Origin of the sequence: Streptomyces sp. NBC_01306, from assembly GCF_026340465.1 — a bacterium.
In the GTDB taxonomy this organism is placed as follows: domain Bacteria; phylum Actinomycetota; class Actinomycetes; order Streptomycetales; family Streptomycetaceae; genus Streptomyces.
On record NZ_JAPEPC010000001.1, the window covers coordinates 4,163,721 to 4,221,391 of the forward strand.

Annotated in this window: 49 protein-coding genes and 1 pseudogene (2 of these 50 cut by a window edge); 31 read left to right on the plus strand and 19 right to left on the minus strand. The window is 70.8% G+C overall.

Features of this window, described 5'->3' with window-relative positions:
* Together hutH and OG385_RS18420 are read right to left on the minus strand one after the other, a co-directional pair.
* Positions 1-241, minus strand: the 5' end (the start) of a protein-coding gene (gene hutH / locus OG385_RS18415) for a histidine ammonia-lyase (protein ID WP_266855735.1). It extends 1,304 nt beyond the left edge of the window; 241 of the gene's 1,545 nt are visible here — the first part of the coding sequence; it begins with the start codon at positions 239-241; its stop codon lies off the left edge, out of view.
* A 113-nt stretch (positions 242-354) separates the two neighbouring features.
* Positions 355-1,779, minus strand: a complete 1,425-nt coding sequence (locus tag OG385_RS18420) for an amino acid permease (protein ID WP_266855736.1) — start codon at positions 1,777-1,779, stop codon at positions 355-357.
* 152 nt (positions 1,780-1,931) lie between these two features.
* On the opposite strand from OG385_RS18420, the gene OG385_RS18425 reads away from it, so the two are divergent.
* On the plus strand, positions 1,932-2,828 hold the full coding sequence (locus OG385_RS18425; protein ID WP_266855737.1) for an IclR family transcriptional regulator: 897 nt from the start codon (positions 1,932-1,934) through the stop codon (positions 2,826-2,828).
* Here OG385_RS18425 and hutC read toward each other — a convergent pair.
* Positions 2,795-3,544 (minus strand): histidine utilization repressor, encoded by a 750-nt coding sequence (hutC, locus tag OG385_RS18430; RefSeq protein WP_266860969.1) that lies wholly within the window; start codon positions 3,542-3,544, stop codon positions 2,795-2,797. The genes OG385_RS18425 and hutC overlap by 34 nt on opposite strands.
* Positions 3,545-3,796: 252 nt before the next feature.
* Between hutC and hutU the strand changes: the two genes are divergently transcribed.
* Complete coding sequence (hutU, locus tag OG385_RS18435; RefSeq protein ID WP_266855738.1) at positions 3,797-5,479, plus strand: urocanate hydratase; 1,683 nt, start codon at positions 3,797-3,799, stop codon at positions 5,477-5,479.
* Positions 5,476-6,456: a formimidoylglutamase gene (gene hutG / locus OG385_RS18440; RefSeq protein ID WP_266855739.1), complete on the plus strand. Its 981-nt coding sequence runs from the start codon at positions 5,476-5,478 to the stop codon at positions 6,454-6,456. The genes hutU and hutG overlap by 4 nt, the downstream gene beginning before the upstream one ends.
* Positions 6,457-6,548: 92 nt before the next feature.
* Here hutG and OG385_RS18445 read toward each other — a convergent pair whose 3' ends face one another.
* Entirely contained in the window at positions 6,549-7,121 is a 573-nt protein-coding gene (locus OG385_RS18445; protein WP_266855740.1) for a helix-turn-helix domain-containing protein, read from the minus strand.
* Positions 7,122-7,233: 112 nt separating this feature from the next.
* Here OG385_RS18445 and OG385_RS18450 point away from each other — a divergent pair, with 112 nt between their 5' ends.
* On the plus strand, positions 7,234-7,866 hold the full coding sequence (locus OG385_RS18450; protein ID WP_266855741.1) for a bifunctional 2-polyprenyl-6-hydroxyphenol methylase/3-demethylubiquinol 3-O-methyltransferase UbiG: 633 nt from the start codon (positions 7,234-7,236) through the stop codon (positions 7,864-7,866).
* A gap of 51 nt (positions 7,867-7,917) precedes the next feature.
* Here OG385_RS18450 and OG385_RS18455 read toward each other — a convergent pair whose 3' ends face one another.
* Positions 7,918-9,471, minus strand: coding sequence for an APC family permease (locus OG385_RS18455; RefSeq protein WP_266855742.1), 1,554 nt, complete (start codon positions 9,469-9,471; stop codon positions 7,918-7,920).
* Between the two features lie 229 nt (positions 9,472-9,700).
* Here OG385_RS18455 and OG385_RS18460 point away from each other — a divergent pair, with 229 nt between their 5' ends.
* Positions 9,701-10,336 (plus strand): TetR/AcrR family transcriptional regulator, encoded by a 636-nt coding sequence (locus tag OG385_RS18460; protein WP_266855743.1) that lies wholly within the window; start codon positions 9,701-9,703, stop codon positions 10,334-10,336.
* On the opposite strand, the gene OG385_RS18465 is transcribed toward OG385_RS18460, so the two are convergent.
* Positions 10,311-11,741 carry a pyridoxal-dependent decarboxylase gene (locus OG385_RS18465; protein ID WP_266855744.1) on the minus strand — a complete coding sequence of 477 codons (1,431 nt, stop codon included), beginning with the start codon at positions 11,739-11,741 and terminating at the stop codon, positions 10,311-10,313. The genes OG385_RS18460 and OG385_RS18465 overlap by 26 nt on opposite strands.
* Before the next feature lie 322 nt (positions 11,742-12,063).
* Entirely contained in the window at positions 12,064-12,825 is a 762-nt protein-coding gene (locus tag OG385_RS18470; RefSeq protein WP_323183795.1) for a GntR family transcriptional regulator, read from the minus strand.
* A 182-nt stretch (positions 12,826-13,007) separates the two neighbouring features.
* Here OG385_RS18470 and OG385_RS18475 point away from each other — a divergent pair, with 182 nt between their 5' ends.
* The 16 genes and pseudogenes from OG385_RS18475 to OG385_RS18550 all read left to right on the plus strand — a co-directional run bounded on the left by OG385_RS18475 (position 13,008) and on the right by OG385_RS18550 (position 31,944).
* Positions 13,008-14,402: an MFS transporter gene (locus tag OG385_RS18475; protein ID WP_266855745.1), complete on the plus strand. Its 1,395-nt coding sequence runs from the start codon at positions 13,008-13,010 to the stop codon at positions 14,400-14,402.
* A gap of 362 nt (positions 14,403-14,764) precedes the next feature.
* Entirely contained in the window at positions 14,765-15,994 is a 1,230-nt protein-coding gene (locus OG385_RS18480) for a helix-turn-helix transcriptional regulator (RefSeq protein WP_266855746.1), read from the plus strand.
* 55 nt (positions 15,995-16,049) lie between these two features.
* On the plus strand, positions 16,050-16,493 hold the full coding sequence (locus OG385_RS18485; RefSeq protein WP_266855747.1) for a hypothetical protein: 444 nt from the start codon (positions 16,050-16,052) through the stop codon (positions 16,491-16,493).
* Positions 16,494-16,795: 302 nt separating this feature from the next.
* A pseudogene (locus OG385_RS18490) lies at positions 16,796-17,915 on the plus strand (adenosylhomocysteinase).
* Positions 17,916-17,928: 13 nt separating this feature from the next.
* Entirely contained in the window at positions 17,929-18,477 is a 549-nt protein-coding gene (locus OG385_RS18495) for an NUDIX hydrolase (RefSeq protein ID WP_266855748.1), read from the plus strand.
* 357 nt (positions 18,478-18,834) lie between these two features.
* Positions 18,835-19,398 carry a DUF6879 family protein gene (locus tag OG385_RS18500; RefSeq protein ID WP_266855749.1) on the plus strand — a complete coding sequence of 188 codons (564 nt, stop codon included), beginning with the start codon at positions 18,835-18,837 and terminating at the stop codon, positions 19,396-19,398.
* A 494-nt stretch (positions 19,399-19,892) separates the two neighbouring features.
* Positions 19,893-20,324 (plus strand): nuclear transport factor 2 family protein, encoded by a 432-nt coding sequence (locus tag OG385_RS18505; protein ID WP_266855750.1) that lies wholly within the window; start codon positions 19,893-19,895, stop codon positions 20,322-20,324.
* A gap of 72 nt (positions 20,325-20,396) precedes the next feature.
* A complete protein-coding gene (locus OG385_RS18510) occupies positions 20,397-21,248 on the plus strand; it encodes an SDR family oxidoreductase (protein WP_266855751.1) in 852 nt (283 codons plus the stop codon).
* 180 nt (positions 21,249-21,428) lie between these two features.
* Complete coding sequence (locus tag OG385_RS18515) at positions 21,429-22,253, plus strand: TIGR03084 family metal-binding protein (RefSeq protein WP_266855752.1); 825 nt, start codon at positions 21,429-21,431, stop codon at positions 22,251-22,253.
* On the plus strand, positions 22,250-24,007 hold the full coding sequence (locus OG385_RS18520; protein WP_266855753.1) for an acyclic terpene utilization AtuA family protein: 1,758 nt from the start codon (positions 22,250-22,252) through the stop codon (positions 24,005-24,007). The genes OG385_RS18515 and OG385_RS18520 overlap by 4 nt, the downstream gene beginning before the upstream one ends.
* Positions 24,008-24,083: 76 nt before the next feature.
* Positions 24,084-25,685, plus strand: a complete 1,602-nt coding sequence (locus OG385_RS18525) for an acyl-CoA carboxylase subunit beta (RefSeq protein WP_266855754.1) — start codon at positions 24,084-24,086, stop codon at positions 25,683-25,685.
* Positions 25,686-25,705: 20 nt separating this feature from the next.
* On the plus strand, positions 25,706-27,679 hold the full coding sequence (locus tag OG385_RS18530) for a biotin carboxylase N-terminal domain-containing protein (RefSeq protein ID WP_266860973.1): 1,974 nt from the start codon (positions 25,706-25,708) through the stop codon (positions 27,677-27,679).
* A 26-nt stretch (positions 27,680-27,705) separates the two neighbouring features.
* Positions 27,706-28,863 carry an acyl-CoA dehydrogenase family protein gene (locus OG385_RS18535; protein WP_266860975.1) on the plus strand — a complete coding sequence of 386 codons (1,158 nt, stop codon included), beginning with the start codon at positions 27,706-27,708 and terminating at the stop codon, positions 28,861-28,863.
* 128 nt (positions 28,864-28,991) lie between these two features.
* Positions 28,992-30,581, plus strand: coding sequence for a 4-coumarate--CoA ligase family protein (locus OG385_RS18540; protein WP_266860977.1), 1,590 nt, complete (start codon positions 28,992-28,994; stop codon positions 30,579-30,581).
* On the plus strand, positions 30,578-31,327 hold the full coding sequence (locus OG385_RS18545) for an enoyl-CoA hydratase family protein (RefSeq protein ID WP_266855755.1): 750 nt from the start codon (positions 30,578-30,580) through the stop codon (positions 31,325-31,327). Before OG385_RS18540 ends, OG385_RS18545 begins: the two co-directional genes overlap by 4 nt.
* Complete coding sequence (locus OG385_RS18550; protein WP_266855756.1) at positions 31,315-31,944, plus strand: TetR/AcrR family transcriptional regulator; 630 nt, start codon at positions 31,315-31,317, stop codon at positions 31,942-31,944. The genes OG385_RS18545 and OG385_RS18550 overlap by 13 nt, the downstream gene beginning before the upstream one ends.
* A gap of 107 nt (positions 31,945-32,051) precedes the next feature.
* Here the strand turns inward: OG385_RS18550 and OG385_RS18555 are convergent, their stop codons facing one another.
* On the minus strand, positions 32,052-32,909 hold the full coding sequence (locus OG385_RS18555) for an alpha/beta fold hydrolase (protein WP_266855758.1): 858 nt from the start codon (positions 32,907-32,909) through the stop codon (positions 32,052-32,054).
* Between the two features lie 100 nt (positions 32,910-33,009).
* On the opposite strand from OG385_RS18555, the gene OG385_RS18560 reads away from it, so the two are divergent.
* A complete protein-coding gene (locus tag OG385_RS18560; RefSeq protein WP_266855760.1) occupies positions 33,010-33,420 on the plus strand; it encodes a helix-turn-helix domain-containing protein in 411 nt (136 codons plus the stop codon).
* A 139-nt stretch (positions 33,421-33,559) separates the two neighbouring features.
* Here the strand turns inward: OG385_RS18560 and OG385_RS18565 are convergent, their stop codons facing one another.
* Complete coding sequence (locus OG385_RS18565; protein ID WP_266855762.1) at positions 33,560-34,174, minus strand: DUF4865 family protein; 615 nt, start codon at positions 34,172-34,174, stop codon at positions 33,560-33,562.
* 283 nt (positions 34,175-34,457) lie between these two features.
* On the opposite strand from OG385_RS18565, the gene OG385_RS18570 reads away from it, so the two are divergent.
* A complete protein-coding gene (locus OG385_RS18570) occupies positions 34,458-35,381 on the plus strand; it encodes a hypothetical protein (RefSeq protein WP_266855764.1) in 924 nt (307 codons plus the stop codon).
* Here the strand turns inward: OG385_RS18570 and OG385_RS18575 are convergent.
* Positions 35,374-36,465, minus strand: coding sequence for a hypothetical protein (locus OG385_RS18575; protein WP_266855766.1), 1,092 nt, complete (start codon positions 36,463-36,465; stop codon positions 35,374-35,376). The genes OG385_RS18570 and OG385_RS18575 overlap by 8 nt on opposite strands.
* Positions 36,466-36,718: 253 nt before the next feature.
* Here OG385_RS18575 and OG385_RS18580 point away from each other — a divergent pair, with 253 nt between their 5' ends.
* Both OG385_RS18580 and OG385_RS18585 read left to right on the plus strand, forming a co-directional pair.
* Positions 36,719-38,239 carry an FAD-dependent monooxygenase gene (locus tag OG385_RS18580; protein ID WP_266855768.1) on the plus strand — a complete coding sequence of 507 codons (1,521 nt, stop codon included), beginning with the start codon at positions 36,719-36,721 and terminating at the stop codon, positions 38,237-38,239.
* A gap of 43 nt (positions 38,240-38,282) precedes the next feature.
* On the plus strand, positions 38,283-38,945 hold the full coding sequence (locus OG385_RS18585) for an SGNH/GDSL hydrolase family protein (protein WP_266855770.1): 663 nt from the start codon (positions 38,283-38,285) through the stop codon (positions 38,943-38,945).
* Between the two features lie 76 nt (positions 38,946-39,021).
* Here OG385_RS18585 and OG385_RS18590 read toward each other — a convergent pair whose 3' ends face one another.
* Positions 39,022-40,071, minus strand: coding sequence for a hypothetical protein (locus OG385_RS18590; protein WP_266855772.1), 1,050 nt, complete (start codon positions 40,069-40,071; stop codon positions 39,022-39,024).
* A 128-nt stretch (positions 40,072-40,199) separates the two neighbouring features.
* On the minus strand, positions 40,200-41,312 hold the full coding sequence (locus tag OG385_RS18595; protein WP_266855774.1) for a citrate synthase 2: 1,113 nt from the start codon (positions 41,310-41,312) through the stop codon (positions 40,200-40,202).
* Positions 41,313-41,523: 211 nt separating this feature from the next.
* On the opposite strand from OG385_RS18595, the gene pdxH reads away from it, so the two are divergent.
* Positions 41,524-42,162, plus strand: a complete 639-nt coding sequence (gene pdxH / locus OG385_RS18600) for a pyridoxamine 5'-phosphate oxidase (RefSeq protein WP_266860979.1) — start codon at positions 41,524-41,526, stop codon at positions 42,160-42,162.
* Between the two features lie 681 nt (positions 42,163-42,843).
* A complete protein-coding gene (locus OG385_RS18605; RefSeq protein ID WP_266860981.1) occupies positions 42,844-44,283 on the plus strand; it encodes a PAS domain-containing protein in 1,440 nt (479 codons plus the stop codon).
* A 115-nt stretch (positions 44,284-44,398) separates the two neighbouring features.
* On the opposite strand, the gene OG385_RS18610 is transcribed toward OG385_RS18605, so the two are convergent.
* Entirely contained in the window at positions 44,399-45,601 is a 1,203-nt protein-coding gene (locus OG385_RS18610; protein WP_266855775.1) for a M20 family metallopeptidase, read from the minus strand.
* 92 nt (positions 45,602-45,693) lie between these two features.
* Positions 45,694-47,157 (minus strand): MFS transporter, encoded by a 1,464-nt coding sequence (locus tag OG385_RS18615; RefSeq protein ID WP_266855776.1) that lies wholly within the window; start codon positions 47,155-47,157, stop codon positions 45,694-45,696.
* A gap of 136 nt (positions 47,158-47,293) precedes the next feature.
* On the opposite strand from OG385_RS18615, the gene OG385_RS18620 reads away from it, so the two are divergent.
* The gene (locus tag OG385_RS18620) at positions 47,294-48,403 is read left to right on the plus strand and encodes an Lrp/AsnC family transcriptional regulator (RefSeq protein WP_266855778.1); all 1,110 of its coding nucleotides are present in this window, start codon (positions 47,294-47,296) and stop codon (positions 48,401-48,403) included.
* Here OG385_RS18620 and OG385_RS18625 read toward each other — a convergent pair.
* Complete coding sequence (locus tag OG385_RS18625; RefSeq protein ID WP_266855780.1) at positions 48,375-49,847, minus strand: (2,3-dihydroxybenzoyl)adenylate synthase; 1,473 nt, start codon at positions 49,845-49,847, stop codon at positions 48,375-48,377. The genes OG385_RS18620 and OG385_RS18625 overlap by 29 nt on opposite strands.
* Positions 49,848-50,078: 231 nt before the next feature.
* Positions 50,079-50,849 carry an SIS domain-containing protein gene (locus OG385_RS18630; protein WP_266855782.1) on the minus strand — a complete coding sequence of 257 codons (771 nt, stop codon included), beginning with the start codon at positions 50,847-50,849 and terminating at the stop codon, positions 50,079-50,081.
* Positions 50,850-50,975: 126 nt separating this feature from the next.
* Between OG385_RS18630 and OG385_RS18635 the strand changes: the two genes are divergently transcribed.
* Complete coding sequence (locus OG385_RS18635; RefSeq protein WP_266855784.1) at positions 50,976-51,668, plus strand: metal-dependent transcriptional regulator; 693 nt, start codon at positions 50,976-50,978, stop codon at positions 51,666-51,668.
* Positions 51,669-52,369: 701 nt separating this feature from the next.
* Positions 52,370-53,236, plus strand: coding sequence for an alpha/beta fold hydrolase (locus OG385_RS18640; RefSeq protein ID WP_266855785.1), 867 nt, complete (start codon positions 52,370-52,372; stop codon positions 53,234-53,236).
* A gap of 43 nt (positions 53,237-53,279) precedes the next feature.
* Here the strand turns inward: OG385_RS18640 and OG385_RS18645 are convergent, their stop codons facing one another.
* The 3 genes from OG385_RS18645 to OG385_RS18655 all read right to left on the minus strand — a co-directional run bounded on the left by OG385_RS18645 (position 53,280) and on the right by OG385_RS18655 (position 56,518).
* Positions 53,280-54,908, minus strand: a complete 1,629-nt coding sequence (locus tag OG385_RS18645) for a transporter (RefSeq protein ID WP_266855787.1) — start codon at positions 54,906-54,908, stop codon at positions 53,280-53,282.
* Positions 54,905-55,681 (minus strand): ABC transporter ATP-binding protein, encoded by a 777-nt coding sequence (locus tag OG385_RS18650; RefSeq protein WP_266855789.1) that lies wholly within the window; start codon positions 55,679-55,681, stop codon positions 54,905-54,907. Before OG385_RS18650 ends, OG385_RS18645 begins: the two co-directional genes overlap by 4 nt.
* A 168-nt stretch (positions 55,682-55,849) precedes the next feature.
* Positions 55,850-56,518 (minus strand): bifunctional DNA primase/polymerase, encoded by a 669-nt coding sequence (locus OG385_RS18655; RefSeq protein WP_266855791.1) that lies wholly within the window; start codon positions 56,516-56,518, stop codon positions 55,850-55,852.
* Between the two features lie 316 nt (positions 56,519-56,834).
* On the opposite strand from OG385_RS18655, the gene OG385_RS18660 reads away from it, so the two are divergent.
* Positions 56,835-57,671, plus strand: partial view of a transcriptional regulator gene (locus OG385_RS18660; RefSeq protein WP_266855793.1) — the 5' portion only. It continues 552 nt past the right edge of the window; the window shows 837 of its 1,389 coding nt (coding positions 1-837); its start codon is at positions 56,835-56,837; its stop codon lies off the right edge, out of view.

Below are 57,671 nucleotides of genomic sequence, written 5' to 3' on the forward strand. Positions count from 1 at the left end.
TCCGCTGGAGCTGGGCGCGCAGTTCGGTGGGGATGTGCCGGGTGGCCAGCGCGCCGAAGCCGGTGGAGACGCCGTAGTGGGGGACCACGTCGTCGGCGAGGCTCTCGATCACCTCGCGGCTGCGCGCGATCTCCTTGAGGGCTTCCGGGGAGAGCTCGACGCGTGCGTCGTGGCGTGCGACGGCGACGACATCTTCGGCGGAGAGAGGGCCGATACCTACAACAATGTTCATGTCTTCCATGAAGCCGCATGTCAAGGCCGGACGCGACAGGTGGCGGGACAGATATGTCCGGGATCCCAGACAGTGTGAAGTCTGGGATCCCGGACACATCTGTCCCGGCGCGCGCCTGTCGGTTACCGGCGGCCCGCCGGAACGGTCTCCGGCTCGGGCGCTCCCGCCTCGTCACTGCGCCGGCGGGCTTCGAGGCGCGGACCCACCCAGAGCTGGTGGACGCCCGCGAGCAGCGCCAGCCACACGACACCGACGACCAGGGCGATGCGGGTGCTCCCGTAGAAGCCGAGTACCACCAGGACGCCGACCATGAAGACGATGGCGGCGATCTGTCCGTACGGCCACCAGGGGACGGGGAACTTCAGGGCGGACTGTTCCTCGCCGGGCATGTCCCGCCGGGCCTTCACCTGGGTCAGCAGGATCATCAGCCACACCCAGACCGTGGCGAAGGTGGCGATCGAGGAGATGATCAGGAAGACCTTGCCCGGCATCAGGTAGTTCATCAGGACGCCGAGGAGCAGCGCTCCGATCATGATGAGGGTGGTCACCCACGGCACGCCGTTGCGGCTGAGCCGGCGCATGACCGCGGGCCCCTGCCCGCGCTCCGCCAGGCCGAACATCATGCGCCCGGCGGCGAAGATGTCGCTGTTGATCGCCGAGAGGGCCGCGGTGAGGACGACGGCGTTCAGCACGGTGGCGGCCGACTTGAGGCCGACGCCGGTGAAGATCTGGACGAACGGGCTGCCCGATGTGCCGACGTGCTGCCAGGGGTTGACGGACATGATGACGGCGAGGGTCAGGACGTAGAACAGGATGATGCGCACGGGGATCGAGTTGACCGCGCTCGGGATGGTCTTCTCCGGGGAGTCGGCCTCTCCTGCCGTGACACCGATGATCTCCGTGCCGCCGAAGGCGAACATGACCACGGCGAAGGAGACGACGAAGCCGTGGGCGCCGTGGGCGAAGAAGCCGCCGTTGTCCCAGAGATTCGATATGCCGACGTGTTCGCTCCCGCTGCCGAGACCGAAGGCGATCACGGCGATGCCCCCGAGGATCATCGCGACGATGGCGATGATCTTCACCAGGGACAGCCAGAACTCCAGCTCACCGAAGACCTTGACGCTGACGAGGTTGAGCGCGCCGATGACGAGGACGGCGGCCAGCACCCAGATCCACCGCGGCACACCGGGGAACCAGAAGCCCATGTAGACGCCGACCGCGGTGATGTCCGCGATACAGACGATGACCATCTCGAAGGCGTAGGTCCAGCCCGTGGTGAAGCCGGCCAGCGGGCCGAGATGTTTCGTGGCGTACTCGCCGAAGGAGCCGGCGCACGGGGAGCTGACGGCCATCTCGCCGAGCGACCGCAGGACGAGGAAGACGGCGGCGCCGCCGATGAGATACGCCAGGAGCACGGCGGGCCCGGCTGCCTTGATGGATTCGGAGGACCCGTAGAAGAGTCCGGTACCGATCGCCGAACCGAGTGCGATGAAGCGTATGTGCCGAGAAGTGAGACCTCGGCTCAGCGTCGCTTTTTCGGAAGCCAACTGTGTCCTCCCTTGGGACCAGCGGTGATGGGGGGTGCGGGCCTTTGGGGGAGGTAGGGCGGAGTGGGGACTCTCCGAGCCCTGAGCGCCGCGCACCGTGGGGAGCACCCTGTATATTCCTGTATATACAGGTGTTGTCAAGGGGTGATCCAATGAGTGAACAGGGGGCTGCACAGGGCCCGGCGTCGAGCACATCGCCCGCCGTCGGCCGCGCGCTGGACATCCTGGTGTACCTGGCCGGGCGCTCGGGACCGGTGAAGACCGCCGCCATCGCCCGCGACATGGACATCCCGCGCTCCTCCGCCTACCACATCCTCGCGGTGCTGGCCGAGCGCGGATTCGTCACCTACCTCCCGAAGGAGCAGGCGTACGGCCTCGGCATGGCCGCCTTCGAGATCGGCTCCGCCTATCTGCGCCACGAGCCCCTGGAGCGGCTCGCCCGCCCCGTGCTGCGCACCCTCGCCGCCCGGCTCGGCCAGACCGTGCACCTCGGCATCCTGCACGGCGCCGAGACGGTCTACCTGCTCAAGGAGCGCCCGTCGGCGGGCCGTTCCGGCGATGTGGACGTCGACCTCGTCACCGACATCGGCGTCCGCCTGCCGGCCCACCTCACGGCAAACGGCCGGGCCATCCTGGCCCACTCCGAAGCGCAGGTGCGGGCCCTCTTCCCGCGGCCCGGTGACCTCATCACCCGTACGGGCAAGGGGCCGCGGTCACTGGCGGAACTGCTGGACCTGCTGGCCCGGGACCGGGAACGGGGCTGGTCGGAGGAGACCGAGCTGGTCTCCCGGGGCTTCCGCTCGCTGGGTGTGGCGGCCTTCGACCACCACGGGCGTCCCGTCGCCGCGCTCAGCAGCACCTGGCACGTGCACCACAGTCCGCACGACCCCGACGAGGTGCGGGACGTTCTCCAGCAGGGCGCGGCCCGGCTGACGTCCGCCGTCTCCGGCCGGGCACCCGAAAGCCCGAAGCCGGCGCCGCGCGCGGGTCTTCCCGGCCGGGGGCCGGACGGGGGTCACTCCGCTTCGAAGGCGCCTTCGAGCCGGTAGCGCGAGCCGGGGTGCAGCAGGCGCGCGATGCTCACCAGGGCGCCCCGCGACCAGGTGCGGCGGTGTATGAGCAGACAGGGCTCCGACGGGGCGACGCCGAGCAGGGCGCACTCCTCGGCGTTGGGCAGTACCGCCTCCACGATGTGCTCCCCGTGGTCGAGCGGGGCGACGTCGGAGAGGAAGGCGAACGGAGTCCGCGCGGTGAAGTCCTGCTCCAAGTACCCCGGTGCAAAGGCCGGGTTGACGTAACGGTCCTCCAGCTGGATGACCACGCCGTTCTCGCTGTGCACGACCCGCGAATGGAAGACGGGCCGCCCCGCGGCGACCCCCAGCTCGGCGCCGGCCCTGCGATCGGCGGGCTCGGCACCGACCGACAGCACCTGGGCGTCGTAGCGGTGGCCCCGCCGGCGGACCTCCTCGGCGATGTTCTGCACCTCGACAAGGCCCGAACTGCCCTTGGCCAGGGCCACGAAGCTGCCGACGCCCATGACCCGCCGGATCAGCCCCTGCGCCGCCAGTTCGCGCAGCGCGCGGTTGACCGTCATCCGGGACAGCCCGAGCGAGGCGACGAACTGGCTCTCCGACGGCAGCGAGTCGCCCTCCCGCCAGCGTCCGCTGCGGATCTGCTCCGCCACCAGGTCCTTGATCCGCTGATACGCCGGGGTGGCCCCGGCCGCGCGCTCCCCGTACAGACGGGCCAGGTCCGCAGCCCTCACGGTCAAGCCGCTCACCATCCCCTGTCACCGGTCCGTCCCCGCGCCCCCACCGGGGAAATTCTCCGCGTCCCCGCCGGGGAAATCCCCCGGGCCCCCGCCGGAGAAATTATAGGTGAGCCGGATTCCCGGTCTCGGATCCGAGAATCCGGGACAGAAGGCCTGGCCCCCGCCCCGCCCGCCGCCTGTTATGGGAGCGCACGCCGGTGCCGCATCACCGGCGTTCCCCCCTCAGACCCTTCCCCAGGAGCCACCATGACCAGCGTTTCTCCGGAGGCCCGCCCCCGGACCGTCCACGCGCCCCGCGGCACCGAACTGACCTGCCTCGGCTGGCAGCAGGAGGGCGCTCTGCGGATGCTCATGAACAACCTCGACCCCGAGGTCGCCGAGCACCCGGAGGACCTGGTCGTCTACGGCGGCACCGGCAAGGCCGCCCGTAACTGGCCCGCCTACGACGCCATCGTCCGCACCCTCAAGACGCTCAAGGACGACGAGACGCTGCTGGTGCAGTCGGGCAAGCCCGTCGGCGTCATGCGCACCAGCGAGTGGGCGCCGCGCGTGCTGATCGCCAACTCCAACCTGGTCGGCGACTGGGCCAACTGGGAGGAGTTCCGCTCCCTGGAGGCGCGCGGCCTGACCATGTACGGCCAGATGACGGCCGGTTCCTGGATCTACATCGGCAGCCAGGGCATCCTTCAGGGCACCTACGAGACGTTCGGGGCCGTCGCCCGCAAGAAGTTCAACGGCACGCTCGCCGGGACGATCACCCTGACCGCCGGCCTCGGCGGCATGGGCGGCGCCCAGCCGCTCGCCGTGACGATGAACGACGGCGTCGCGATCTGCGTCGACGTCGACCCCACCCGTATCGAGCGCCGCATCGCCCACCGCTACCTCGACGTCGCCGCCGACGACATCGACCACGCGCTCCGCCTCGCCGTCGAGGCCCGCGACGCCCGCAAACCACTGTCCATCGGCCTGGCGGGCAACGCCGCCGAGGTGTTCCCCGAGCTGCTGGAGCGGGGCGCGCCCATGGACATCGTCACCGACCAGACCTCCGCGCACGACCCGCTGGCCTACCTGCCCGTCGGCGTGAGCCTGGAGGAGTGGCACGAGCAGGCGGCCAAGGACCCGGCGGACTTCACCGAGCGCTCCCGCGCCTCCATGGCCAGGCACGTCGAGGCCATGGTCGGCTTCCTCGACGCCGGCGCCGAGGTCTTCGACTACGGCAACTCCATCCGCGACGAGGCCCGCAAGGCCGGCTACACCCGCGCCTTCGACTTCCCCGGCTTCGTCCCGGCGCACATCCGCCCGCTGTTCGAGGAGGGCCTCGGCCCGTTCCGCTGGGCCGCCCTGTCCGGTGACCCCAAGGACATCGAGGCCACCGACAAGGCCATCATGGAGCTGTTCCCGGAGAACGAGCACCTGCACCGCTGGCTCAAGATGGCCGGTGAGCGCGTCTCCTTCGAGGGCCTGCCCGCCCGTATCTGCTGGCTCGGCTACGGCGAGCGCCACCGCGCCGGCCTGCGGTTCAACGAGATGGTCGCCTCCGGGGAGCTGTCCGCCCCGGTCGCCATCGGCCGTGACCACCTCGACTCAGGATCCGTCGCCTCGCCGTACCGCGAGACCGAGTCGATGCTCGACGGATCCGACGCGATCGCCGACTGGCCGCTGCTCAACGCCCTGGTGAACACCTCGTCCGGCGCGTCCTGGGTCTCCATCCACCACGGTGGCGGCGTCGGCATGGGCCGCTCCATCCACGCGGGCCAGGTCTGCATCGCCGACGGCACCGAACTCGCCGCCCAGAAGCTGGCCAGGGTGCTCACCAACGACCCCGGCATGGGTGTCATCCGGCACGTGGACGCGGGCTACGACCACGCCACCTCCGTGGCGCGCGACCGCGGGGTGCGCATTCCGATGACCGAGGAGAACGATCGATGACGGCGACCCGCACACCGCCGTTGACGGTGGATGTGGCCCCCCGCCCCTGGACGGGCCGCGACGACGGGCCCGGTACCGACAACCTGCGCTGGCACCATGTGACCGGCCTCGACCCCGACCGGGCAGAGCCGGGCGACGTGGCGTTCGTCGGCTTCCGCAGCGACGAGGGCGTACGCCGGAACAAGGGCCGCCAGGGCGCGGCGGACGGGCCGCGTGAACTGCGCGCCGCCCTCGCGCCCATGGCGCTCCCGTGGCCGGTCCGGGCGCTGGACCTCGGCGACATCGAGGTGGCCGACGGCCACCTCGAAGAGGGGCAGCACCGACTGGGCCAGGTGATCACCCCGCTCGTCGACCGCGGCCACCCGGTGGTGGTGCTCGGCGGCGGCCATGAGGTGGCCTACGGCAGTTACATCGGGCTGGCCGGTACGCGCGCGGTGCGCGAGGGCGGCCGCCTCGGGGTGCTCAACCTCGACGCCCACTTCGACCTGCGCGACGACGTACAGCCCAGCTCCGGCACGCCGTTCCTCCAGATGGCACACGCCGAGCGGCAGCGCGGTGAAGAGCTGAACTACTGGGTGCTCGGGGTGAGCCAGCCGAGCAACACCGAGCGGTTGTTCCGCACCGCCGACGAACTCGGCGTGCGGTACCTGCCGGACACCCAGTGCCGCATGTTCGACCTGCCGCTCGTCGACGGGTTCGTCGACGCGTTCCTGGCGAGCTGCGACGTCGTCCATCTGAGCATCGACCTCGATGTGCTTCCCGCCGGCGCGGCTCCCGGGGTCAGCGCCCCGGCCGCCTACGGCGTGCAGATGGAGATCATCGAGCACGTATGCGCCCGAGTGGCGGCCGCCGGAGCTCCCCTGCTGGTCGATGTCGCCGAGCTGAACCCGGGCCTCGACGTCGACCACCGCACGGCGCGGGCGGGCGCCCGTCTGATCCACCGCATCCTGACGTCGGGGGGCACGCCGCGTACGTGACCGGCGCTGAGAATCCGGCGCTGAGGAAGAGCTGAGGAAGAGCTGAGGAAGAGCTGAGGAAGAGCTCGGGACGAGCGGAGGCAGCCGCCGGGTCAGTCGGTCCGGGCCTTGAGGTGGGCCCGCTCGCCCTGGTGCCCGAAGAGTACGAGCAGCTCCACGGGCCGGTCGTCGTCGGGGCCGAGCCAGTGCGGTACATGGGTGTCGAACTCGGCCGCCTCACCGGCTTTCAGCGTCAGGCGCTGCTCGCCCAGGATCAGCCGCAGCCGTCCGGCGAGCACGTAGACCCACTCGAAACCGGCGTGCGTCTTCAGCTCGGGATCGTTGCCGGGCCTGGGCGGGATCAGCAGTTTGTGGGCCTGCACGCCGCCGGGGCGGCTGAGCGGCACATACGTCATGCCGTCCCGGGTGACCGGCTGGAGATGGATGCGCGGATCGCCGGTGCGCGGTGCTCCGACCAGTTCGTCGAGGGGGACCGCGTAGATCTCCGCGAGCGGCAGCAGCAGCTCCAGGGTCGGTTTGCGGTCGCCGCTTTCGAGGCGGGACAGGGTGCTCCCGTTGATCCCGGTCCGCTCGGCCAGCTCGGCCAGCGTCAGGCCGCGCCTGTGCCGCAACTCCCGCAGGCGTGGCCCCACGGCGTCCAGCACGTCCTTCTTCACGGCGACCATGCCCTTCAAGATGCCGAAACAGCATGAACCTTTGCAACCCCGGCCGTGGACGGCGCAGTGTCCTCACCGCAGGCCGCACCGCGCGGACCGCCCCGTCAGAGAGGCCGTGCCCATGAACAGCGCCACCGACTCCGCATCCTTCTGGGAGAACCACTACGCGGCCCTCCCCCCGCAGTGGGGCACCAGGCCCAACGCGGTCCTGGCCGGACTCGTTCCCGTACTGGCGCCCTTTCCGGGAACGGCGCTGGACCTGGGCTGCGGGCACGGCGGTGACGCGTTCTGGCTCGCCGCACGCGGCTGGGACGTCACCGCGGTCGATGTCTCCGCCACGGCCCTGGACCGGGTGGCCGCAGGTGCCGGAGCCGCCGGTGCGGCCGACCGGATCCACCCGGTCCGGCACGACCTGGCCGAGACGTTCCCCGAGGGCTCCTTCGACCTCGTCAGCGCCAGTTACTTCCACACACCGGTCGAGATCCCCCGCGACGAGGTACTGCGCCGGGCCGCCCGTGCGGTGGCGCCGGGCGGGCTGCTGCTCGTGGTGGAGCACGCGTCGGTGGCGCCCTGGTCCTGGCAGGCCGGTGAGGACGTGCAGTTCCCCACCCCCGATGAGGTGCTGGCGTCTCTGCGGCTCGACGGCGGCTGGCACACCGAGCGGTGCCACGCACCCCGGCGGACCGCCACCGGGCCCGAGGGCCGGACCGCGACCGTCACCGACAACGTCATCGCTGTACGGCGCACGCCCTGACACGCCGTGGGCCGGGCCCTGGACGGTTCCGGATCCTGGACGGTTCCGGCCCTATCCCTTCGCCCGGCGGGTCTTCGCTCCCAGCGCGTAGAAGACCACCCCGACGGCCAGGAACAGCGCGATGGGCACGGTCTGGGTGAGGGTGTACGCGAGGCGCTGGCCCGCGAAGGACTTGGGCAGGGAGCCGGACGGTGAGCCCGAGGTGCCGAACCAGCCGACCCCGAAGCCCGGCCAGATGAGCACGATCACGGTGAACGCGACCAGTCCGGTGGAGAGCACCGTCACCGTCCACGCGCCGACGCGTCCGCCCGGCACGGAGTAGGGGCGCGGGGCTTCGGGGTACTTGCGGCGCAGCGCCAGCAGGCTGGGGAAGGTGATCACGTACGAGATGAACGTCGTGGAGATCGTCAGGCTCAGCCCGGCCGCGAAGTACTTCTCGCCGTTGCCGCCGGTGAGGTTGAGCGCCACGACGAAGAGGACCGACGCGAGTACGGCGGAGAGCAGGTTGACCCGGACCGGAGTGCCGTGCTTCTCGGAGATGGTGCCGAGCCAGGCAGGCCCGGCACCGTCCGCGCAGGCGACCGCCTGGGCGCGGTGGGCTCCCATCGCCCAGGTGACGCCGGAGGTGAGCAGCCCGATGATGAGCCCGGCCGCGGCGATTCCGCCGAAGACGGCACCCGCCCCGGTGAGGGTGACGGCTCCGTCGGCCGCGATGTGCCCGCCGTACACGGTGAACACGGCCTTGCAGGCGTCGATGAACCCGCCGAGGCTGCCGATCTCCTTGCCGGGCAGGACAAAGAGGATGCCGAGGATGGGGCCGCCGTAGAGGACGAGGGAGGCGAGCCCGGAGCGGAGGATGGCGAGGGGGATGTCGCGGCGCGGGTTGGTCATCTCCTCGGCGGCGGAGCTGGGCAGTTCGAAGCCGACGTAGTTGAAGATGAGCACGGGGACGAGGGCGACGAACCCGGTGTACGTGGGGGTGAACTCCCCTGCGGGCAGGCCGTGTACGCCGTTCTCGGCGGCGAAGACCACCACGGAGACCAGGAAGAAGCCGAGCAGCACGATCCGGGCCACGGCTCCGGCGATGGGCACCCACTTGCCCACCCGCACGGACTGGACGATGGCGAGGGTGCCGCCCCAGATGAAGACGAGGCCGGCCGCGTACTTCCAGATGCCGGGCAGCGGCGTGAAGAACTCCTCCCACGTCGTCAGGGCGATGATGCACAGACTGCCGCCCACCCAGACGGGGTTGGACATCCAGTAGAGGATCTGGTTGACACCCGCCGTCAGCCGCCCGAAGGCGAGCCGGGTCCAGACGTAGGGGCCGCCCTGGACCGGGAAGGCCGAGCCGAGTTCGGCGACGAGCAGTCCGTACGGGAGGAAGAAGGCGAGCGCGAGGATCGCCATCCAGGTCAGTCCCTGCGGCCCCTGCGCGGCGACCGAGCCGATCGTGTCCAGGCCGACGAGAGTGCAGATGAGGAAGAACAGGACGTCGAGACGGCGAAGGTCCTTGCGCAGCCGGCCCCGTTGCTCGCCCCAGCCGGTGGACAGGTCGGGGGTCTCCGGGGCGGGCCGGGAGGCTTCGGTGGGCGGTGCTTGGGTCACGGAGGGACTCCTACGGCGGTACGGGAGCGTACTGGCGCGGCACATGTAACTGACTGAATGGCCAGTCAGTAGGGAGACTGTGTCCCCAGCCGTGTCCCGGTGTCAATACTCCGTCGGCCCCTGTCTGGACCGCCCGTTGGGACCGGCCGTGTGCAGGGTGTGCCGTGTGCAGGGTGTGCGGAGACCGTCCGCGTACGGAGGGCCGTCCGCTCCGGAATAGGGTGACGGCATGGCGAGAGTGCGGTTGAGCGTGGAGGAGCGGCGCGGGGAGATGCTGCGCGCCGCCGTCGAGCAGATCGAGGCGCGGGGCGTGCCCGCCGTGCGGATCGCCGATGTGGCCTCGGCTCTCGGGGTGAGCAACGCGCTGGTGCTCTACCACTTCTCGACCAAGGAGAAGCTCGTGGCGGCCGCGTTCCACCACGCCGCCGAAGGCGACCTCGCCCAGCTGCGGAAGTTGCTCGGGCGCCGCACGCCGGCGGTGCACCGGCTGCGTGCGGCGGTGCGCTGGTACGCGCCGACCGGGCAGGCCAAGGGCTGGCGGCTGTGGATCGAGGGCTGGTCGGCGGCGCTGCGGGACCCGGGCCTGCGCGAGGTGACCCGGGATCTCGACCAGCAGTGGAAGGCGGCGCTGACCGAGGTCATCGCGGAGGGCGTCGAGGCGGGCGAGTTCCCCTGCGCGGATCCGGCCGCCGCGGCGTGGCGGCTGACCGCGCTGCTCGACGGGCTGGCGGTGCAGATGACGTCGTACACCGGCTACACCGGGGCGCTCACCCGCGCCACGATGCTGGAGTGGACGGACGACGCGCTGGCGCGCGAACTCGGCATCGACCGCGCGGCGCTCACGAGGCCACCGCAGCAGCAGTAACCCTCCCGGCGCTGTCGCCCTGGTCGCCCTTTTCGCCCTTGCCGTCCCGGACCATCGAATCGAGGATGGTCCGGACCGTTTCCTCGGTGATGCCGGGGTGGAGGAACGCGAGCCGGGCGACCGTTTCGCCCTCCCAGACGCTCGGGGTGATGAAGGCGACGCCCGACGCCAGAAGCTCCTTGGACCAGGCGTAGTAGTCCGCCGGCTGCCAGCCCGTACGACGGATGAGGACCACGGTCAGTTCGGGCTCGCGGAGCAGTTCCAGGCCGTCGTACTGCTCGACCAGGCGGGCCGTGCGCTGCGCGATGGCCGCGCCGTGGGCGACCGCGTCGCGGTAGGCGTCGGTGCCGTGGACGGCGAGGGAGAACCACAGCGGCAGGCCGCGGGGGCGCCGGGTCAGGTGGTAGGCGTAGTCGCTCGGATTCCACTCGCCGCCCTCGTCGTCCCCGTGGATGGCGTCCAGATACGAGGCGTCCTGCGTGTGCACGGCGCGCGCCGTCCTCGGGTCCCGGTAGAGCAGGGCGCCGCAGTCGAACGGCGCGAACATCCACTTGTGCGGGTCGACCACGAGGGAGTCGGCGTGCTCGATGCCCCGCAGCCGTTCCCGCAGTTCGGGAACGAAGAGCGCCGCGCCGCCGTACGCGGCGTCGATGTGCAGCCACAGACCGCGGGCGCGCGTCTGCCCGGCCACCCCCGCGAGGTCGTCGATGATCCCGGCATTGGTGGTGCCCGCGGTCGCGACGACGGCGACGACGGGTGCTCCGCCGTCCCGCTGCGCCGCGTCCAGGGCGGCGGTGAGTGCCTCTCCGGTCAGCCGGTGGTCGGTGGTGGGGACGACGAGGGCTTCGACGCCCAGGATGCGCAGGGTGTTGCCGACCGAGGAGTGGACCTGGTCGCTCACCGCGATCCGTACCGGGGCGCGTTCGTCGAGGCCGAGGCGGTCGCGGCCGGTGTCGCGGGCGACGACGAGGGCCGAGAGATTGCCGGCCGAGCCGCCGCTGACGAAGCAGCCGCCGGCGCCGGCGGGCAGGCCGGCCAGGTCGGCGAACAGGCGCAGTACGGAGTTCTCGGCGGCGACCGCGCCGGATGCCTCCAGCCAGGAGACGCCGTGCAGGGACGAGGCCGAGACCACCATGTCGAACAGGGCCGCGGCCTTGGTCGGGGCGCCGGGTATGAAGGCGAGGAAGGCCGGGTGGTCGCAGGAGACGACGGTCGGTTCGAGGTCCTCGGTGTAGGTGCGGAGCACGTCGGCGGGGTCCCGCGGGGCCGCTCCGATGGTGTCCTTCAGGGCCAGGGCCAGCTCCTGGTGGTCGCCGAGGCGGCCGAGCGGTGGCGGGTCGAGCCGGAGCCGGTGCAGGAGGTGGTCCATGACCTGCTGGGTGAGGTCCTCGTCGTAAGAGTGCACGGGGCGTCTCTCCTGTCGCGCGCTGCCGGTGGATATGCGAAGCGTTCTCATGGGCGATCTAATTGGGTCTCTGGCGGACCCAATTAGGAGCCTAAGGGCCACCCCCGTCCGCGTCAATCACGTTCGTCGCGAGGTGCGAGGTGCGAGGGGCGAGGGGCGCGGGGGGCGAGGGGTGCCAGCGGGGCGCCGGCGCGGAACGCGAGTGCGGAACAAGTGCGGCACGCGAGCGCGGCAGTGGCCTGAGCGGTCCGAGAGCGCCCCGGTGGCCCGGTGGCCCGGTGGCCCGGTGATCCGGCGTCGCGGTGATCCGGCTCGCGGTGGGTCAATCGTCCGAGGCGAACTGGCCCAGCAGGGCCAGGAACTGGCGGTGCGAGGCCCGCAGATGCTCCAGCATCCGGGCCTCCGCGGCATCACCGTCACCGGACAGCACGGCGAGCGCCACGCCCTCGTGCTCCTCGCGGAAGGCGCAGCCGAAGTCCCGGCCCGCCGGGTACACCCGGGTCCAGTCCGAGCCGAGCCACAGGGCGTTGCCGCCCACGAACATCTCGGTTCTGGCCCGGGTCACCGCCTCCGCCAGCACTTCGTTGCCGCCGGTGGTGGCGATGCCGAGGTGGAAGGCGGTGTCGACGCGGTGGTACGCGCCGAGGTCCGCCACCTCGGTGTCGAGCAGCGCCACGAGTTCACGGCGGGCGGTGCCCGACCCGCGCTCCGCGGCCAGCCGCGCCGCGAACGGCTCGATCGCCTGCCGGTACTCCATGTAGTCGCGCAGCGAGGCCCGGATCCCGGCCGTGATGGTGGCGCGCGCCCGCTCCCGGCCCGGCCGTACGGCCTCGACCCGGGTGCCGCCCGAGCGCCCCAACGTCGTGCTGACCAGCCCCTCTTCGGTCAGCTCGCGCAGCGCCTGCCGTACGGTGTTGCGGCCCACGCCGAAGACGCCGGCCAGTTCGCGCTCGGTGGGCAGCCGGTCGCCGGGGGCGAAACCGCCGAGGGCGATGCGCTGGCGCAGCGCCTCGGCCACCACCGCGTGCGAGGCTGCCTGTTTCGCGACGGCTGCTCGCTCGTCACGATTTCCGCTGCTGCTCACGTGCCCTCTCCCCGGTCGCGGGCCGGGCGCCTGCCGCCGTACCCCTGAGGGCCATGTTATTGGACCTGGCGCGGATCCTATTGACACTCCGATCTCGGCGACTTAGCGTCACCCCATCGTTTTTGGGTCTCACGCAAGCCCAATGGTCGGCCGTGAAGGGCCGCCCGTGAAGGAGTACGCGCATGAGCACAGCCCCTGGTGCCGGGACGGCACCCCTGAGCAGGTCCAACCCGTGGAAAGTCGCCGGGGCTTCGATGATCGGGACCAGCGTCGAGTGGTACGACTTCGGCATTTACGCCACCGCTGCCGCGCTGGTGTTCCCCGAGCTGTTCTTCCCGGAGATGAACCGGGCGCTGGGCACCCTCATGTCGTTCACGACACTGTTCGTCGGGTCTCTGGGGCGCCCGCTCGGGGCCATTGTCTTCGGCCACATCGGCGATCGCTTCGGCCGCAAGAGGGCTCTCATCTGGTCGATGACCCTGATGGGCGGGGCCACCGTCTGTGTCGGCCTGCTTCCGGGCTATGCGTCCATCGGCGTCGCCGCGCCGATCCTGCTCGTACTGATACGGATGATCCAGTCCCTCGCGGTCGGCGGCGAGTGGGGCGGGGCGGTCCTGTTCGCCGTCGAGCACGCCCCGCCGCGACGCAAGGCGTTCTTCGGATCCTTTCCCCAAGTCGGCGACGGCGTCGGGTACTTCCTCTCCACCGGTGTCTTCGCCCTGATGGCTCTGGTCGGCCACCGGGCGCTGGTGGACTGGGGCTGGCGCGTCCCCTTCCTGCTGTCCGCCGTGCTGGTCCTCGTCGGCCTGGTCATCCGCAGCAGCATGGAGGAGTCCCCCGAGTTCGAAGCGGCCCGGCTCGCCGAACAGGCCGAGGAGAAGCAGGCGGCGCCCTTCGTCGCCGTCATCCGCGACGCCTGGAAGACCTGGCTGCTGGCCTCGGGCGCCTTCCTCATCACGGTCGCCGGCTACTACATCGTGGTCACCTTCATGTCGACGTACGCCGTGTCGGACCTCGGGTTCACGGACTCCCAGGTGGCGGGCGCCGGTACGGCGGCCTCGGTCGTCGTCATCATCTGCACCCCGCTGGCGGCCCTGTTCGCCGACCGCTACGGGCTGCGCAAAGTGACGCTCACCGGGATCCTCCTCCATGTGGTGGTCGCCTTCCCGATGTTCTGGCTCGTCGACACCCACTCGGTGGCCGGGCTGTGGCTGGCGATGTGCCTGCCGATGCTGGCCAGCACGATCGCGTACGCCTCGATCGGCACACTTGTCTCCGGCTGGTTCGCCCCGAGGGTCCGCTACACGGGCCTCTCGATGAGCTTCCAGACGGCCGGCCTGGTCGGCACCCTGGCCCCGGCCGCGGTGACCTGGCTGTACAGCGACTTCGGCAACTCCTGGACCCCGGTCGCCCTGACCTTCGTGGCCATGGCGCTCGTCAGCGCGGTCTGCCTGACGGCGTGCGACCCGGGCCGTACGGCTGCGAACACCTCCGGAAGCGACGCCGGGAGTGTCAAGGAGAAGGAGAAGGTGGAGGGGGTGGACACACGGGCGGCCGGTGAAGCGGTCGGCATGTGACGGGCCGCCTCCGCCGGGTACCACAACCCGTGACGGGCGCCCTGGGGCGGTCCGGGCGGCCGCTCCCCTCCGTAGTCGCCCTGGTCAGCGTGGTTCGTCTGGCACTCACCCTGTGGCAGCTCGCGAACCCGTAGCACCGCTGTGCAGCGGCAGTCCGCCCTCCAGCTTCACAACGCCCCCGCCCGGCCTCGCGCTGGGCGGGCACCTCTTTGTCGATTCGGTTGGTGCTTCCTGCCACGTAGCCCTCTACACGCACCGCGCACCCTCTGTACCGTCATGAGTATGAGTCCGACGGATGGAGTCCGGATGCGTTGCCGAACGCTTGCAGGCCGTCGGCGCCTCGCCGCGAGGGGCGCGCGCTGATGTTGGAAGAAGCCGAGGAGATCGGCCGCCGTGCCCGCCGCGCCCGGCTCCGTCTCGGAATGCCTCAGGCAGACCTCGCCGCCGCCCTCAGGAAGTCCCAAGGGTGGGTGTCGAAAATGGAGAGCGGCAAAATCGAACTCGACCGTGTCGGCCTGCTCAACCAGGTCGCCGCCGAGCTCCACGTACACCCCAACGACCTGATCGGTCGGCCGTACAACAGTTCGCCCGACGAAAACCAATGGCAGGTTTCCGCGTCATCCATCCTGCGCGAACTGCGCCGGTACGACCTTGCCCCCGTCTTCGAAGGCACCCCCCGAACGGCCGGCCAACTCTGGCAAGAGACGACCCGACTGCACCGCCTGCGCGACGCCGCCGCAAACGTGGCGATCATCCAAATCCTGCCGGACCTGTTCCGCGAGGCCCGCGCCCTCGCCGAAGTGGCCACCGGTCACGAGCGCGAAGAGGCATTCGCTATCTACGCAGTGTGCTGCAAGTTCGCGCATACCTCCGCGCACGCCCTCGGACACCCCGAGTTGGTCGCCATGGCGTGCGAACGGGCCGCGTGGTCGGCTCGGCTGTCGGGTGACCCTGTCATGCCAGCCGTGGCCGACTGGATGCGAGTATGGGACATGTGGGCCACCGCGGATTGGGAGGACTCCATGGCCCTTTCCGATCGGGCCATTCGCAGTGTCCAGCAGGGATACGACCAAGGCGAGCCGCTCGCCTTGCGCGCGTGGGGGTCTCTGCAACTCCGCGCGGCTGTGTCCGCGGCGCGCGACTCCCGTACGTCGGAGGCCGAGGACCGCATCAACCACGCCAAGACAGCCGCCGAACGGTTGGGTGAGTACGCGGGGCCCCCGGTCTACGACCGGCATTCGCTCACGTTCTCTCCCGGCAACGTCCAGATTCACGCAATCAGCGTCGCACTGGAGATGCGCGAGCAGCGGAAGGCACTTGCCATAAACCGGCGAACGTCCCGACATCTGGTCGCTGCGCTCCCCAACTCCCGCCAAGGACAACATCACATGGACCTCGCCCGAGCGTGGCTGTGGGACGGAAACCGCGACAAGGCGTTGACGGAACTGGAAACAGCCGAGCGCATCGCGCCGCAGCTGATCCGCAACCACCCCATCGCCCGGTCAACCTTGCGCAGCATCGTCTACGCCGAACGAGCGGCTACTCGCGAGAAGCTGCGCCGCATGTCAGACCGCTTCCACCTCGACGGATGAGGGTGGTATTCCTCCGATTCATATTCGGCCTTTCGCTCCCTCCTAGCTTCGGAGCATGGCCCAACGAATCTCGAAGGAACTCACCCCACATAGCATCGAGTTAGATGCGGACGCGCCGTATCGTCCACGACTTGGCGACCTTGTCCGCGACCTCGCGAAGGGCGGGCAGATCGGGGTAGTGGTCGACCTGCCGAACAACAACTCGGCGTCGTACCAACTGCGTTTGCCCGGCGGTGCGGGCGACTGGCGAGCAAGCTCCGACAGGGGCACCCTGCTTCCCGTCGCCGTTGCAATCACACACGTCACCCCCGCAAAAATGGGTGACGCGGTGTACGACCACCGGGCGCAGCAGGCAGCGCTACCCATCACGCTTCACCACGAGGACGGGGGCACATCAGAGTCAGTGCTCATCCTCACTCCCTCGCAAGTTGAGCTGTACAACATGCAGTTCGCACAGCTCATCAAGAGGCGGGAGAGTGCACGGGGGCGGGCCCTGTGATCGCGCCCGCGTTGCCGTACGCGCCGATCAGTACTTCGACCGTGCAAGCCGCCCCGTCATCGCGTACAGATGTGAGTCGACCGCCAGAGGCCTCGCAGGTACCGGTGAGGTCATCCTCGGTCACTACCGCGCGACGTCGCCGCGCCTTGCCGCACGGCGGCTCAGGGGGCAGGCCGAGCACCTCCACGCGTCAAGCTGCCTGATAACTGCCGCCCCCGTGTTCCAACGGTTCCCCTGGCGCGGGGGCGGTGCCAAACCACCTGTCCGGAGTCGCACCGCCCAAGACCAAGGGAAGTGAGTCCATGGAACAGTTCGAGCGCGCCCGCCTCGATTCCTACTTCGCTCGAATCGCAGCTGCGTTCGCGCCGGCCGAGCGGCCGTCGTCCTTCCTGATCACGCATCTGCTGGCCGAACGTCCGTCGTTCGTACGAGCAGTTGGCACCGGGACCAAGCTGCGGGCCGTCCTGCCCAAGCCGAAGTCCATCGACCCCGCCACGCGCCGAGAGATCGAGAAGGTGACGCAGTGTGACACTCTGTCGCGCGGACTCTTCGAGGACGCCGAAGCCGCAGTCGACTACGTCGAATCGCGCGCCGCCGGCGAGGACGTCGTCTTGTGCGATGTGGGCGGCTACTTCGCTCCCATCCTCGACGATCTGTGCGACCGCTTTTCCGGCCGAATCCTCGGCGTCGTCGAGGACACCGAGAACGGACACAAGCGGTACGCGGAGCGCGACAAGCTGGCGTCCCGTCGTCTCCGTCGCCCGATCACCGCTCAAAGACCCCGAGGACTTCCTGGTCGGTCAGTCGGTCGTGTTCTCCACCGAGGCTGTCATGCGCGGGCGCGGCGACATCCTCCACGGTCGGCCCGCCCTCGTGATCGGCTTCGGTAAGCTCGGCTCTTCCATTGCCCGGCTCCTGCACGCCAAGGGCGTCCAAGTCACCGTATTCGACATCGACCCCGTACGCCGCACCCAGGCCCTGTCCCAGGGCTTCACCGTCGCGCGAGACCGCGAGACCGCGCTCACCGGCGCCGGGCTGGTGCTCTGCGCGACCGGCGCGGTCTCCCTGCGCGGCGAGGACTTCTCCCACCTGCGCAACGGCGCCTACGTTGCCACCGTCACATCCAGCGAGGACGAACTCGACCTTGCCAGCCTGCCGGACGTCTACACCCGCACGGTCGTCGGCGACCACGTCACCCGCTACCAGACCACCGGCCATTACTTCTATCTGGCGAATGGCGGAAACGCCGTCAACTTCCTGCACGGCGCCAGCGTGGGCCCGTTCATCTTCCTGGTACAGGCCGAGATACTCGCGGGTGTCCGAATGCTGGCCCGTGGCGACCTCGGACACGGTATGCACGAGGTAGACGCCGACGACCGGGCGACCATCGCGGCAACTTGGCTCAACTACTTCAACCGATAGGAGTCAGCACCCCATGCCGATCACGGCGCAGCATGTGCGCGAGACCCTCGACACCTACCTCGCCCGCCATCCGGAAGAGAAAGACAGCTTGTCCGTCCTCTCCGAGGTACTCGACAAGGCGGGCGACTCGATCGCCTCGCGCAGGGAATTCCGCGGACACGTCACGGCCGGGGCTGCCCTGATCCGTCCTGATGGTCGCGTGCTTACCATCGAGCACCGCGCGCTCCGTAAATGGCTGCTGCCCGGCGGACACGTCGAAGTGAGCGACACGACGCTTCTCGACGCCGCCCTGCGGGAGCTGGCCGAGGAAACCGGTATCAGCCCGGACCAGGTCGAGCCGGACAGCAGCGCACCGCTCCACATCGACACACACCCGATCCCGGCGAACCCCGACAAGGGCGAGGACGTCCACCAGCATTTCGACTTCCGCTACCTGTTCCGCACCACGGCCGACCTGGTCGAGTTGCAAGAGGAAGAGGTCACGGCCTACTCCTGGCAGTTCGCCGACATGCTGACTACCGAGCCCCTGCGCTCCCGAGTTGTGGCCGCCACGCGTTCGTAGGCCTCGTGCGAGCCCGATGGCCCACCCTGCTACGGCTCGTGGCCTGGAACGAGCAACGCGCCAGCCGGGATCTCTTCCCGGCCGGGGCGCCTTGAATCTGCTGAACTCCCCGCGGGGCGCCCTCGGTGCGGAATCACTCCTGCACCGGGGCGTTCTGCTGCCCGCCCTCGCCCGGGTGAGAACCTGAGCGTCTGGTGCGTTGAGGATGGCCCTGCTGACTGTCAGGATTCGGCTGGGCGTTGGCCCATTTCCCCAGTCGCTAGGCAATAGACCAATGCGGATTGTTCGACACTATCCAGGGCGGTGTCGTGTTGGACAGCGAACGTAGTTCACTCTCTAACCTGCTGAAGGAGAACAGTGGACCTGATCACCATTGCCCAGCGTGATGAGTTGTTCAACAGCTTCGAGCGCAGCGCCTTCCACCTTGAGCTGAGGGACGACTACGGTTCGCCCATTGAGGACACGCCATACGCACGATGGCAGAGGGGCGAGCCGGACGACTACGCGTGGCTCGGCCCGTGGATGACGCTCATGAAGCGGGTGACCGGCGAGGGCAGGACGGTGCGGCGCGTACGCGTGGTCACTGAGCCGCATTCTCAGTACGTGGGCTGGGAGAACTCGCTCACTCACCTGAACCTGGCGGCCGGCGAGGACATCAGGTGGCTCCCGCGGCACCAGATCCCGGACGGACTCACCTTCCCCATAACCGGCAATGACTGGTGGCTCTTCGATGACCGGCTCCTGGCCGTAGGGCACTTCGATGAGGAAGGGCGGGTCCTCGGGTCTGAGCTGATTGAAGACCCCGGAACCGTGTCCGAGTGCATCCGCGTTCGGGACCTGCTCTGGGCCTCCGCCATCCACCACGCCGAGTACTGCTCGCCGAACGGGCCCTGTGCTCCAACTTCGGTGGCCAGGAGGTAATGAGAGGACAGTTGGACCGCCTCCTGGCGGATCGGGCTCCCACGGCTCAGCCTGGGCTTCATTCCCCGGTCTGCGCCACTGCATATCCGCCCCGGCAATTCGTTTTCGATGTTTGACGACACATGCGAAACCGGGGCGCCTCCCGGTGAGGGGCGAACCGTGAGGCGTACTGAGGAAGACGACTCGGTGTGATGGACCGGGTGGGCGCGAAGCCGGAGAAGACCCAGGCGGCCGGCTGACGGTCACCGGCAGCCTTCGTCCTCGCAATTCTCGCTGGGCAGAGGCACTTTCCGCCTGGCGGCTGCCAAAGGCCGTACTGCCGTATCCCGGTCAGCGGGAAGAAGCTCTGTCGTTCAGGAATCGTGATGGATACGGTCCCGGCGACGGCCGGGAGGGACGCCCGTGCCCGTATCCCGCCGTGGGAGACGGGTCTCGCGCGATCCCCCAGGGCACGGCTGTTCCCGGAGAATTCCCGCACCCGGAAGGCCGCGAGCATGTCTGTGAACCTCGACGTACGCCGTGTCACCGACCTGTTCCACGTCTACGCGGATGCCCTGGACCGCCGCGACTGGGCCTGGCTGGACGATGTCTTCCTGGAGGACGTGCGCGCCGACTACAACGGGACCGAGGTCGTCGCGGGGCGGGCGGCGCTGACCGGGATGATTCGCGGATACCTCGACGGCTGCGGCCCCACGCAACACCTCATGGGCAACGCGCGCGTCGTGGTGGACGGCGACCGGGCCGAGGCGTCGGTCAAGATGCGGGTCCACCACGTCGGCGCTGCCGAACGCGCCGAGCTCACCTACGAGTGCTTCGGCTGGTATCACGCCGAACTGATCCGGACGGCGCGCGGCTGGCGGGTCGCCTCCTGGCGCCAGGAAGTCACACACCAGCTGGGCACGTTCGACGTGTTCGCCCGCGTCTGAGCCCCGTATCCGCGATGCCGAAACCCCATGAGGCCGAAGCCCCACCAAGCTGAAGCATGAACGGAGCGCGACATGCCCGAAAGCCGTGACAGCCTGCACGACTTCGCCCAGCAGTACGGACCGAGGGCGCTGATCACCGGTGCTTCCGAAGGGACCGGCGCCGCCTTTGCCCGGCAGATCGCCGCTCAGGGCATCGACCTCGTACTGCTGGCACGCCGTCCCGATCCGCTCCGGACACTGGCGGAGGAGATCGAGTCGACGTCTGCCGTCCAGGTGCGGACGGTCGCCGCCGATCTCACCTCCCCGACGCTGCTCGATGACATCGCGGATGCCACCGACGGCCTCGACATCGGGCTGCTGATCCACAACGCGGGCGCATCGGTCGGCAACGGTCTGTTCGCCGGCCGCCCGCCGGGCGACGCGCTGCACCTGCTCGATCTGAACTGCCGGAGTGCGGTCACGTTGGCTCATCACTACGGCCGCCCGATGATCGACCGGGGCCGTGGCGGGATCGTGCTCATGACGTCGCTGGCCTCGGCGGCCGGGAACGGCTACAACGCCGCGTACAGCGCCTCCAAGGCATTCGAGCGGGTGCTCGCGGAGGCCCTGTGGGTGGAGTACGGACAAGCCGGGGTGGACGTACTCGGGGTGGTCGCCGGTCTCACTGACACCCCGGCTGCCCGGCGGGAGGGACTCGTCCGGCCGGACGGTTCAGGCCTCGGCGGATTCACCCCCATGCACAGCGACGATGTCGTACGGGAGGCCCTGGCCGCCCTGGGCAACGGTTCACCGCTGCACACGCCGGGCGAGGCCAACCGGGCCGCCGCGCAGGCGATGTGGCCGGTGCCACGGCGCGACCTCGTGATGACGATGACGGACAGCAACGCGGACCTGTACGGATTCGACCGGCTGACCGCGCCGTAGCCCCGATGACGACGCGGCGGTCTGCCGCGTCGACTGCCCCTGACACGAGGTGGTCGACCGCCCCTGGCACGAGGTGGGAACCCGTCCGCACGCCGAAAAAAGAATGCAAGCACGCTTGCTTGTTTTCTTGGGCGCTGCCATGCTCCCGGACACGAAGCCGTGCCCCGGAGGGAGCGTTCCGTGTCCGATGCGAGTGCCGTGCTGGATGATCTGGTCGGTGAGAGTGCCGAACTAGATCTTCTCGTGGCGGAGTTGGGCGGTGAGCGGTGGGCGCTTGCCACCCCCGCTCCCCGGTGGACCGTCGCCCATCAGATCGCCCATCTCGCCTGGACCGACCGGGCCGCGCTGCTGGCCGTTACCGCGCCCGACGCCTTCGGGGCGGAGGTCGAGAAGGCGCTCGCCGCGCCGGAGACCTTTGTGGATGACGGGGCGGAGGAGGGCGCGGGGCTCGATCCGGCCGTGCTGCTCGCCCGTTGGCGTGAGGGCCGTGAAGAGCTTCAGCGGGCGTTGCGCACCGCCCCGCCCGGCGCGCGCTTCCCCTGGTACGGGCCGCCGATGAGCACCGCCTCCATGGCCACCGGGCGGCTGATGGAGACCTGGGCGCACGGCCAGGACGTGGCGGACGCGCTCGGGGTGAGGCGTGCACCGACCGCACGGCTGCGGCATGTGGCGCGGATCGGCGTGCGCGCCCGGGACTTCGCCTTCGGGGCGCGGGGGCTGGACGTGCCGGGCGAGGAGTTCCGGGTCGAACTGACCGCGCCGGACGGGGAGCTCTGGGCGTACGGGCCCGCCGACGCGGTCCAGCGGGTGACCGGGCCCGCGCTCGACTTCTGCCTGCTGGTCACCCAGCGCGCGCACCGCGACGACCTGGCCCTGCGCGCGGCGGGCGCCGACGCCGACCGGTGGCTCGGGATCGCGCAGGCCTTCGCCGGGCCGCCAGGCGCCGGACGTACGCCGAAGGGGACACCTCCGGGACCGGGGCGTACGCCGAAGGGCGCCGCGTGAGGCCGCTGCGGGTCGGGAACGCATCCGGCTTCTACGGCGACCGGTTCGGCGCGATGAAGGAGATGCTCACCGGCGGCAGCCTGGATGTGCTGACCGGGGACTACCTCGCCGAGCTGACCATGCTCATCCTCGGCCGCGACCGCCTCAAGGACCCCCGCACCGGCTACGCCAGGACCTTTCTGCGCCAGCTGGAGGAGTGCATCGGTGAGGCCCACGACCGGGGGGTGCGGATCGTCACCAATGCGGGCGGCCTCAATCCGGCCGGACTCGCCGATGCGGTAAGGGTGTTGAGTGAGCGGGTCGGTGTCCCGGTGCGGGTCGCCCACGTCGAGGGCGATGCGCTGCCGCTGCCGGACGGCGCGCTGACCGCCAACGCCTATCTGGGCGGCGCCGGAATCACCGCGTGTCTGCGGGGCGGGGCCGATGTGGTGGTCACCGGCCGGGTGACGGATGCGGCGCTGGTCAGCGGGCCCGCCGCCTGGCACTTCGGCTGGGGTCCCGACGACCTCGACCAGCTGGCGGGCGCGGTGGCCGCCGGGCATGTGCTGGAGTGCGGGACCCAGGCGACCGGCGGCAACTACTCCTTTTTCACCGCGCACGACATACGGCACCCCGGCTTCCCGGTCGCGGAGATCGGCGCCGACGGATCGGCCGTGATCACCAAGCACGCCGGTACGGGCGGGGTGGTCGACATCGGGACGGTGACCGCGCAGCTGCTGTACGAGACGGGCGGCGCCCGGTACGCCGGTCCCGATGTCACGACCCGGCTCGACACCGTACGGCTGACGCAGGACGGGCCCGACCGGGTACGGATATCCGGCGTACGGGGCGAGGCACCGCCCCCGACGCTCAAGGCCGGGGTGACCCGTATCGGCGGCTGGCGCAACGAGGTCGTGTTCGTGCTCACCGGCCTCGACATCGAGGCCAAGGCTGCGCTGGTCCGCGACCAGGTGGAGGACGCCTTCGGGACAGCGGCCGGGGAGCCAGCGGAATTCGGGGCGACCCGCGGGCCGGGCAAGTCCCGCCCGGCCGACGTCCGGTGGGAGCTGGTGCGCACGGATCGCGCCGACGCCGACAGCGAGGAGTGCGCGAGTGCGCTGCTCCGCCTGGTGGTGCGTGATGCGGAACGGGAGGCGGTCGGGCGGGTGGTGAGCGGCGCCGCGATCGAGCTGGCGCTCGGCAGCTACCCCGGGTTCCATGTGACCTCCCCGCCGGGCAAGGGCGCGCCGTACGGAGTGTTCGACGCGGTGTACGTGGACCGGGACGCGGTGGAGCACGTGGCCGTACTCCCGGACGGGGCACGGATGGTGGTGCCGGATCCGGCCCGTACGTCGGTGCTCACGGCGGTCGTTGAGCCCGCCCTGCCCGAGCGGCTGCCTGACGCGTTGCCCGGGAACAGTGCCGTACGGCGTATCCCGCTCGGGCGGGTCGCCGGGGCGCGCAGCGGGGACAAGGGCGGCGACGTGAACGTGGGCGTGTGGGTGCGGACGGACACCGCGTGGCGCTGGCTGGCGCACACGCTCACCGTCGAGCGCTTCCAGGAGCTGCTGCCCGAGACACGGGACCTGGTGGTCTCGCGCCATGTGCTGCCGAATCTGCGGGCGTTGAACTTCGTGGTGGAGGGCCTGCTGGGGGAGGGCGTCGCGGCGCAGGAACGGTTCGATCCGCAGGGCAAAGGGGTGGGGGAGTGGCTCCGGAGCCGACTGGTCGACGTGCCGGCGGAGGTCGAAATGCCGGGATATTCCGCCGATTGAGGCCACCGAGCCGTCCCGCGCGCTCATCTCCCGTCCCCACCCCAGGAGCACCGGACCTGCACCCCAGGAGCCCCCGATGACCACCCTCCGTACCGCCATCGACCCCGCGTCCCCCGAATACACCGCCCACCGCGAGTCCATGCTCACCAAGCTCGCCGACCTGGAGGCCGAGCACACCAAAGCGCTCGCCGGCGGTGGTGAGAAGTACATCGACCGGCACCGCAAACGCGGCAAGCTCCTCGCCCGCGAGCGCATCGAGCTGCTGCTCGACCCCGACACGCCCTTCCTCGAACTGTCCCCGCTCGCCGCCTGGGGAACCGACTACCCCCTCGGCGCCTCCATGGTCACCGGCATCGGCACGGTCGAAGGCGTCGAGTGCCTGATCACCGCCAACGACCCCACGGTGCGTGGCGGCGCCAGCAACCCCTGGACGCTGAAGAAGGCCTTCCGGGCCAACGAGATCGCGTACGCCAACCGCCTCCCCTGCATCAGCCTCGTCGAGTCCGGCGGCGCCGACCTCCCCTCCCAGAAGGAGATCTTCATCCCGGGCGGCGCGCTCTTCCGCGACATCACCCGGCTCTCCGCCGCCGGGATCCCCACCGTCGCCGTGGTCTTCGGCAACTCGACGGCGGGCGGCGCGTATGTGCCGGGCATGTCCGACCACGTGATCATGATCAAGGAGCGGTCGAAGGTCTTCCTCGGCGGGCCGCCGCTGGTCAAGATGGCGACCGGTGAGGAGTCCGACGACGAGTCGCTCGGCGGCGCCGAGATGCACGCCCGTACCTCCGGGCTCGCCGACTACCTCGCGCTGGACGAGCCCGACGCGCTGCGCCAGACCCGCCGCGTCATCGCCCGCCTCAACTGGCGCAAGGCGCAGCCGGATCCGCCGGGCCCCGCCGTGCCGCCCCGGTACGACGAGGACGAACTGCTCGGTATCGTGCCCGGCGATCTGAAGACCCCCTTCGACCCGCTCGAAGTCATCGCGCGCATCACCGACGGCTCGGACTTCGACGCGTTCAAGCCGCTCTACGGGCCGAGCCTGGTCACCGGCTGGGCCGAACTGCACGGCTACCCCATCGGCATCCTCGCCAACGCGCAGGGCGTCCTCTTCTCCGAGGAGTCCCAGAAGGCCGCCCAGTTCATCCAGCTGGCCAACCAGCGCGACATCCCGCTGCTCTTCCTGCACAACACCACCGGCTACATGGTCGGCAAGGAGTACGAACAGGGCGGCATCATCAAACACGGCGCGATGATGATCAACGCCGTCTCGAACTCGAAGGTCCCGCACCTCTCCGTCCTGATGGGCGCCTCCTACGGCGCGGGCCACTACGGCATGTGCGGGCGCGCCTACGACCCCCGGTTCCTCTTCGCCTGGCCCAGCGCCAAGTCCGCCGTCATGGGACCGCAGCAGCTGGCGGGTGTGCTGTCGATCGTCGCCCGCGCCTCCGCGCAGGCCAAGGGGCAGCCGTACGACGACGAAGCGGACGCCGCGCTGCGCGCCATGGTCGAGCAGCAGATCGAGTCGGAGTCCCTGCCGATGTTCCTGTCCGGGCGGCTGTACGACGACGGGGTGATCGACCCGCGCGACACCAGGACCGTGCTCGGCCTGTGTCTGTCCGCCATCCACAACGCACCGGTCGAGGGCGCCCGTGGCGGCTTCGGCATCTTCCGGATGTGAGGACAGAGATGACAACGAAGATGATCACCTCCCTCCTTGTCGCCAACCGCGGCGAGATCGCCTGCCGTGTCTTCCGTACCTGCCGTGCCCTGGGCATCGCGACCGTGGCCGTCTTCTCCGACGCGGACGCGGACGCGCTGCACGTACGGGAGGCGGACACCGCCGTACGGCTGCCGGGCACGGCGCCCGCCGACACCTATCTCCGCGCCGACCTCGTCGTCGCGGCGGCGCTCGCCGCGGGCGCGGACGCCGTCCACCCGGGCTACGGCTTCCTCTCCGAGAACGCCGGATTCGCCCGTGCGGTCACCGGGGCCGGGCTCACCTGGGTCGGCCCCTCCGCCGACGCCATCGAGGCGATGGCGTCCAAGACCCGCGCCAAGAAGCTCATGGCCGGGGCCGGAGTCCCCCTGCTGGCCCCCGTCGACCCGGACAGCGCGACCGCCGCGGATCTGCCGCTGCTGCTCAAGGCGGCGGCGGGCGGCGGCGGGCGCGGGATGCGTGTCGTACGCGAACTCGGCGCGCTGGAGGGCGAGATGACGGCCGCTGTCGCCGAGGCGCGGTCGGCCTTCGGGGACGGCGAGGTGTTCGCCGAGCCGTATGTGGAGCGCGGGCGCCATGTCGAGGTGCAGATCATGGCCGACGCGCACGGCGCGGTCTGGGCGCTGGGCACCCGGGACTGTTCCCTCCAGCGCCGCCACCAGAAGGTCATCGAGGAGGCCCCGGCCCCCGGCCTCCCCGACACCCTGCGCACCACGCTCCACGAGGCCGCCACCGCCGCCGCCCGAGCGGTGGAGTACCAGGGCGCGGGGACCGTGGAGTTCCTGGTCGCGGAGGGCGGCGACCGGGCGTACTTCCTGGAGATGAACACCCGGCTACAGGTCGAACACCCCGTCACCGAGGCGGTGTTCGGGCTCGACCTGGTCGCGCTCCAGCTCCGTGTCGCCGAGGGCGAACCGCTCCCGCAGGGCGGCCCCCCGCCGCCGCGCGGCCACGCCGTGGAGGCCCGCCTCTACGCGGAGGACCCGGCCGCCGGATGGGCCCCGCAGACCGGCACCCTGCACCGGCTCGACGTGCCGGGCACCGGCGCCTTGGAAGGCAGCACACCCACGGGGACACCCACCGTCCGGCTGGACACCGGCTACACCGGCGGCGACACCATCGGCATCCACTACGACCCGATGCTCGCCAAGGTCATCGCCCATGCCTCCACCCGCACCGAGGCGGTGCGCACCCTCGCGTACGCCCTCGAACGCGCCCGTATCCACGGCCCGGTCACCAACCGCGAACTGCTCGTACGGTCCCTGCGCCACCCGGACTTCACCGCGGCCCGGCTCGACACCGGCTTCTACGACCGGCACCTCCCCGGACTCACCGCCCCCGCCCCCGATCCGCTCGCCGCGCTCGCCGCCGCCCTCGCGGACGCGGCGCGGGCCCGGACCGGCGGCTGGCGGAACGTACCGTCCCAGCCGCAGACCAAGACCTACCGCTCCGAACCGGACGGTGAGGTGTACGAGATCCGCTACCGCCTCACCCGGGACGGTCTGCGCGCCGACGGATTCCCCGGCGTACGGCTGCACGCCGCCACGCCCCGGCGCGTCTCGCTCGAAGCCGGCGGGGTGCTGCGGCACTTCGACGTCGAGGTGCACGGCGACCGCGCCCACGTCGGCCCGCACACCCTCACCCGGCTGCCCCGCTTCCCCGACCCGGCCGCCCGCACCGTGCCGGGCTCGCTGCTCGCGCCGATGCCCGGCACGGTCGTCCGGGTCGCCGACGGACTCGCGGCCGGGGACGCCGTCACCGCCGGGCAGCCGCTGATCTGGCTGGAGGCCATGAAGATGGAGCACCGCATCACCGCCCCGGCATCCGGCACCCTCACCGCACTCCACGCCGCCCCGGGCCGCCAGGTCGAGGTCGGCGCACTGCTCGCCGTCGTACAGACCGCACAGGACACAGCACGTACACAGCCGGACACACAGGAGGCCCTGGAGTCATGAGTACTGGCACTGGCACTGGCACAAGCGTGAGCACCGGGAACACCCCCGTCGAAACCGAGGAGCGCGCGGCCCTGCGCGCCGCCGTGGCCGCCCTCGGCAAGCGTCACGCCGGCACCAGCCACCGTGACTACGACCGGCAGGCCCTCTGGGCCGCTGCGGCGAAGCTCGGCTACCTCGGTGTCAGCCTCCCCGAGGAGTACGGCGGCGGGGGCGGCGGCATCGCCGAACTCTCCATAGTGCTGGAGGAGTTGGGTGCCGCAGGCTGCCCGCTCCTGATGATGGTCGTCTCGCCCGCCATCTGCGGCACGGTCATCGCCCGCTTCGGCACGGACGCGCAGAAACAGCGGTGGCTCCCCGGCCTCGCGGACGGATCACTCACGCTCGCCTTCGGCATCACCGAGCCGGACGCCGGGTCAAACTCCCACCGCATCACCACCACCGCCCGCCGCGACAGTGGGGGAGACTGGCTGCTCACCGGGCGGAAGGTCTTCATATCCGGCGTCGACCTGGCCGACGCGACCCTGATCGTCGGCCGCACCGAGGACGCCCGTACCGGACGCCTCAAGCCCTGCCTCTTCCTCGTACCCCGGGACGCACCCGGCTTCCGGCGCACTCAGATCGACATGGAGATCCAGGCGCCGGAGAAGCAGTTCGAGCTGGTCCTGGACGACGTGCGGCTGCCCGCCGACGCCCTGGTCGGCAGCGAGGACGCCGGGCTGCTCCAGCTCTTCGCCGGGCTGAACCCCGAGCGGATCATGACCGCCGCCTTCGCGATCGGGATGGGCCGCTACGCCCTGGCGAAGGCCGTCGACTACGCGAAGACCCGGCAGGTCTGGAAGGAGCCCATCGGCTCCCACCAGGCGATCGCGCACCCGCTCGCCCAGTCCCACATCGAACTCGAACTCGCCCGGCTGATGATGCAGAAGGCCGCCGCGCTCTACGACGCGGGCGACGACCTGGGCGCGGGCGAGGCGGCCAACATGGCCAAGTACGCGGCGGGCGAGGCCTGTGTGAAGGCCGTCGACCAGTCCGTGCACACCCTCGGCGGCAACGGCCTCACCCGCGAGTACGGCCTGGCGGCACTCATCACCGCGTCCCGGGTGGCCCGGATCGCGCCGGTCAGCCGGGAAATGATCCTCAACTTCGTGTCCCACCAGTCCCTGGGTCTCCCCAAGTCCTACTGACAGCAGCGATTCTGGTGCGATCGCCCAGGCATCGGCCCGCCCGCACCGGGCCACGCACACGTCGCGCGTCGAAGGGGACTGGCATGAAGCGGACCGGCATGAAACGGACTGGCGTGCAGGGGACCGGCATGGTGTTCCACAGCGAGTACGAGGATGTACCGGTCCTCAACCAGCCCATCCACGAAGCGGTACTCGGCCGGGCGCACGAGTACGGCGACGCCCCCGCGCTGATCGACGCGGTGGACGGCACCACCGTCAGCTACCGCCAACTGGACGCCCGCCACCGGTCGGTCGCCGCAGGACTGACCGCCGCCGGTGTGTGCAAGGGCGATGTCGTCGCCCTGCACAGCCCCAACAGCATCGCCTACCCGGCGGTCTTCCACGGCGCGAGCCGGGCGGGCGCCACGGTCACCACGGTGCACCCGCTCGCCACCCCGGAGGAGTTCGCCAAACAGATACGGGACTCCGCCGCGCGGTGGATCATCACCGTGTCACGGCTGCTCGACGTGGCCCGACGGGCGGCCGAACTGGTCGGCGGGATCGAGGAGATCTTCGTCTGCGAACGGGCCGAAGGACACCGCTCGGTTTTCGGCCTGCCGGGGGCGGCGGGACCTGCCCACGGCATGGCGATACCGATCGACCCCGCCGATGACATAGCCGTCCTGCCGTACTCCTCGGGCACCACCGGCACCCCCAAGGGCGTCATGCTCACCCACCGGTCCATCTCCACCAACCTGGCCCAGCTCCACCCGTTCGCCCGGATGGGACCCGGCGAGCGGATCCTCGCCGTGCTGCCCTTCTTCCACATCTACGGACTCACCGCGCTGCTCAACGCACCGCTGCGGTACGGCGCGACGGTGGTGGTGCTGCCCCGGTTCGAGCTGGGCCAGTTCCTGGCCGCCATCGAGAAGTACCGCATCAACGGGCTGTACGTGGCCCCGCCGATCGTTCTCGCCCTGGCCAAGCACCCGTCCGTCACGCGCTACGACCTGTCCTCGCTGGAGTACATCGTCAGCGCCGCGGCCCCGCTCGACTCGGGTCTCGCCGCCGCGTGCTCGGCCCGGCTCGGGCTGCCGCCGGTACGCCAGGCGTACGGCATGACGGAGCTGTCGCCCGGCACCCACGTCGTCCCGCTCGACGCGGAGAACCCACCGCCGGGAACGGTCGGGAAGCTGTTCCCCGGCACGGAGATGCGCATCCTCTCGCTGGAGGAGCCCGCACGCGGTCTGGGCGTGGGCGAGGAGGGCGAGGTCGCCATCCGCGGGCCGCAGGTCATGAAGGGCTACCTCGGCCGGCCCGAAGCCACCGCCGAGATGATCGACCAGGACGGCTGGGTGCACACCGGGGACATCGGCCGGGTGGACGAGGACGGCTGGCTGTTCATCGTCGACCGCGTCAAGGAACTCATCAAGTACAAGGGCTTCCAGGTGGCCCCCGCCGAACTGGAGGCGCTGCTCCTCACCCACCCCGCGATCGCCGACGCGGCGGTCATCGGGGTGTACGACGAGGACGGAAACGAGGTGCCCAAGGCGTTCGCCGTCCGGCAGGCGGGGGCGCAACTCACCGAGGAGGAGCTGATGGCGTACGTCGCTGAGCGCGTCGCCCCGTACAAGAAGATCCGGCGGGTCGAATTCATCGGCACCGTCCCGCGTGCCACCTCGGGGAAGATCCTCCGGCGTGAACTGCGCGGCCGGGAGACAAGGGGGCAGAGGACATGACGTCGTCCGTACGCGGCGTGATCGGGACGGTCCACGACCGGGGGATCACCACCCTGACTCTGGACGCACCGCAGAGCCGCAACGCGCTCTCCGCGCAGCTGGTGGCGGAGCTGGAGCGGGCCCTGTCGGCGGCAGCCGGTGACGACTCCGTACGCGCGGTGGTCCTCACCCACACCGGGAACACGTTCTGCGCGGGCGCGGACCTCAAGGGGCCGCCGGACCCCGCCGCGTTCGTCCGGCTGATGCGGGCGATCGTCGCGCACCCCCGGCCGGTGGTCGCCCGTGTCACCGGTCATGTCCGGGCCGGCGGGCTCGGGCTGCTCGGCTCCTGCGACATCGCGATGGCGGGGCCGGGGGCCTCCTTCGCCTTTACCGAGTCCCGCCTCGGCCTGGCTCCCGCCGTCATCTCGATGCCGCTGCTGCCGCGCATGGACGCGCGGGCGGCGGCCCGCTACTACCTCACGGGCGAACGGTTCGACGCCGCCGAAGCCGCCCGTACGGGACTGATAACGGGCGCGGCCGACGACGTGGACGCGGCGCTGGCCCCGGTCGTCGACGGACTGCGCAGGGCCTCCCCGCAGGGCCTGGCCGCATCGAAGTCCCTGGTCACCGCTACGGTGCTGGAGAACTTCGACCGCAAAACGGAGGACCTCATCGCCCACTCGGCGGCCCTCTTCGCGTCCGCCCAGGCGCAGGAGGGCGTACAGGCCTTCCTCGAACGACGGGATCCCGCATGGGTGTTGTGACGGACGGCAGTGCGGCCGGTACTTCCGGGGACAGCGCTGGTGGCATCGGCCGGGGCCCCAAGCAGGACCGCAGCCGCGCCACCCGGCAGCGCCTGCTGGAAGCAGCGGTCTCCTGCCTCGCCGAACACGGCTGGGCAGGCTCCACCGTCTCCGCCGTCGCGGAACGCGCCGGAGTCTCCCGGGGCGCGGCGCAGCACCACTTCCCGACCCGCGAGGACCTGTTCACGGCGGCGGTCGAGTACGTGGCCGAGGAACGCTCCACCGCCCTGCGCACCCTGCCCCCACAGGACCGCCGCACCGTGGTGGCGGCCCTGGTCGGCCTCTACACCGGCCCGCTGTTCCGGGCCGCACTGCATCTGTGGGTGGCGGCGTCCAACGAACCGCACCTGCACGCCCGGGTCACAGAACTGGAGGCCCGGGTGGGCCGAGAGTCGCACCGGATCGCCGTACAGCTGCTGCGGGCGGACGAGTCCGTGCCCGGCGTACGGGAAACGGTGCAGGGCCTGCTGGACATGGCACGGGGGCTGGGCCTGGCGAACCTGCTCACGGACGACGGGGAGCGCCGGGAACGCGTGGTGGAGCAGTGGGGCGCGCTGGTGGAGGGGGCGCTGGGGTGAGAGGGCGCTGGGGTGAGAGGGCGCTGGGGTGAGAGGGCGCTGCCTCGGTTCAGGTGGCCCTGAGCAACTCACGGAGGCGGCCCGCGTGAGCCCGGACCGAGTCTCGCTCACTTCGGCAGGTCGGCGGAGAGGAACGGAGCAAGGAGCGCGAACAACGCGTCGGGGCGGTCCAGGGGGATGATGTGGCCGCAGTCCTGGAGATGGTGGCCGACCAGGTCATCGGCCAGGGGCCGGAGTTGGCGTTCGAGGCCGGGGCCGACGGGGTGAGAGCCGACGGCCATGGTGGGCATGGTCAGCCGAGCCTTCGCGACGGCGTCCTGGAACTGCTGCGCGCTGGTGGGCAGGGCCCGGTAAGAGGAGAACGCGCAGCGCAGGGCCTCACTCCCGGTGTACGCGTGGACGAACGCCGCACGGATCTCGTCGGGTACTCCTCGCCCGAGCGTTCCCGAGTCGAGGAACCAGTCGATGTACGAGGCCTCGTTACCGGCCAGGACGGTCTCGGCGAGGCCGGGGACGGCGTGGAAGCCGAACCACCACGGGGCACCGCCCGCGACGACGTGCTCCGCTCCGGGCAGGCGGCCGAGCAGTGCCTCCATCACGACCAGGCGCCGGACGAGATCGGGTCGACGCAGCGCGAGCAGGACGGCGGGGGCGGCACCCGCGTCGATGCCGACCACCGATGCCGAGGGCTCTCCGAGTGCGTCGAGGAGCCCTTCGACGTCGGCGGCGAGGGTGCCTGCGTCGTAACCCTCGGCGGCTCGCGTACTGGCACCGAAGCCTCGCAGGTCCGGGGCGATCACCCGGTACTGCCCGGCCAGTCGGCCCATGATGCCGCTCCAGAGTTGCCAGGTGTGCGGGAAACCGTGCAGCAGGAGTACCGCAGGTCCGGCCCCGGCGATTGCGACGTTGAGCTGGACCCCGTTCGTCGCGATGCGGCGTAGTTGGTGTGCGGTGGTTGCGGGCAAGACGGCTCCCCGGGGTGGTTACTATTGGTGACCACCAAACGATAGGTAACTGTCCAACCACTGCCTAGACGGCACTTTCAGGGAAGGTGGTGAGCCACAGGTGACCACCCGAGGAGGCCGGGCCGCCGGTCGCGGCGTACGCGGCGATCTGTTCGATCCTCAGTGCCCGACACGGCAGTTGCTGGATCGCATTGGTACGAAGTGGACGTCCATGGCCGTCAAGACGCTCGCCGACGCCGCACCGGACGAGGTGCGCTTCGCGGAGCTGAGACGCCGGATGCCCGGCGTCTCGCAGAAGATGCTGTCCGTGACGCTGCGAACCCTGACCCGCGACGGGCTGGTGTCGCGCCGGGTCGAACCGACCGTGCCGCCGCGGGTGTTCTACCGGCTCACCGGACTCGGGCTGTCCCTGGAAGCCGCGCTTGCGGGGCTGCGGACCTGGGCGGAGGAGCACATGACCGCGATCGACCGCGCCAACGAGGCCGCCGACCAGGAGGTCGATGAGGGATAGGCGGGCCGGTTCCGCCCGAAGCACTCCAAGTTGAGGTGCACGACCCGGTACGGCGACGCCCACGCATCCGCCCGGAATGGGAGAACCGTGAGCACGGGCTGCCGTGGCCTGGTCATCCTCGACCGGCTGCCCCCGGCTGCTACCAGGCTCGTCCCCCGGGCAGTTGACCGATGCCGGGTGTGGACAGGTGCAGTACCTCGTAGCGCTCGGTGGCCGCCGCGTCCGGTGCGGAAGTGTCCCGCCACAGGACGAACCGCATCAACTGCCAGTGGTGCGGGTCGAATGCCAGGGCGGCGGTGTGGACGTCATCGTGGCGGGCGAGGTCGTGGAGCTCTGCGACCTCCTGCTCGATCCGTGCGGCCAGGTCCAGGCCGGTGGTGTCGGAGCCGGGGCCGGTGGCGATGGGGGTGAGACGGCGCGAGGCCGACCGGGGGAACGTCGTGCGGGCGGGGCCCGCGTGGCAGGCGATGCCGGTCCAGTGGCGTACGACGGGGCGCCCGAAGTCGCGGACGATGTTCTGGAATCCGCCGCCGCCGACGAGGAAATGGGCCATCGCGCCGGGGTCGTTCCACAGGTAGAAGGGCGCGTACTGGTTGACCGGCGAACCGTCGGTGCCGCGTTCGCGGATGACGTACGCCTTCAGGCCGAGTCCGGCGCGGTCGTCGAGGATGTGGCCCCCGTCGGCGACCCGCTTGCGGATGATCTGCATGTCGTAGTCGGCGGGCAGCGTGATCTCGTACTGCTTGGCGTACACGAAGAGTGGTGCCTTTCCGGGTGAAGGGTCCGGGCCGGCGCTGAACGCATCGCGTCGGCCGTCATCAGTCTGCCGCTTCGTTGTTCTGAGGCAGCCGCAGGCCCGTAGGTGGCCCCTTCGGCAGGTGGCCTGGGCGACCGTCCAGCCGTCGATGCTGTCGCGTACGCCTTCCGGATCAGGGGTGTCGTGGGCCTGTGACAGACTGCGCTGATCGAGCGTGGACCGGGGGGTCGTGATGCGTGTGAGTCTGCTTCGGTGGCGGGCGGTCCTGAGTGCTGTGGTGATGGCCGGGACGCTTGCGGCATGTGGTGGCTCGGGAGGCAAGCCCGCGCCGGCAACAGCCACCCATGCCTCCGAACCGCCGGTATCCGTCAGCGTGAAAGCTGTCGACACCTACGCGCATAACCGCGACGGAATCCTTGGCCTCTGGCTGGCCATGCACGGGTCGGCACCCGCCCGGGCCGAAGTCACGGTGAAGTTCGACGTGCCGACCGGTAAGAAGCTGACGGCCTACTACGAAACGCCGAAGAGTGAGGACTGGGACCACTGGCCACGCCTGAGTCTCACGTCGTCACCTGGCCCGAAAGCCGGTCTCGACACGCTGACCGGAAGCTACTCGGTCCCTCTGGACAGGGACATGTGGCGTCTCCTGGTCAAGCCCCAATACGGGCCGTCCACGGAGCCGGAGACGGTGCCCGTGCACGCATCCCTCACCGCAGGCGGGCGCACCCTGGCGACGGACACCGGCCATGCTCCACTGGCCGCAGTCACCGTCGCCCCGAGCAACGGCACGACAAGCGGCGGGGCTCTGCACCGCAACGGACACTGGACCGAAGCGGATTACACCGTCACCAACGACTCCACCCGGCGCATGTCGCCGGTGTACGCCGGATTCTGGATTGACCAATGCAACCAGGACGACATCTCATGCGACTCGGACCCCAGCCTGCTGGAGGACTTCGCCATTCAGAAGTACGACGGCCACCGCTGGATATCCCTGCCACGCTCTCACCGCACGGCCCGACGTGTTCTCAGCACCTCGCTCGAAGCGGGCGCCGAGGCGAAGCTTCGCCTCCGGTTCGCCCCCACTGCTGACCTCGGTAAAAGCGTCGACGGGGCGACTGTCTACCTTGGGTGCACCGGGAAGATGACCGGCGCGAAGCGCGGCTCGTACAACGTCGACTCCCAGAAATACGACATCAAGTGACCGCCTGGACCGGCCACGTCGACCGACCGCCCGCTGCTGTGGCGAGCGTGATGTGGAAGTTCTCCAGCCGGATGCGCCGGTCGATGTACAGCAGGCCGAGGGTCAGGGGGGTCAGCGGTGCCCTGAGGGTCGCGGCGGTCACAACGGCGAGTACGACGATGGCGGCCGGAAGGACGAGGTCGGCGGCTGACAGTGGGAACGACTGACCGCTGCGGGTGCCGTCGAGCGCACCCAGGGGGGCGAGCTGTGTCGCGATCGTTCCCGCCACGGTAGTGATCAACTGGGTGGCTGCGTAGCCGATCATCCGCGCCAGGCACGCAACGCCGACACCGCGCCACCAGGCACCGTGGCTGAGCGTCCAGGCCCGGCGCATCGCGGCGGCCGGGCGCTTGTTCTCCAGGACCGTCACCGGTACGGCGAGGAGGAGCCGCCCCCCTGCGTAGAGGGCGCCGAGCAGACCGGGGATGAGCAGGAGCAAGCTGAAGGCCGCGGCGGTGGTGCTGTGCAGGATGGTGCCGAGCAGGATGGCGGGCAGCGTGGAGGCGAGCAGAATGGCCACGGTGGTCAGACTGATCAGAAGCTGGGTGCCCAGCACGCGCCACAGGTGGCGTCGGCTCTCCGCCCATGCTTGGCGGGCTGACAGGGGCCGGCGGCCGAGTACGGCGTAGTGGCCCAGCACGGTGGTGCCGAGTGCCGCGTTGGCGGCGTAGACGACGGTGGCGAGGACCAGCAGGGGGAGAGCGGCCACGGCGATGACCCCGGCCACCTCCAGCAGGTGATGGGTCGTCATCCGGGCGCCGGACGCGGGCAGTGGCGTGATCAGGGCCCAGGCGGCGAAGGCGCAGCCACTGAGCAGCACGGTGAACCCGAGAGCGAAGGAGAGCAGCGGGAGGTAGAGCGGCCTGGCGTAGCGCGGCAGGGTGGTGAGGACGCCGCGCATGATGTCGCCGGAATCCAGCGGGCGCAGGGGCACGATTCCGGGTTGGGGCGCGGAGGGTGCGTACGCCCAGCCTGTCGGCGCGAAGGCGCTGACGGGTAAGCCGCCGGATCCCGCTGCCGCCCACTGTCCCCCGTTGGCTGTCATGGCCCGTCCTCCTCGCGTGCGGCGTCACACTGCTTCGAGAGTATGGCCATGAAGTGCCTTTGAGTAACGGCAAGTTGGGGCCACTTGTTGCGTGGGGAGACCGCACGCCGGTCCGGGCGGCGTGCGGCACGTTGTCGGTGGGCTGTCGGTGGATGTCGGCGCCGTATCGGTCCGGTGTCGGCGGGGACTGACACCTTTCCAGAGGTCCGGCCGGGTGGTCGCCCGGCAGTGACTCCGAAAAGGGGAATGTTTCATGCACGACGTAGTGATCGTGGGCGCGGGCCCGGTCGGTCTCCTCCTCGCCTGCGAGCTCGGCCTTGCGGGCTGCTCCGTGCTGGTGCTGGAGAAGGAGTCGGAGCAGGACTCGCCATGGAGGACGCAACCGCTCGGGATGCGCGGACTGTTCGGCTTCTCGATCGGGGCGTTCTACCGTCGCGGCCTGCTGGACGCGATAGTGGACGCATCTTCCTTCCCCGACGGACGTGACGTCCGTCCCCAGCCTGATGGGCCGTCACCGCCACGTGCGGTGGGCCACTTCGCCGGTATGGTGCTCGACCCGGCCAAGGTCGACATGGCCGACCTGCCCTTCTGGCTGCCCAGCCCGGGCCCGGACTTCACGATGATCAGCCTTCAGGCCGTCGAGTCGTTGCTGTCCGAGCGGGCGGTCGAACTGGGCGTCGACATCCGGTACGGCGTGACCGTGGACGCGGTCGAGCAGGACGAGGACCGCGTGGTCGTGTCCGCGGGTGAGGTCGGCTTCGAGGCGCGCTGGGGCGTCGGCTGCGACGGCGGGCGGAGCGCGGTGCGACGTCTCGCGGGCTTCGACTTCGACGGCACCGAGCCGGAGCTCACCGGATACACCGTGGTCGGCACGCTCGCCGATCCGGCGAAGCTGCGCCCCGGGATCAATCTGACGCCGACGGGCATGTACATCCGGATGGCCGGCGATGGGCACATCGCCATGCTGGACTTCGACGGCGGCGCGTTCGACCGCTCGCGGCAGCCGACCCGCGACCATCTTCAGACGGTGCTGCGCCGTGTGTCGGGCACCGACGTCACCCTGAACGACGTCCGGCTCGCCTCCACCTTCACCGACCGGGCCAAGCAGGCGACGACCTACCGGCAGGGACGCGTCCTCCTCGCGGGCGACGCCGCTCACATCCACTCACCGCTCGGCGGCCAGGGCCTGAACACCGGCATCGGCGACGCCGTGAACCTGGGCTGGAAACTCGCGGCGACCGTGCGGGGGCACGCTCCGGACGGACTCCTCGACACGTACAGCCAGGAGCGCCACCCGATCGGCGCCCAGGTGCTCGACTGGTCACGCGCCCAGGTGTCGATCATGAGGCCGGACAGGCACGCCCAGGCGATCCAAGGTGTGGTCCGCGACCTGCTCGGCACCCGGGACGGGACGACATATGTCTTCGAGAAGGTGTCAGGATCGTCGGTCCGCTACGACCTCGGCAGCGCGCATCCACTGGTGGGCCGCAATGCTCCCAACTTCCGGTTCGGTGACGGAACGTGTCTCGGCGAGCTGATGCGGGACGGGCTGGGCGTCATCCTCGACTTCAGTGCCGACGGCCGGCTGAGCGGCCCGGCAGCGGCCTGGCGGAGCCGACTGCGTCACGTGGCCGGGGCGCCGGCGGACGACCTGGGACTGGGGGCCGTACTGGTCCGACCGGACGGCACCGTCGCGTGGGCCGACGACCACGACTTCTCCGCAGACGAGTTCGAACGAGCAGCCTCCCGGTGGTTCGGCCGCCCGCAAGCCTGAGCAGGCCACCAGCCTTCATCTGTACCAACTTTATGGAGCACTCATGACCATCACCCTCCGACCGGGCAGCACCGTCATGTTCACCGGCGACTCGATCACCGACTGCCAACGCCGGGAGAGCGAAGACGGTCTCGGGTTCGGCTATCCGATGCACATCGCGGGCCAGTGGGGGCTCCGGCACCCGGAGCGCCCCATGACCTGGCTGAACACGGGTATCGGCGGCCACAAGGTGAGTGACCTCGAAGCACGCTGGAAGACGGACGTGCTCGACGTACGCCCCGACGTCGTGTCGATCCTCGTCGGCGTGAACGACATGGGCTGGCACACCCTGGACCCGAAGGGCCACGTGATCACGGCCGAAGAGTTCGCGGCGGGCTACGACCGGCTGCTCGCCCCGCTCGCGGAGGAGGGCACCCAGCTCATTCTCATCGAGCCGTTCCTCCTCCCGGTCGACGGCGTCATCCAGGCCGGTGCCGCGCTCGTCGGTGACAAGGAGCGCAAGGAGTGGCGCACGGACCTGGACCCGAAGATCCGGGTCGTCCGCGAGCTCGCCCGCACCTACGGGGCGCATCTGCTGGCCGCCGACGGCATGTTCGCCGAGCTGGCGGCGACGACCGAGCCGGGGCATTGGTCCACGGACGGCGTGCATCCGTCTCCGGCCGGCCACGCCGCTCTCACGGCGGCCTGGCTGCGTCTGGTCGCCTGACCGGTGCGCCGCCCGGCCGGCCCTGCGCGGGCGGGGCCCGGCCGGGGCGGCGTGAGGTCGCCGCGGGCCGTGCCGTTCAATTGCGCGGTGCCAGCGCTTCCAACTGCTCCATGATGGGCCGGATTTCCCGCTTGACCAGGCGGCGCAAGGTCAACCAGGACGGCATCCGCAGCGTCGTCGGGTCGAAGCGGGTGAAGGCGGCCTCCCAGCCCGGATCAAACACCACCATGCCTTTGAGGGCGAAGTCCCAACGCAGCCTCTTCCGGCCCCCGTTGAGCCAGATCTCCCAGCGTGGACGCGTGGGGCGGGCCGGAGGCGGATAGTCCGGCAGCGCGGGTAACGGCGGCCACGCGGTGCCTGCTGGCGGCTCGGTCCGCGAACGCCGCTCGTACTCCACGGCGACCGCCTCGCGGAAGCGCTCGTAGGCGGCGGCATCGCAGTAGACCAGCACAACCAGCCTCGTGGCCGGTTGCAGGAGGCGCACGGCTTCCGTGAACTCCCACACCGTCCCCGGACCGAGGCCCGCCGCCATCAGCACCACCTGAGCTCCCTCGATCAGCGAACTGACGGTGGGCTGCCAGTCATCGAGGGGCAACTGCCCGCGCACCGCGCCGATCGGAGGGAGGCGCTCCCCGGGCCTGCCGACCGCGATGACGCGGCCGAGCAGCCCGAAGCGGTGCACCAACTGCTCCTCGCGGGTCAGCCCGGAGAGGAAGAACATCGCCCCCAGCTCGGTCCCGCCGCCCTGGATCTCGGTTTCCAGTGCGGACATGTCCGCATCATTCGAGAACGGGCGCAGATACAACACGTAGCGGGTCCCCGCCAGAGCGCCGAACGAGTCGATGACTTCGGCCGTGTACCGCTTGCCCTGCACCACGAGGCGACGACCGGCCCCGAAGACCGTCAGAGCGACAACGACCACCACCAGGCTGCCCACCCCACGCAGCCACCAGGCCGGGTGGAGCATGTTTGGCAGCTGATCGCTGGTCAATCCCGCCCTGAAGGCCACCCAGCCGCTGACGCCCAGCACCGCTCCCGCCAGCCTCAACGCCCACCCGGCCACCACGAGCCGACGCCCCTTGGGCCAACGCTCATCGACGTGGGACAACAGCTTTCCGGTGCGCACAGGCCCTCCGTAGGTCCTCCGTCCTCCGGTAGGACTCTGCCCACGATCGACCGTAGCCACCGCGATCCGCCCCGGCTACCGCTGTCCCGGCCAACTGCGGGCGCCGGCACGGGAGGGCGCCGCCACCCTCACCCGGTGATGCTGTCGTACCCCTCGATCTCGCGGGTGTCGCGCGTCCCCGGCCCCACGTACAGCGCCGAAGGCCGCACCAGCCGCCCCGTGCGCTTCTGCTCCAGGATGTGCGCGCTCCAGCCCGCCGTGCGGGCGCACGTGAACATCGACGTGAACATGTGCGCCGGGACCTCCGCGAAGTCCAGCACGATCGCCGCCCAGAACTCCACGTTCGTGGCAAGCACCCGGTCGGGGCGCCTGGCGTGCAGTTCCTCCAGAGCCGCCTTCTCCAGCGCCTCGGCGACCTCGAAGCGGGGCGCGGCCAGCTCCTTGGCCGTACGGCGCAGGACCCGGGCCCGCGGGTCCTCGGCGCGGTAGACGCGGTGGCCGAAACCCATCAGCCGCTCGCCCTGGTCCAGCGCCCGCTTCACGTACGCGCTCGCGTCGCCCGTCCGCTCGATCTCCTCGATCATCCCGAGGACCCGCGACGGCGCACCGCCGTGCAGCGGCCCGGACATCGCGCCCACCGCACCCGAGAGCGCGGCGGCGACATCCGCGCCGGTCGACGCGATGACCCGCGCGGTGAAGGTGGAGGCGTTCATTCCGTGCTCGGCCGCCGACGTCCAGTACGCGTCAACCGCCTTGACGTGCTGGGGGTCCGGCTCACCGCGCCAGCGGATCATGAAGCGCTCGACGACCGAATCCGCCTTGTCGATCTCGCTCTGCGGAACCATCGGGCTGCCCTGGCCACGCGCCGACTGGGCCACGTACGAGAGGGCCATCACCGCCGCGCGCGCCAGATCGTCGCGCGCGGTGCGCTCATCGATGTCGAGCAGCGGTTTCAGGCCCCAGACGGGCGCGAGCATCGCCAGCGCGGACTGCACATCGACCCGGATGTCACCGGAGTGCACCGGGATCGGGAACGGCTCGGCAGGCGGCAGCCCCGGATTGAACGCGCCGTCGACCAGCAGACCCCAGACGTTCCCGAAGGACACCTGGCCGACCAGATCCTCGATGTCGACGCCGCGGTACCGCAGCGCGCCGCCCTCCTTGTCCGGTTCGGCGATCTCGGTCTCGAATGCGACGACTCCTTCGAGTCCGGGTACGAAAGCGGCAGCGGCGTCAGACATCGGGCGGCTCCTCGTGATGCGTTTCGACCTACGGGTTCGGCTCGGTTCGATTCGACGGCGGTTCGGCTCGGTTCACACGTCTGCTGACATGTCCGGGTGCGGAGGCACGAGTCTGACGGCTCCCGCCGGTGCGGGGAAGCGTGACATCCGGCACACAGCCCCTTTGCGGCAGGATGGTCCCGTGCCGAACCTTGATCTGAATCCCGCCGTGATGCGCGAGCAGTACCGTTCCTCCGTCCTCGCGGAGGAGGACCTCGCCGCCGCTCCGATGGACCAGTTCGCCCGCTGGTTCGCGGACGCCGTCGCGGGCGGCCTGCACGAACCGAACGCGGTGATCGTCTCGACCGCGACCCCGCAGGGCGGCCCCTCCGCCCGTACGGTGCTGCTCAAGCACTTCGACGCGGACGGCTTCGTCTTCTTCACCAACTACGGATCCCGCAAGGGCCGTGAACTGGCAGCCAACCCGCAGGTCTCGCTGCTCTTCCCCTGGCACCGGATCGCCCGCCAGGTCATGGTCACGGGCACGGCGTCCCGTATCGCCCGCGAGGAGACGGTGGCGTACTTCCGCACCCGCCCGCACGGCTCACAGCTCGGAGCATGGGCGAGCGCCCAGTCGTCGGTGATCGCCTCACGGGCGGAACTGACCAGCCGTTACGAGGAGTTGGCGGCCCGCTACCCGGAGGGCACCGAGGTCCCGGTGCCGGAGGACTGGGGTGGTTACCGGGTGGCTCCTGACACGGCCGAATTCTGGCAGGGCCACGAGAACCGGCTGCACGACCGGCTGCGGTATGTGAGTACGGAGAGCGGCGAGACGGACTCCGGGTGGCGCGTGGAGCGGCTCTGCCCGTGAGGGCATGAGGGCGTACGTGCGGGCGCGTCCGGGGTCTATGCACGCAGAAACCCGCGGGCTCTGGTTCCTCCTTGCGGAGGAGCCGGCCGGACTTACCGGCGAGCCCGCGGGTCGGTGACTGCTTGGGATTTCGGCCGGCGGTCTGCCGGCACTGCACAGAGTGCGACGACGGGCCGTCAGCCCGCAGCCACCTCGCAAGTCCGAGAAGAAATCACTTCCGGAACACCTCCCTTCTAGCGTGCGACCGACTTTAGGAGCCCCTCCGGACCGGATCAACCGAATTAATCAGAGGGCCGGGGCCGGGGGAGAACAGCCGGAACCTGACGTCCCGGCCGTATGGACTTGCCGTGGCCGGAACTTATTTCCGGAAGTCGGGTGTGGGCTGCGTCACGTTCGCGTTGAATGATCTGACGTGCGGTACATGCAGTACATGCGGCGGACGCGTCCTGTTGGGGGTGCCGGATGAGTGGTTCCCGGATCGAGGCAGCCAGTGCGCTGGGGCCCGATGAGCCCGAGCCCGGTGGGGAGTCGGGGGCGGGAGGGGTTCCTGGTCCCGGTGCTCCGCGCGGGGCTCCCGACGGCGCCGGTGGTTCCGACGGCGCCGGTGGTTCCGACGGCGCCGGTGGGTCCGGTGACCCGGGCAGTGCGGGGTCCGATCTGCTGGCGGCCCTGCTGGACGGGATGGACGCCGCGCTCTGCGCGTTCGACGCGGACGGGGTGGTCACGCACTGGAACCGCGAGGCCGAGCGGATTCTCGGCTGGTCCGCCGACGAGGCCGTCGGGCGTACCGGCTTCGCGGGCTGGGCGGTACGGGCCGCGGACGCCGGTGAGGTACAGGAACGGCTGATGGCGGCGATGGACCGGCCGGGCCGCCAGGTCCACGAGTTCGCGCTGCTGCGCAAGGACGGCGGGCGGGTGCTCGTACGGACCCAGTCCTCCGGGGTGCGCGGCCCGGACGGCACACCGGCCGGGGTGTACTGCGCGTTCAGCGAGGTCCATGCGCAGATCGATCTGGAACGGGCGATCGCGCTCAGCGAGGCCATGTTCGACGACGCGTCCTGGGGGGTCGTCCTGGTCGATGTCGATCTGCGGCCGACCGTCGTCAATGCCCATGCCGCGCGGGCGCTTTCGACGGGGCGCACCACGCTGCTCGGGCGCCCGCTGGGTGACCTGATCGTGCAGGGCGCCGATGAGCTGGAGGGCGCGCTCCAGCACGTACTCGCGGAAGGGGCGCTTTCCGCGCCCGCCGAGATGTGGGTGACGCTGCGTACGGCGGAGGGCGAGCGGCGGCGCTGCTGGCGCAGCGGGTTCGTGCGGCTGGCCTCACCGCTTGCGGAGGAGCCGGTCCCGCTCGGGGTCGGCTGGCTGTTCCGCGACATCACCGCGGCCAAGCAGGCCGAGCAGGAGGCCAGCCGGCTCCGCTTCCGGGGCACCCAGCTGCACCGCGCATCGCGGACGGCCGCCGAGTGCGAGGACCCGATGGAGGCGGCGACTTCGTATCTGGACTTCGCCCTGGCCGGGTTCGCCGACCATGCGCTGATCGATGTGTCCGCCGATATATCCGCTGACCTGTCAGCTGACCTGTCAGCTGACATATCCGGTGGCATGTCTGGTGACGGGTTTGCCCGTTCCTCCGGTTCCCCGGCATCGGCCGAGCGGCTTGTACGGGTGGCCGAGACGCCGTCCGGAGGGGCGTCCGGGCCGTGTCTGCCGGTGGCGGGTGCCGTCCTGCCGGTGCGCTACCGGGCGGGCCATCCGGCGCTCCAGGCGGTGGCCAGGACCGGAGCGGTACGCACCAGCGCGGCGGCCGCACCACGGTCAGCTCCGCCTTCTGCTCCGGCTCCGGCTTCTGCTTCTGCTTCGGCCTCTGCTTCGGCGGAGGGGGCAGCCAGGGACGCGGCCGCCGTGTGGGCGTCGGAGCGGCAGTGGCCGCCGGGCACCGTGCACGCGCTGTGCACGGTGCTGCGGAGCCGGGGGAGGACGCTGGGGGTCGTGACGTTCCTGCGCGGAGCGAGCCGCCTCGCCTTCGAACGGCCCGACGCGGTGTACGCGGAGAGCGTCGCCGTACGGGTGGCTTCCGCCATCGACCTCGCGCGGGCGCTGGGGCGTCATCAGGCCTGATCCCTCCCGATCCAGCCTGATCCCTCCCGATCCAGCGTGATCCCTCCCGATCCAGCCTGATCAGGCGTGATCAGGCGTGATCAGGCCTGATCCAAACGGAAGGCCCCGGCCTCGCTCAGCCTGCCACCGGCTCCTGGGCGAGCCGCCGGGCCGCCAGCTCCGCGTACACCGCGGCACCGTCCGCCAGGACCGCGTCGTCGAACTCGGCGAGCGGGGAATGGTTGTTGGCGCTGCGTTCCGGGTCGGCACCGGCCGGCGGGGCACCCAGCGTGAGCATCGCGCCGGGGACCTCGGCCAGCACCCGGGAGAAGTCCTCCGAGCCGTGCAGCGGCTGCCGCAGCGCCGCATAGCGTTCCTCGCCCAGCGCGTCACGCACCACATCGGCCACGAAGTCCGCCTCGGCGTGGTCGTTGACGGTCACCGGATACAGCTCGGCGAAGTCCGCGTCCACGCCCACCCCGAACGCTGCCGCGATGCCACGGCACACCTCGACCGAGCCGTCCTTGATCCGCGCCTGCGCCTGGGGCGAGAAGCTTCGTACCGTCGCCTCGAAGACCGCCGTGTCGGGAATGACGTTCTGCTTGGTCCCGGCGTGGAAGGAACCGACCGTGAGGATCACCGGGTCGAAGACGTCGAAGGTACGGGTGATCCACACCTGAAGGGCGCTGACCATCGAACACGCCGCCTGGACCGGGTCCTTGGCGCGGTGCGGCATCGAACCGTGCCCGCCCTCGCCGCGTACGGTCACCCGCAGCACATTGGAGGCGGCCAGTGCCGGACCGCCGCGGGTGCCGAAGACGCCGCTCGGCAGCCCCGCCGACATCACATGGATCGCGTACGCCGCGTCCGGCCGCCGGCCGGACGTCTCCAGCAGCCCCTCGGCGAGCATGTGCCGGGCCCCGTCGAAGCCCTCCTCGCCCGGCTGGAACATGAACAGCACATCGCCCGCCAGCCGGTCCCGGTGCGCGCTGAGCAGCTTGGCGGCGCCGGTGAGCATGGTGGTGTGCAGATCGTGGCCGCAGGCGTGCATCCGGCCGGTGTCCGCCGCGAAGTCCAGACCGGTCCGCTCGGCGACGGGCAGTGCGTCCATGTCGCCGCGCAGCAGCACCGTCGGGCCCGGCTGCGCGCCGTGCAGCACCGCAGTCACCGAGCTCAGCCCGTCGCCCGTCCGCACTTCAAGGGGCAGACCGTCCAGCTCGGCCAGTACCGCTTCCTGGGTACGGGGCAGCTCCAGCCCCACTTCGGGGATGCGGTGCAGCGAGCGGCGCAACCGTACGAGGTCGTCGGACAGGGCACGGGCGTCGTCACGCAGGTTCATGGAAGCTCCTTCGGAGGGGAGGGGAGGGGAGGGGAGGGGAGGGGAGGGGAGGGGAGGCGACGGAGATGCGTTGACGGAGAAGCGCGGCGGGGTCAGCCGGTGGTGGGGCCGCTGCGCTCCGGGAAGCGGATCAGGAGTGTGCCCAGGAGGGAGACGGCCGCTGCGCCGGCGGCCCACCAGGGCACCATCGTCAAGTGGCCCGCCCTGCCCATCGCCTGGGCCAGCAGCGGGAACGTACCGCCGAAGAGGCCGGTGGCCACCGTGTACGGCACACCCATCGCCACCACCCGCACCGGCACCGGGAACAGCTGCGCGAACAGCACGTTCGTCAGGCCGATCGGCGCCGCGATCAGCAGCAGATAGACGATCGTGACCACCCACATCGGCAGCGCCCGGTGCGCCAGCGCCACCATCAGCGGCACCGTCGCCAGGGCCAGCAGCGCCAGGCCCGTACGCAGCGTGCGCAGCGGCCCCAGCCGGTCGGCGAGCTTGCCGACGCCGACCATCGCCGCGATCAGCAGGAGCAGCGGCAGCAGCATCGACGCCGACGACTCGGTGTCCGATGCGACGCCCAACTGCTGGGCGTACTGCGGGAGGTACGTCGTTCCGAAGTAGTAGCCGATGGTCGCGCCGACGCTGATCAGGAAGACGGCGGCGATGTTGCGGGCACTTGCGCGGTACAGGGCGCGGCGCCCGGCCGCCGTACTGCCGGGTCCGGCCGCCGCGGCCTGCTCGGCGAACTCCTCGCTCTCCTCGGCGCTGCGCCGGATCCACAGGGCCAGCAGTCCGAGCCCGGCCGCCACCAGGAAGCCGATGCGCCAGCCGCCGCCGCTCACCCCGTCCTTGCCGAGAGTGGCCAGCAGCAGCGTCAGGACACCGAAGGACAGGATGTTGCCGATGACGACACCGGAGTAGGAGATCGAGCTGTAGAGGAAGCGCAGCCGGCGAGGCGCGGTCTCGGTGACGTATGCGGCGGCACTCGGGTTCTCGCCGCCCATCGACACGCCCTGGACCAGCCGCAGCAGTACCAGCAGCACCGGCGCCGCTGCCCCGGCCACGCCGGCCGTCGGCAGGATCGCGATCAGCACGCTCGCCGCCGAGATGACCGCCATGCTCAGCGTCAGCCCGAAGCGGCGCCCGCGCGAATCGCTGATCCGGCCCATGACGTACGAACCGAAGGGCCTGACGACGAAGCCGACCGCGAAGCCCAGATAGGCGCCGATCAGGGCGGTCGCCGGATCGTCGCCGGGGAACAGCTGGGTGGCGAAGAACGGTGCCAGGACGGCGTAGATCGTCCAGTCGAAGGACTCGACCACGCCGCCTACGGTGGCGGCCAGCAGCGCCTTGCGCCCGGCCGCACCGGCCCGCCGCCCCTCACTCCGCGCCGCGGTGTCCGTCGTGGGCGCGTCCGTCGCGCCGGTGATTGCGGTGGTGCTGGTGCTGGTGCTGGTGCTGGTGCTGGTGCTGGTGGCCGTGGTGGTGCCCGTGCTGGTGGCCGTACACCGGCCTGTGCCGCGGCCGTCGCCCGCCGCGCTGTCTGCAACCGCTGAAGTCATCGCCAACCTCTTCCCGATGGGCCCGGTGAATCCGGTGTCCGGCGGTGCCTGGATGGGACGACATGCTGCTCAGTGCCGCTGCCGAGGAAAACGGAATACGCTGGGAACGCAGGAAAGCCTCAGCAAGGCGGGCGCCATGCAGGAATCCGATGTCATCTCGGGACTCGACGCGCAGCTGGTGCATGCGCTGCAAATCGCGCCGCGCGCGTCCTGGCAGACCCTCGCCCCGGTCCTCGGCATCGACCCGGTCACCGCCGCCCGCCGCTGGAAGGGGCTGCGGAGCGCGGGTCTTGCCTGGGTCACCGGCTATCCGGGCCGCCGTCTCATCGAGCGGCTGTGCACCGCCTTCGTCGAGGTCGACTGCCGGGCGGGCAGCGTCGAATCCGTCGCCGACACCCTCGTCGCGCTGCCGCAGGTCGCCACCGTCGAGCACATGGCAGGCGGACGCGACCTGCTCATCACGGTCTTCGTCCCCGGGCTCGGCGAGCTCTCCGAGCTGCTGCTGCGCCGGATCGCCGCGCTGCCCGGCGTCACCTCCACCCGCGCCTCCATCGGCACCCGTCTCTACGGCGAGGGCAGCCGGTGGCGGCTGCGCGCGCTGACCACGCAGCAGAGCGAACGCCTGCGCCTCACCTCCCCGCCCCCGCGCACCGGCTCATCGGCGGGGCTCGACGGACCTGACCGCTCGCTGCTGCCGGAACTGTCCCGCAACGGCCGCGAGAGCGCCGTGGAACTGGGCCGGGCCGTCGGGCTCAGCGCCCCCACCGTCCGCCGCCGGGTGGGCCGGCTGGTCACCGACCACGATCTGGCGCTGCGCTGCGAGGTGGCCCGCGAGCTGACCGAGTGGCCGGTGTCGGCGACGCTGTGGGCCGGCATCCCGGCGGACCGGCTGCCGGAGGCGGTCCGTGTCCTGCTCACCCTTCCCGAGGTACGGCTGTGCGCGTCGGTGACCGGGCCGCAGAACCTGCTGTTCACGGTCTGGCTGCACTCCATCCAGGATGTACAGCGGCTGGAGACCCAGCTCGGCGAGCGGCTGCCGCAGCTCCGGCTCAGGGACCGGTCGATCGTGCTGCGGCAGACCAAGCTGATGGGCCGCCTGCTGGACGGCAGGGGACGGGCGGCGGGCGCGGTACCGGTCGATCCTTGGGCGCCGGTGACGCCGGTGCCGCCGGTGACTCCTGTTACGCCTGTTACGCCTGTTACGCCTGTTACGCCTGTTACGCCTGCGACGTCTCCTGGACGATGAGGTTGCCGTGCGCGTCCAGCCGGGCCAGTTCGCCGGTGCGGTAGAAGCCGTCAGAGGTGAAGGCGCGGGCGTTGTGAGCGTCAGCCTTGTAGTAGCCGCGGAAGGTGTGCGGGCCACGGGCCAGCAGTTCCCCGGGCTGCCCGGTCTCTCCTTCCTGCGCTGCACGCCCTGTCTGCCCGGCGGGCGCGTCGATGCGGATCTCGTCGGCGGGCGACACGGGCCGCCCCCGCGTACCCAGGACGGTGTCCTCCGCGTCGTCGAGGCGGGTGGCGGACAGGAGCACTTCGGCCATGCCGTACACCTGCTGGATCCGGCAGCCGAACCCGGGCGGCAGGCGTTCCGCCGGCGCGTGGTGCAGCGGTGCTCCCCCGATCTGCATCACTCGCAGACTCGACAGATCCTCCGTCGCGGCGGGCAGGGCGTCCCGCCACTGCGCGGCGATGCCCGGTGTCAGGGACGTGAACGTCACGCGTTCGCGTTCGATGGCGCGGAAGGCCTCCGCGGGTCCCGGGTTCTCGATCAGGACGACGGTCCCTCCGGCGGCGAGAGTGCCGACGATGCCGGGGCAGCCGAAGGCGAAGTTGGACTCCGCCGGCAGAGTCGCCAGATACACGTCCTCCCGGGAGAGCCCGAGGAGTTCGCCGGTGGCGCGGGTCTGGTACGCGTAGTCGTCATGGGTACGAGGGATCAGCTCGGGCCGTACGGCCGTCCCGGCGGACAGCGGGGAGCCGGGCGGCGGGGAGCCGGGCGGCGGGGAACCGGACGGCGGGGAACCGGACGGCGGGGAACCGGACGGCGGGGTGTCGGCCAGCGGGGAACCGGCCAGCGGGGAACCGGCCACCAGGAAGAAGGCCACCGACCCGGCGTCGAGCGGCGGGTCGGGCTCCGGCGGGGCGTCGATGGAGCTCAGCGGGAAGGATAGGCACCCGTCCGACGACACGGAGAATCCGCCGGCCGGCGTACCGGTCCCGGACCAGGTGAAGACGCGCCGCAGGAAGGGGAATTCGGCTGAGATCCGCGCAGCCATCCCGGCGTGGTCGAAACCGCCGTAGGACGTGGGACCGACATAGCCGACAGCCCCGGTCGTACGGACGAGATGGCCGATCTCGGCAGCACGGTGAGCGACGGGGGCGAACACCGGGATCGCCCCGGTGCGGAAGAGCGCGAACACCGTCACGACGAACTCGGGCACATTCGGCAGTTGCACCACCACCCGGTTTCCCGGACGGATGCCGCGCAGCCGGAGACCGGCGGCCGTGCGGTCCACCCGCCGGTTCAGCTGCGCGTACGTCATGCGGCTGTCCCCGTGCACCAGGGCGGTCCGCTTGCCCTGTTCACGCGCCGGGTCCCGCAGCAGATCGCCGAACGTGCGGCCCTGCCAGTACCCGGCCCGCCGGTAGCGTGCCGCTTCCTCCTCGGGCCAGGGGGTGAAGCCGTCCAGCATCTTCCTGTCCTCCTGCGGGCGCGGGTGCGGTGATCCCGACGGGCGGACACTCCACAGTCCCGTGATTCCGTAGGTCCACGGTCCCGTTCCAGGAGGTCGGCCAAGCGCCGCGGCCTGCCGGCCCACCGTCGGTCTCGGCGCGAACCTATGGCCGAAACGCGGTGCACTCAATGAGAGTTCCGGTTGATATGTACGCAACTCGGCTGGACGAAACCACAGTTACGGGTTCCCTCAGTTCTGGTAGAAGATCCGGTCGCCGTACTCCGCCAGCACGCGGCCGTTCCACTCGGGCCCGCCGTCGACGTTGCCCGAGCGCAGCAGCGGTGGCTCGATGCCGCGGCGGGCCAGTTCGCCTGCCGCCGAGGCCATCATCGCCTGCATCAGCGCGCTGGTGACGACGGTCGACGCGGGCGCGAAGGGTGCCTCGACGCCCTCGGCGGTGAGCTCCGCGTCGCCCACCGCGATCCGGCTGTCCAGCACGATGTCGCAGTGGTCCTTGAGGTACGTACCGGAGGAGTGCCGTGACGAGGTCTCCTTCGTGTACGCCACCGATGTCACGCCGATGACCTTGAGGCCCAGGGCGCGGGCGCTCATCGCCATCTCCACCGGGAGCGCGTTGCGCCCGGAGAGCGAGATGATCACGAGTACGTCGCCTGCCGCCGCGGGACTGGAGTCGAGCACGGCGCTCGCGAGACCGCTGACCCGCTCCAGGGCGGAGCCGAGCGTGGCCGGCCTGACGTCGACGCCGAGGGTGCCGGGCACGCCGAGCAGGTTCATCAGCGCGAGGCCGCCCGCGCGGTAGACCACGTCCTGAGCGGCGAGCGAGGAGTGGCCCGCGCCGAAGGCGAAGAGGCGGCCGCCCGCCTGCACGGTGTCGGCTATCGCGGAGCCGGCCGCCGTCACGTTCTGTGACTCCTCGTCCCGTACCCGCCGCAGCAGACCGATCGCGGCGTCGAAGAACTCGCCCGCAAGGCCGCTGCTCCCGCTGTTCTCGCTGCTCATGCGCATCACGGTGCGGTCCGTACCAGGGCAGTGTCAATACCGCCCGCGTCCTGTGCGGGCCGGTTGTCGGAGGTATGCGTCAGAATTGGATGAGGGCCATAGCGGTAGCGGAACATAGGGGCACGTATGAGTGGGCTGATCGACACTACGGAGATGTACCTCCGCACCATCCTTGAGCTGGAGGAGGAAGGTGTGATTCCCATGCGGGCCCGGATCGCGGAGCGGCTCGACCAGAGCGGCCCGACGGTCAGCCAGACCGTGGCGCGCATGGAGCGTGACGGCCTGGTGGCCGTCGCGAGCGACCGGCATCTGGAGCTGACGGAGGAGGGCCGCAGGCTGGCGACGCGCGTCATGCGCAAGCACCGGCTGGCCGAGTGCCTCCTCGTCGACGTGATCGGCCTGGAGTGGGAGCAGGTGCACGCGGAGGCGTGCCGCTGGGAGCACGTGATGAGCGAGGCGGTGGAGCGGCGGGTGCTTGATCTGCTGCGTCACCCCACGGAGTCGCCGTACGGCAATCCGATCCCGGGCTTGGAGGAGCTGGGCGAGAAGGCCGAGGCGGATCCCTTCCTCGACGAGGGCCTGCTGAGCCTGGCCGAGCTGGATCCGGGCCCCGACGGGAAGAACGTGGTGGTGCGCCGGATCGGCGAGCCCATCCAGACCGACGCCCAGCTGATGTACACGCTGCGTCGCGCGGGGGTGCAGCCCGGCTCGGTGGTGAGTGTCACGGAGTCGGCCGGCGGGGTCCTGGTGGGCAGCGGCGGTGAGGCGGCCGAGCTCAACCCCGAGGTGGCTTCGCACGTCTTTGTGGCCAAGCAGTAGCCAGAGCGGCAGCAAGAGCGGTAGCAGTATCGGTAGCAGGAGCAGCAGTAGAGCTGGAGCCGGGGTCCGCCCGGCGCCGGGCGGGCGGCTGCGGCCGGCCCGCGCAATGGTGCGGGAACGGCCCCGGCCGTACGTAACCCGTGCGAGGCTGAGGCCCTAGACCTGACGACGGTGCCGGGTCCGGACCTGATGCGGTCCGATGCGGCCCGCCCGTCCGGTACGGAGGGGAGCAGGTGTATGCGTCGGTCGCGGACTCACCAGGTCCCACAGCGGGGCTCGCGCCGAGTGGTCCTCCAGCGGGGCTCGCGCCGAGTGGTCGCACAGCGGGCATCGCGCGGAGTGGTGGTCCCGCACCCGGTCCCGTGCCGGGCGGCTCACGCAGAGGGCCCCGGCGCTCGGAAGCGCCGGGGCCTGACCTCCCCGCGCCGACCTGGAGCCCCGAGCTCTCAAGGTCGGCCTGGCCGGACCCTCATCCCCGAGTGGTCCGCCCCCCGCACGAAATCTCCCCCGGGCAGCAACCCTCAACCCTTGGGGGTTGTCACTCGAAGGTGGGGTGTTGAGCGAGGGAAGCGCATTTTCGAATGCGAGTTCGATAGCCTGTGTGGTGCGACACCGATCTACTGAAGCGACACGGATTACCACTGAGCGGCCTGCGAGCAGGTGCGGACCGACCACCCGGGGACTGAAGGGGGTGCCAGAACATGGTGCAACGCATCGACGTGACCGGACCCGACGGCGTACGCCTTGCTGCCTGGGAGTTCGGCGACCCGCCCAAGGAGACCGACGGGGACGCCGAGCGCCTGCCCGGCGTCTTACTGCTGCACGGGCTGATGGGCCGCGCCTCGCACTGGGCCTCCACCGCCCGCTGGCTCTCCGAGCGGCACCGCGCGGTCGCCCTCGACCAGCGCGGCCACGGCCGTAGCGACAAGCCCGCCGAAGGCCCGTACACCCGGGACGCCTACGTGGCCGACGCGGAGGCCGCGATCATTCAGCTGGACCTCGCTCCCGTTACGCTCATCGGCCACTCGATGGGCGCCCTCACCGCCTGGCAGCTCGCGGCCAAACGGCCGGACCTGGTCCGGGCCGTGATCATCTGCGATATGCGGGCCTCCGCCCTGGGGATAGCCTCCCAGCGCGAATGGGAGGACTGGTTCACGTCCTGGCCCGTCCCCTTCGCGACGCTCGCCGACGTACGGAAGTGGTTCGGCGAGGACGACCCGTGGGTGGAGCGCCCGAATCCGTCCCGGGGTGAGTTCTTCGCCGAGGTGATGGCGGAGAGCGCCGACGGCTGGCGGCCGGTCTTCTCCCGCCGCCAGATGCTGAGGTCCCGCGAGACCTGGGTCTTCGACGCGCACTGGGAGGAGCTGGCGCAGGTGCAGTGCCCGGCGCTGGTGGTCCGCGGTCTGGACGGCGAGCTGGGCCGGGCGGAGTCGCAGGAGATGGTCCGGGTGCTGCCCCGCGGTGAGTACGCGGAAGTGGCCGACGCGGCCCATCTGATCCACTACGACCAGCCCGAGGCGTGGCGCGCGGCGATAGAACCGTTCCTGGACGCGGTGCTCGCGCAGTAGCGAGGGGCGGGGGGCGGAGGCCGGCTCCTCCCTGCCCCACAGCTCACCCCTTGCTGACCGCCAGCAGGATCTCCGGCAGCCGGCCGGCCGCCTGGGGTGCGGCCGCCCGCAGGCCGGCCCAGGCCGCCGCCGCCCCGTACACCGCGCCCAGCGGCAGCAGGATCCACAGATACGGCTCATGACCCGTGACATGCAGGGCGATCAGCAGGGCGATCACCGGCGAGCAGAGCAGCGCCGCCGAGACCATGCCGCCGAAGATCGAGATCCAGGCGAGCCCCGCCTGCCCCGGGGCGACGTTCTTGTGGGCGTTGTCCTGCGGGATCGAGTACGGGAAGCGGGCCGAGGTCACGGCGCCCGTCCCCAGCATCGCGCCGAGCAGGGCGAACGCCAGCCCCATGGCCTCGGGCAGTGCGCCCCAGTCGCCGAGCAGCCCGGCGGTGACCACCGTGACCAGCGCGGTGTACGGGACGGTGATCAGGGCGAGCGCCAGGGCGCGCGACCGCAGTTCGGCGAACGCGTCCCGGGGCGACGAGATGGTCTGCGCGACCATCCAGAACGCCGAGGTGTCCTGGCCGAACTGGTTGTACATCTGGATGCCGAGCATCCCCGCGGCGAAGCACGAGAAGTAGATGGAACCGCTGCCCTGCACCGCGTTGAGCAGCGGCACGATCAGCCCGATCGCGAGCGAGGCGATCCACGCGGCCTTGGTCTTCGGGTCGCGCCAGATGTAGCGCAGGGTCCGGAGCATCACCGTGCCCGTACGGCCCTCGGGCAGCAGCCGCGAGAAGCCCCCCGCCGACTCCTTGCGGTTCGGCCCGGCCGCCGCGAGTGTCGAGCCGTCCGGCGAGGTCATCAGCCGGACCAGGGTGCGCCGCCAGGCGCTGAGCATGATCACCAGGAAGGCGGCGGCGATGGCGAGTTGGGCCACGGCCGCTCCGTACGAGCCGGCGCTCGCCGAGTCGACGGCGCCGATCGCGGAGGCCGGCGGCAGCCACCGCACCACGTCCCCGGTCGGGTCGAGCGCGGAAAGCCCGCCGGCCCTGCCGAGCCGCTGGGCGCCGAAGTTGACCGCCTGAATGCCGATGGCGATCACCAGACCGCTCAGTACGGCGAGGTCGCGGCCCTTGCGCGAGGTGAGCAGCCGGACGTTGGCCGCGGCCACCGCCCGCGCCAGCGCCACACAGACCAGCACGGTCAGCGGAACGGCGATGACGGCGGCCACCGCTGCCGCCGCGTTCGTCGCCACGGCGAAGGCGGAACCGGCCGCCAGGCAGAGCGTGAACAGCGGTCCGATGCCCACCAGCGAAGCGGCCAGCAGGGCCCGTACGAGCGGTTCCGGGCGCAGCGGCAGCATCACCAGACGGCTCGGGTCCAGCGTCTCGTCCCCGCCGGGGAAGAACAGCGGCATCGCCGCCCACCCCACCGCGAGGACGAGCGTGAGGATGACGGTCAGGGTGCCCGCGTGCGCATGGCCGTGCAGCAGGACGAGGCCGAGGAGCAGCAGCGCGGCGAAGAACAGGGAGACGGCGACCGACGCGATGTACGCGGCCCTGCGGCCCGACGACTGGCGCAGGCCGTTGCGGAGCAGGGAGAGCTTCAGCCGGATGAAGACGGAGGTGAGGGAGGGGGCGGGCAGCCGGGCGTCCGGGGCGGTGGCGGTCGGCGCGGTCATCGCGGGCTCCCGCCCAGCCAGTCGAGACTCTCCCCGGCGTGCCTGCCCTGCGCGCCGACCAGTTCGAGGAACGCCTCCTGGAGGGAGGGTGCGGTTCCGCGTACCTCGGCGAGCGGGCCCTGCGCGCGGATCCGGCCGCCCGCCATCACCGCCACCCAGTCGCAGAGCGACTCGACCAGCTCCATCACATGGCTGGAGAAGACGACCGTCGCGCCGGAGTGGGTGTAGCGCTCCAGCACGCCGCGGATCGTCTGCGCGGAGACCGGGTCGACGCCCTCGAACGGCTCGTCCAGGAAGAGCACTTCGGGGTTGTGCAGCAGCGCGGCGGCCAGCCCGATCTTCTTGCGCATCCCGGTCGAGTAGTCGACCACCAGCTTGTGCTGGGCGCCTGCCAGGTCGAGTACGTCCAGGAGCTGGGTGGCCCGTTTGTCGACCTCGGGGCCGGGCAGTCCGCGCAGCCGTCCGCTGTACGCGAGGAGTTCACGCCCCGACAGCCGCTCGAACAGCCGCAGCCCCTCCGGCAGTACGCCGATCCGCGACTTGACCGCGACGGGATCCTGCCAGACGTCGTGGCCCGCAACTTCGACGGTGCCCTGGTCGGGCCTGAGCAGGCCCGTCACCATGGAGAGGGTGGTGGTCTTGCCCGCGCCGTTGGGGCCGACCAGGCCGATGAACTGGCCTGCGGGCAGATCGAGATCGATCCCGGCGACCGCGATCTGCTCCCCGAACCGCTTCCACAGTCCCTTTACCCGTACGGCTGCCTGGTCCGGCATGGTGCAGCGCCTTTCGGAGTCCCAGCTCTTGCGCCCACCACCCTACGGTCGACGCCGCCCGGCCGGGCCCCGCACCGGGACCCGGTGCCCGGCCGCCCGCCCACCGGATCCATCTCGCCACCGGCGGGCGGCTATCGGCGGGGCTGCTGCCTCCATCGGACTGCCTGCTTACCGGCGTCCGTCCCGGGTTTCCTGGCCGCAGGCGTACGCGAGAGGGCCGGTCAGCTCGTCCGCGTCGGGCAGCCAGCGGTTGGCGGCTGTCGGCCGCCGCGCCCACTGCACCGCCCCCGCGGCCCCGACCCGGGTGGGCGGCGCCGCGACGTAGTCCCCCTCGCCGCGCACCGCCAGATCGATCGTGGACGGCGCCCACCCCAGCCTCCGTACCAGATCGGGCACTTTGGCCCCGGCGCCCGGCAGTACGAAGAAGAGCATCCGGCGGTGGGGCGTGCGGGTCACCGGGCCGAGCGTGACGTCCAGCCGCTCCATCCGGGCCAGCGCGAGGAAGCCCGCGGTCTCGGGAACGTCGATGGCGTCGAAGGTCCGCCCGGTCGGCAACAGGATCGAGGCCTGCGGCTGCTTGGACCACAGGGCGCGGGCGGCTGTGGCGCTGCCGGTGGCCTCGGCCGTCCAGTCGGGGCGCGTGGGGTGTGCGCCGGGCGCGAAGCACGCGTTGTCCCCGCAGGAGCACCGCTCGACGCCCTCCCTCGCCTCCAGCCAGGTGCCGGGGAGCACGTCCCAGTGCCGCTCCTCCGCGTACCGTACGGCGCTGTCCAGCAGCAGTTCTGTGCGCTGCCTGGGGATCTGTGCGGCCTGCGTGCCCGTGGTGGTCTCTTTCACGAACAGCTCAACTCCCGCCGCCACCTGGGGTTACGGGGCCAACACGCCGGGGAGAGCGGCGGGTTGACGGCATACGGGGCGCATGGAGGCATGGGCGGGGGCGCGCAGGCGAATGCACCCCCTGGAGCGGGTATTCCTCAGCGGGGCCTGGGCCGTGTCCACGGAGCCGCGTGTCGCCCGGAAGGCAGCGGCTCTGTGGACACGGCCCAGGAGAATGCCGGGATTACTCCCATCTTTCACCGCATTTTCCCGACATTTCCCGGGCAGTGATCGACCCGACCGGATCAGTGATCGCCGCACGTCTCAGGGGGTATTCATGGCCGCCAGGCCTCTCGTCGCCCGTCAGCCCAACGAACGGCTGCAGGCACTCATCCAGGAAGCCGGCTGTTCCAACGCCGGCCTGGCCCGTCGCGTGAACATGGTGGGGGCGGAGCGCGGTGTCGACCTCCGCTACGACAAGACGTCCGTCGCGCGATGGCTGCGCGGGCAGCAGCCGCGTGGCCGGGCGCCGGGCATCATCGCCGAGGCGCTGGGCCGCAAACTCAGCCGTACGGTCACGATCGACGAGATCGGGATGGCCGACGGGAAGAACCTGGCCTCCGGGGTCGGGTTGCAGTTCTCGCCGACCGTGCTCGGCGCCATCGAGCAGGTCTGCGAGCTGTGGCGCAGCGATGTGGGGCGCCGCGACTTCCTCTCCGGATCCACGGTCGCCGCGTCCGCGCTGGTCGAGCCCAGCCGCGACTGGCTGATCACCGGAGCGGACGCGCAGGTGGCGCGGGCCGCCGGGGCGCGGGTCGGGCTGTCCGACGTCCAGGCCGTACGGGCGACGACCGCCGCGCTCACCGAGCTCGACCACCGGTTCGGCAGCGGCCATGTCCGGCCGATCGTCGTCCACTACCTGAACAGTGTGGTGTCCGGGCTGCTGGCCGGTTCGTACCGTGACGGGGTGGGCCGCGAGCTGTTCGCCGCCGTCGCCAGGCTGACCGAACTCGCCGGGTACATGGCCGTCGACACCGGTCAGCCAGGACTCGCCCAGCGCTACTACATCCAGGCCCTGCGGCTGGCCCAGGCGGCGGGCGACCGCGGCTACGGGGGCTATGTGCTGGCCGCCTCGATGAGCCATCTCGCCGCTGAGCTGGGCACCCCGCGAGAG

Bases quoted from the DNA above. Each gene is read 5' to 3' on its own strand.
- OG385_RS18425 (WP_266855737.1), top strand. From the start codon at position 1,932: ATGAGTGAACAGGGGGCTGCACAGGGCCCGGCGTCGAGCACATCGCCC.
- hutU (WP_266855738.1), top strand. From the start codon at position 3,797: ATGACCAGCGTTTCTCCGGAGGCCCGCCCCCGGACCGTCCACGCGCCC.
- hutG (WP_266855739.1), top strand. From the start codon at position 5,476: ATGACGGCGACCCGCACACCGCCGTTGACGGTGGATGTGGCCCCCCGC.
- OG385_RS18445 (WP_266855740.1), bottom strand. From the start codon at position 7,121: ATGGTCGCCGTGAAGAAGGACGTGCTGGACGCCGTGGGGCCACGCCTG.
- OG385_RS18450 (WP_266855741.1), top strand. From the start codon at position 7,234: ATGAACAGCGCCACCGACTCCGCATCCTTCTGGGAGAACCACTACGCG.
- OG385_RS18460 (WP_266855743.1), top strand. From the start codon at position 9,701: ATGGCGAGAGTGCGGTTGAGCGTGGAGGAGCGGCGCGGGGAGATGCTG.
- OG385_RS18475 (WP_266855745.1), top strand. From the start codon at position 13,008: ATGAGCACAGCCCCTGGTGCCGGGACGGCACCCCTGAGCAGGTCCAAC.
- OG385_RS18480 (WP_266855746.1), top strand. From the start codon at position 14,765: ATGTTGGAAGAAGCCGAGGAGATCGGCCGCCGTGCCCGCCGCGCCCGG.
- OG385_RS18485 (WP_266855747.1), top strand. From the start codon at position 16,050: ATGGCCCAACGAATCTCGAAGGAACTCACCCCACATAGCATCGAGTTA.
- OG385_RS18495 (WP_266855748.1), top strand. From the start codon at position 17,929: ATGCCGATCACGGCGCAGCATGTGCGCGAGACCCTCGACACCTACCTC.
- OG385_RS18505 (WP_266855750.1), top strand. From the start codon at position 19,893: ATGTCTGTGAACCTCGACGTACGCCGTGTCACCGACCTGTTCCACGTC.
- OG385_RS18510 (WP_266855751.1), top strand. From the start codon at position 20,397: ATGCCCGAAAGCCGTGACAGCCTGCACGACTTCGCCCAGCAGTACGGA.
- OG385_RS18525 (WP_266855754.1), top strand. From the start codon at position 24,084: ATGACCACCCTCCGTACCGCCATCGACCCCGCGTCCCCCGAATACACC.
- OG385_RS18530 (WP_266860973.1), top strand. From the start codon at position 25,706: ATGATCACCTCCCTCCTTGTCGCCAACCGCGGCGAGATCGCCTGCCGT.
- OG385_RS18540 (WP_266860977.1), top strand. From the start codon at position 28,992: ATGGTGTTCCACAGCGAGTACGAGGATGTACCGGTCCTCAACCAGCCC.
- OG385_RS18545 (WP_266855755.1), top strand. From the start codon at position 30,578: ATGACGTCGTCCGTACGCGGCGTGATCGGGACGGTCCACGACCGGGGG.
- OG385_RS18550 (WP_266855756.1), top strand. From the start codon at position 31,315: ATGGGTGTTGTGACGGACGGCAGTGCGGCCGGTACTTCCGGGGACAGC.
- OG385_RS18570 (WP_266855764.1), top strand. From the start codon at position 34,458: ATGGCCGGGACGCTTGCGGCATGTGGTGGCTCGGGAGGCAAGCCCGCG.
- OG385_RS18575 (WP_266855766.1), bottom strand. From the start codon at position 36,465: ATGACAGCCAACGGGGGACAGTGGGCGGCAGCGGGATCCGGCGGCTTA.
- OG385_RS18580 (WP_266855768.1), top strand. From the start codon at position 36,719: ATGCACGACGTAGTGATCGTGGGCGCGGGCCCGGTCGGTCTCCTCCTC.
- OG385_RS18585 (WP_266855770.1), top strand. From the start codon at position 38,283: ATGACCATCACCCTCCGACCGGGCAGCACCGTCATGTTCACCGGCGAC.
- OG385_RS18595 (WP_266855774.1), bottom strand. From the start codon at position 41,312: ATGTCTGACGCCGCTGCCGCTTTCGTACCCGGACTCGAAGGAGTCGTC.
- pdxH (WP_266860979.1), top strand. From the start codon at position 41,524: ATGCGCGAGCAGTACCGTTCCTCCGTCCTCGCGGAGGAGGACCTCGCC.
- OG385_RS18605 (WP_266860981.1), top strand. From the start codon at position 42,844: ATGGACGCCGCGCTCTGCGCGTTCGACGCGGACGGGGTGGTCACGCAC.
- OG385_RS18610 (WP_266855775.1), bottom strand. From the start codon at position 45,601: ATGAACCTGCGTGACGACGCCCGTGCCCTGTCCGACGACCTCGTACGG.
- OG385_RS18615 (WP_266855776.1), bottom strand. From the start codon at position 47,157: ATGACTTCAGCGGTTGCAGACAGCGCGGCGGGCGACGGCCGCGGCACA.
- OG385_RS18620 (WP_266855778.1), top strand. From the start codon at position 47,294: ATGCAGGAATCCGATGTCATCTCGGGACTCGACGCGCAGCTGGTGCAT.
- OG385_RS18625 (WP_266855780.1), bottom strand. From the start codon at position 49,847: ATGCTGGACGGCTTCACCCCCTGGCCCGAGGAGGAAGCGGCACGCTAC.
- OG385_RS18630 (WP_266855782.1), bottom strand. From the start codon at position 50,849: ATGAGCAGCGAGAACAGCGGGAGCAGCGGCCTTGCGGGCGAGTTCTTC.
- OG385_RS18635 (WP_266855784.1), top strand. From the start codon at position 50,976: ATGAGTGGGCTGATCGACACTACGGAGATGTACCTCCGCACCATCCTT.
- OG385_RS18640 (WP_266855785.1), top strand. From the start codon at position 52,370: ATGGTGCAACGCATCGACGTGACCGGACCCGACGGCGTACGCCTTGCT.
- OG385_RS18645 (WP_266855787.1), bottom strand. From the start codon at position 54,908: ATGACCGCGCCGACCGCCACCGCCCCGGACGCCCGGCTGCCCGCCCCC.
- OG385_RS18650 (WP_266855789.1), bottom strand. From the start codon at position 55,681: ATGCCGGACCAGGCAGCCGTACGGGTAAAGGGACTGTGGAAGCGGTTC.